At 35.2% G+C, this 57671-nt stretch carries 61 protein-coding genes and 1 other RNA gene (2 of these 62 cut by a window edge); 33 read left to right on the top strand and 29 right to left on the bottom strand.

The genetic code is table 11. The features are described from left to right. From ACJJVN_RS03725 to ACJJVN_RS03755, 7 genes are all read right to left on the bottom strand, one after another. Positions 1-238 carry the 5' end (the start) of a LamG-like jellyroll fold domain-containing protein gene (locus ACJJVN_RS03725; protein ID WP_405377174.1) on the bottom strand. 1916 nt of this gene lie to the left of the window's left edge, so only the first 238 of its 2154 coding nucleotides appear in the window; it begins with the start codon at positions 236-238; its stop codon lies beyond the left edge, outside the window. Positions 239-814: 576 nt separating this feature from the next. Then, positions 815-1690, bottom strand: a complete 876-nt coding sequence (locus tag ACJJVN_RS03730; RefSeq protein ID WP_405377175.1) for a hypothetical protein — start codon at positions 1688-1690, stop codon at positions 815-817. Between the two features lie 164 nt (positions 1691-1854). After that, positions 1855-2604, bottom strand: coding sequence for a LytR/AlgR family response regulator transcription factor (locus tag ACJJVN_RS03735; protein ID WP_405377176.1), 750 nt, complete (start codon positions 2602-2604; stop codon positions 1855-1857). Next, on the bottom strand, positions 2601-5534 hold the full coding sequence (locus ACJJVN_RS03740; protein WP_405377177.1) for a histidine kinase: 2934 nt from the start codon (positions 5532-5534) through the stop codon (positions 2601-2603). Before ACJJVN_RS03740 ends, ACJJVN_RS03735 begins: the two co-directional genes overlap by 4 nt. Before the next feature lie 167 nt (positions 5535-5701). After that, entirely contained in the window at positions 5702-6127 is a 426-nt protein-coding gene (locus ACJJVN_RS03745) for a hypothetical protein (RefSeq protein WP_405377178.1), read from the bottom strand. 62 nt (positions 6128-6189) lie between these two features. Beyond that, complete coding sequence (locus tag ACJJVN_RS03750) at positions 6190-7620, bottom strand: CCA tRNA nucleotidyltransferase (protein WP_405369675.1); 1431 nt, start codon at positions 7618-7620, stop codon at positions 6190-6192. A 2-nt stretch (positions 7621-7622) separates the two neighbouring features. Continuing rightward, positions 7623-8270: an L-threonylcarbamoyladenylate synthase gene (locus ACJJVN_RS03755; RefSeq protein ID WP_245890715.1), complete on the bottom strand. Its 648-nt coding sequence runs from the start codon at positions 8268-8270 to the stop codon at positions 7623-7625. 201 nt (positions 8271-8471) lie between these two features. Here ACJJVN_RS03755 and ACJJVN_RS03760 point away from each other — a divergent pair, with 201 nt between their 5' ends. Then, positions 8472-9581 (top strand): glycosyltransferase family 4 protein, encoded by a 1110-nt coding sequence (locus ACJJVN_RS03760; RefSeq protein ID WP_405377179.1) that lies wholly within the window; start codon positions 8472-8474, stop codon positions 9579-9581. Here ACJJVN_RS03760 and ACJJVN_RS03765 read toward each other — a convergent pair. Beyond that, complete coding sequence (locus ACJJVN_RS03765) at positions 9578-10369, bottom strand: glycosyltransferase family 2 protein (RefSeq protein WP_405369672.1); 792 nt, start codon at positions 10367-10369, stop codon at positions 9578-9580. The two genes, ACJJVN_RS03760 and ACJJVN_RS03765, sit on opposite strands and share 4 nt — an antisense overlap. 97 nt (positions 10370-10466) lie before the next feature. Here ACJJVN_RS03765 and ACJJVN_RS03770 point away from each other — a divergent pair, with 97 nt between their 5' ends. Both ACJJVN_RS03770 and ACJJVN_RS03775 read left to right on the top strand, forming a co-directional pair. Then, positions 10467-11225 carry a lipopolysaccharide kinase InaA family protein gene (locus tag ACJJVN_RS03770; RefSeq protein ID WP_405377180.1) on the top strand — a complete coding sequence of 253 codons (759 nt, stop codon included), beginning with the start codon at positions 10467-10469 and terminating at the stop codon, positions 11223-11225. Then, on the top strand, positions 11222-12061 hold the full coding sequence (locus tag ACJJVN_RS03775; RefSeq protein ID WP_405377181.1) for a glycosyltransferase family A protein: 840 nt from the start codon (positions 11222-11224) through the stop codon (positions 12059-12061). Before ACJJVN_RS03770 ends, ACJJVN_RS03775 begins: the two co-directional genes overlap by 4 nt. Here ACJJVN_RS03775 and ACJJVN_RS03780 read toward each other — a convergent pair. After that, positions 12058-12822, bottom strand: a complete 765-nt coding sequence (locus ACJJVN_RS03780; RefSeq protein ID WP_405369669.1) for a glycosyltransferase family 2 protein — start codon at positions 12820-12822, stop codon at positions 12058-12060. The genes ACJJVN_RS03775 and ACJJVN_RS03780 overlap by 4 nt on opposite strands. Before the next feature lie 114 nt (positions 12823-12936). Between ACJJVN_RS03780 and ACJJVN_RS03785 the strand changes: the two genes are divergently transcribed. Next, positions 12937-13767: a glycosyltransferase gene (locus ACJJVN_RS03785; protein WP_405369668.1), complete on the top strand. Its 831-nt coding sequence runs from the start codon at positions 12937-12939 to the stop codon at positions 13765-13767. 20 nt (positions 13768-13787) lie between these two features. Here ACJJVN_RS03785 and ACJJVN_RS03790 read toward each other — a convergent pair whose 3' ends face one another. After that, positions 13788-14852, bottom strand: a complete 1065-nt coding sequence (locus tag ACJJVN_RS03790; RefSeq protein WP_405377182.1) for a glycosyltransferase family 9 protein — start codon at positions 14850-14852, stop codon at positions 13788-13790. Next, positions 14852-15667 carry a 2,3,4,5-tetrahydropyridine-2,6-dicarboxylate N-succinyltransferase gene (locus ACJJVN_RS03795; protein WP_405377183.1) on the bottom strand — a complete coding sequence of 272 codons (816 nt, stop codon included), beginning with the start codon at positions 15665-15667 and terminating at the stop codon, positions 14852-14854. The genes ACJJVN_RS03790 and ACJJVN_RS03795 overlap by 1 nt, the downstream gene beginning before the upstream one ends. A gap of 103 nt (positions 15668-15770) precedes the next feature. Between ACJJVN_RS03795 and ruvX the strand changes: the two genes are divergently transcribed. The 3 genes from ruvX to ACJJVN_RS03810 all read left to right on the top strand — a co-directional run bounded on the left by ruvX (position 15771) and on the right by ACJJVN_RS03810 (position 17327). Continuing rightward, positions 15771-16190, top strand: coding sequence for a Holliday junction resolvase RuvX (gene ruvX, locus ACJJVN_RS03800; RefSeq protein ID WP_104516180.1), 420 nt, complete (start codon positions 15771-15773; stop codon positions 16188-16190). Positions 16191-16244: 54 nt separating this feature from the next. Continuing rightward, the gene (gene def, locus ACJJVN_RS03805; protein ID WP_104516120.1) at positions 16245-16835 is read left to right on the top strand and encodes a peptide deformylase; all 591 of its coding nucleotides are present in this window, start codon (positions 16245-16247) and stop codon (positions 16833-16835) included. 96 nt (positions 16836-16931) lie between these two features. Further along, complete coding sequence (locus ACJJVN_RS03810) at positions 16932-17327, top strand: DUF5606 domain-containing protein (protein WP_104516121.1); 396 nt, start codon at positions 16932-16934, stop codon at positions 17325-17327. Positions 17328-17403: 76 nt separating this feature from the next. Here ACJJVN_RS03810 and ACJJVN_RS03815 read toward each other — a convergent pair whose 3' ends face one another. From ACJJVN_RS03815 to rlmD, 4 genes are read right to left on the bottom strand one after another with little or no spacing between them, the layout of a single operon-like run. Beyond that, positions 17404-18117 carry a DUF6048 family protein gene (locus ACJJVN_RS03815; protein WP_245890720.1) on the bottom strand — a complete coding sequence of 238 codons (714 nt, stop codon included), beginning with the start codon at positions 18115-18117 and terminating at the stop codon, positions 17404-17406. Continuing rightward, positions 18080-18595 carry a DUF6452 family protein gene (locus tag ACJJVN_RS03820; RefSeq protein ID WP_104516123.1) on the bottom strand — a complete coding sequence of 172 codons (516 nt, stop codon included), beginning with the start codon at positions 18593-18595 and terminating at the stop codon, positions 18080-18082. The genes ACJJVN_RS03815 and ACJJVN_RS03820 overlap by 38 nt, the downstream gene beginning before the upstream one ends. 4 nt (positions 18596-18599) lie before the next feature. Then, positions 18600-19136 carry a TlpA family protein disulfide reductase gene (locus ACJJVN_RS03825; RefSeq protein WP_405377184.1) on the bottom strand — a complete coding sequence of 179 codons (537 nt, stop codon included), beginning with the start codon at positions 19134-19136 and terminating at the stop codon, positions 18600-18602. A 12-nt stretch (positions 19137-19148) separates the two neighbouring features. Then, on the bottom strand, positions 19149-20567 hold the full coding sequence (gene rlmD / locus ACJJVN_RS03830; RefSeq protein ID WP_405377185.1) for a 23S rRNA (uracil(1939)-C(5))-methyltransferase RlmD: 1419 nt from the start codon (positions 20565-20567) through the stop codon (positions 19149-19151). 157 nt (positions 20568-20724) lie between these two features. On the opposite strand from rlmD, the gene rocD reads away from it, so the two are divergent. From rocD to ACJJVN_RS03845, 3 genes are all read left to right on the top strand, one after another. Beyond that, a complete protein-coding gene (gene rocD, locus ACJJVN_RS03835) occupies positions 20725-22002 on the top strand; it encodes an ornithine--oxo-acid transaminase (RefSeq protein WP_405377186.1) in 1278 nt (425 codons plus the stop codon). Positions 22003-22083: 81 nt separating this feature from the next. After that, the gene (locus ACJJVN_RS03840; protein WP_405377187.1) at positions 22084-22383 is read left to right on the top strand and encodes a CD225/dispanin family protein; all 300 of its coding nucleotides are present in this window, start codon (positions 22084-22086) and stop codon (positions 22381-22383) included. A gap of 69 nt (positions 22384-22452) precedes the next feature. Continuing rightward, positions 22453-22764 (top strand): DUF2752 domain-containing protein, encoded by a 312-nt coding sequence (locus tag ACJJVN_RS03845; RefSeq protein ID WP_405377992.1) that lies wholly within the window; start codon positions 22453-22455, stop codon positions 22762-22764. Positions 22765-22851: 87 nt separating this feature from the next. On the opposite strand, the gene ACJJVN_RS03850 is transcribed toward ACJJVN_RS03845, so the two are convergent. The 3 genes from ACJJVN_RS03850 to ACJJVN_RS03860 form a co-directional block, all read right to left on the bottom strand. Beyond that, a complete protein-coding gene (locus ACJJVN_RS03850; protein ID WP_405377188.1) occupies positions 22852-23214 on the bottom strand; it encodes a CCC motif membrane protein in 363 nt (120 codons plus the stop codon). Between the two features lie 61 nt (positions 23215-23275). Beyond that, the gene (locus ACJJVN_RS03855) at positions 23276-23572 is read right to left on the bottom strand and encodes a DUF2752 domain-containing protein (RefSeq protein ID WP_104516130.1); all 297 of its coding nucleotides are present in this window, start codon (positions 23570-23572) and stop codon (positions 23276-23278) included. Position 23573: 1 nt separating this feature from the next. Continuing rightward, positions 23574-25568 (bottom strand): T9SS type A sorting domain-containing protein, encoded by a 1995-nt coding sequence (locus ACJJVN_RS03860; protein WP_405377189.1) that lies wholly within the window; start codon positions 25566-25568, stop codon positions 23574-23576. A 105-nt stretch (positions 25569-25673) separates the two neighbouring features. Here ACJJVN_RS03860 and ACJJVN_RS03865 point away from each other — a divergent pair, with 105 nt between their 5' ends. Then, positions 25674-25880 carry a hypothetical protein gene (locus ACJJVN_RS03865; protein ID WP_405369657.1) on the top strand — a complete coding sequence of 69 codons (207 nt, stop codon included), beginning with the start codon at positions 25674-25676 and terminating at the stop codon, positions 25878-25880. 3 nt (positions 25881-25883) lie between these two features. After that, a complete protein-coding gene (locus tag ACJJVN_RS03870; protein WP_405369656.1) occupies positions 25884-26414 on the top strand; it encodes a Smr/MutS family protein in 531 nt (176 codons plus the stop codon). Here the strand turns inward: ACJJVN_RS03870 and ACJJVN_RS03875 are convergent. After that, entirely contained in the window at positions 26383-27372 is a 990-nt protein-coding gene (locus ACJJVN_RS03875; protein ID WP_405377190.1) for a hypothetical protein, read from the bottom strand. The two genes, ACJJVN_RS03870 and ACJJVN_RS03875, sit on opposite strands and share 32 nt — an antisense overlap. 73 nt (positions 27373-27445) lie before the next feature. Here ACJJVN_RS03875 and ACJJVN_RS03880 point away from each other — a divergent pair, with 73 nt between their 5' ends. Next, positions 27446-28603 (top strand): cysteine desulfurase family protein, encoded by a 1158-nt coding sequence (locus ACJJVN_RS03880; protein ID WP_104516135.1) that lies wholly within the window; start codon positions 27446-27448, stop codon positions 28601-28603. A 24-nt stretch (positions 28604-28627) separates the two neighbouring features. On the opposite strand, the gene ACJJVN_RS03885 is transcribed toward ACJJVN_RS03880, so the two are convergent. Genes ACJJVN_RS03885 through ACJJVN_RS03895 form a run of 3 tightly spaced genes read right to left on the bottom strand, consistent with a single transcriptional unit; the run spans position 28628 to position 33337 of the window. Next, a complete protein-coding gene (locus ACJJVN_RS03885; protein WP_405377191.1) occupies positions 28628-29095 on the bottom strand; it encodes a hypothetical protein in 468 nt (155 codons plus the stop codon). Positions 29096-29122: 27 nt separating this feature from the next. After that, the gene (locus ACJJVN_RS03890; protein WP_405377192.1) at positions 29123-31618 is read right to left on the bottom strand and encodes a carboxypeptidase-like regulatory domain-containing protein; all 2496 of its coding nucleotides are present in this window, start codon (positions 31616-31618) and stop codon (positions 29123-29125) included. 9 nt (positions 31619-31627) lie between these two features. After that, complete coding sequence (locus ACJJVN_RS03895; RefSeq protein WP_405377193.1) at positions 31628-33337, bottom strand: M23 family metallopeptidase; 1710 nt, start codon at positions 33335-33337, stop codon at positions 31628-31630. A 119-nt stretch (positions 33338-33456) separates the two neighbouring features. On the opposite strand from ACJJVN_RS03895, the gene ACJJVN_RS03900 reads away from it, so the two are divergent. The 4 genes from ACJJVN_RS03900 (at position 33457) to rny (ending at position 35815) form a co-directional block, all read left to right on the top strand. After that, positions 33457-33744 carry a hypothetical protein gene (locus tag ACJJVN_RS03900; protein ID WP_104516139.1) on the top strand — a complete coding sequence of 96 codons (288 nt, stop codon included), beginning with the start codon at positions 33457-33459 and terminating at the stop codon, positions 33742-33744. Positions 33745-33746: 2 nt separating this feature from the next. Continuing rightward, positions 33747-34037, top strand: coding sequence for a cell division protein ZapA (locus tag ACJJVN_RS03905; protein WP_170034627.1), 291 nt, complete (start codon positions 33747-33749; stop codon positions 34035-34037). 53 nt (positions 34038-34090) lie between these two features. Continuing rightward, a non-coding RNA gene (ssrS, locus tag ACJJVN_RS03910) (6S RNA) lies at positions 34091-34201 on the top strand. A gap of 45 nt (positions 34202-34246) precedes the next feature. Further along, entirely contained in the window at positions 34247-35815 is a 1569-nt protein-coding gene (gene rny / locus ACJJVN_RS03915) for a ribonuclease Y (protein WP_104516141.1), read from the top strand. Positions 35816-36094: 279 nt separating this feature from the next. Here the strand turns inward: rny and ACJJVN_RS03920 are convergent, their stop codons facing one another. Both ACJJVN_RS03920 and xerD read right to left on the bottom strand, forming a co-directional pair. After that, positions 36095-37042, bottom strand: a complete 948-nt coding sequence (locus ACJJVN_RS03920) for an aldo/keto reductase (RefSeq protein WP_104516142.1) — start codon at positions 37040-37042, stop codon at positions 36095-36097. A gap of 142 nt (positions 37043-37184) precedes the next feature. Next, entirely contained in the window at positions 37185-38081 is an 897-nt protein-coding gene (gene xerD / locus ACJJVN_RS03925; RefSeq protein WP_104516143.1) for a site-specific tyrosine recombinase XerD, read from the bottom strand. A gap of 199 nt (positions 38082-38280) precedes the next feature. On the opposite strand from xerD, the gene ACJJVN_RS03930 reads away from it, so the two are divergent. Further along, positions 38281-38880 (top strand): porin family protein, encoded by a 600-nt coding sequence (locus tag ACJJVN_RS03930; RefSeq protein WP_104516144.1) that lies wholly within the window; start codon positions 38281-38283, stop codon positions 38878-38880. A gap of 96 nt (positions 38881-38976) precedes the next feature. After that, positions 38977-39393, top strand: a complete 417-nt coding sequence (aroQ, locus tag ACJJVN_RS03935; protein ID WP_104516145.1) for a type II 3-dehydroquinate dehydratase — start codon at positions 38977-38979, stop codon at positions 39391-39393. Positions 39394-39449: 56 nt separating this feature from the next. Here the strand turns inward: aroQ and ACJJVN_RS03940 are convergent, their stop codons facing one another. Further along, positions 39450-39806, bottom strand: coding sequence for a TM2 domain-containing protein (locus ACJJVN_RS03940; protein ID WP_405377194.1), 357 nt, complete (start codon positions 39804-39806; stop codon positions 39450-39452). A gap of 47 nt (positions 39807-39853) precedes the next feature. On the opposite strand from ACJJVN_RS03940, the gene ACJJVN_RS03945 reads away from it, so the two are divergent. Continuing rightward, the gene (locus ACJJVN_RS03945; RefSeq protein WP_405369647.1) at positions 39854-40744 is read left to right on the top strand and encodes a hypothetical protein; all 891 of its coding nucleotides are present in this window, start codon (positions 39854-39856) and stop codon (positions 40742-40744) included. Between the two features lie 73 nt (positions 40745-40817). After that, positions 40818-41417 (top strand): outer membrane beta-barrel protein, encoded by a 600-nt coding sequence (locus ACJJVN_RS03950; RefSeq protein WP_405377195.1) that lies wholly within the window; start codon positions 40818-40820, stop codon positions 41415-41417. Between the two features lie 79 nt (positions 41418-41496). Here ACJJVN_RS03950 and lpdA read toward each other — a convergent pair whose 3' ends face one another. Next, positions 41497-42888 carry a dihydrolipoyl dehydrogenase gene (lpdA, locus tag ACJJVN_RS03955; RefSeq protein ID WP_104516181.1) on the bottom strand — a complete coding sequence of 464 codons (1392 nt, stop codon included), beginning with the start codon at positions 42886-42888 and terminating at the stop codon, positions 41497-41499. A gap of 75 nt (positions 42889-42963) precedes the next feature. On the opposite strand from lpdA, the gene ACJJVN_RS03960 reads away from it, so the two are divergent. From ACJJVN_RS03960 to ACJJVN_RS03970, 3 genes are all read left to right on the top strand, one after another. Then, a complete protein-coding gene (locus ACJJVN_RS03960) occupies positions 42964-44010 on the top strand; it encodes a quinone-dependent dihydroorotate dehydrogenase (protein WP_405377196.1) in 1047 nt (348 codons plus the stop codon). A 27-nt stretch (positions 44011-44037) separates the two neighbouring features. Beyond that, a complete protein-coding gene (locus tag ACJJVN_RS03965; RefSeq protein ID WP_405377197.1) occupies positions 44038-44469 on the top strand; it encodes a lipocalin family protein in 432 nt (143 codons plus the stop codon). A gap of 389 nt (positions 44470-44858) precedes the next feature. Then, entirely contained in the window at positions 44859-45476 is a 618-nt protein-coding gene (locus ACJJVN_RS03970; protein WP_405377198.1) for a LysE family translocator, read from the top strand. A gap of 45 nt (positions 45477-45521) precedes the next feature. On the opposite strand, the gene ACJJVN_RS03975 is transcribed toward ACJJVN_RS03970, so the two are convergent. Beyond that, positions 45522-47300: a glycoside hydrolase family 15 protein gene (locus tag ACJJVN_RS03975; protein WP_405377199.1), complete on the bottom strand. Its 1779-nt coding sequence runs from the start codon at positions 47298-47300 to the stop codon at positions 45522-45524. 86 nt (positions 47301-47386) lie between these two features. Here ACJJVN_RS03975 and ACJJVN_RS03980 point away from each other — a divergent pair, with 86 nt between their 5' ends. The 3 genes from ACJJVN_RS03980 to ACJJVN_RS03990 all read left to right on the top strand — a co-directional run bounded on the left by ACJJVN_RS03980 (position 47387) and on the right by ACJJVN_RS03990 (position 52364). Continuing rightward, the gene (locus ACJJVN_RS03980) at positions 47387-49597 is read left to right on the top strand and encodes a bifunctional alpha,alpha-trehalose-phosphate synthase (UDP-forming)/trehalose-phosphatase (protein ID WP_405377200.1); all 2211 of its coding nucleotides are present in this window, start codon (positions 47387-47389) and stop codon (positions 49595-49597) included. A gap of 247 nt (positions 49598-49844) precedes the next feature. Then, positions 49845-50708, top strand: coding sequence for a hydroxymethylglutaryl-CoA lyase (locus tag ACJJVN_RS03985; protein ID WP_042248310.1), 864 nt, complete (start codon positions 49845-49847; stop codon positions 50706-50708). A gap of 132 nt (positions 50709-50840) precedes the next feature. Then, a complete protein-coding gene (locus ACJJVN_RS03990) occupies positions 50841-52364 on the top strand; it encodes a GH3 auxin-responsive promoter family protein (protein ID WP_405377201.1) in 1524 nt (507 codons plus the stop codon). Between the two features lie 89 nt (positions 52365-52453). Here the strand turns inward: ACJJVN_RS03990 and ACJJVN_RS03995 are convergent, their stop codons facing one another. Further along, the gene (locus ACJJVN_RS03995) at positions 52454-53044 is read right to left on the bottom strand and encodes a hypothetical protein (protein ID WP_405377202.1); all 591 of its coding nucleotides are present in this window, start codon (positions 53042-53044) and stop codon (positions 52454-52456) included. 150 nt (positions 53045-53194) lie between these two features. Here ACJJVN_RS03995 and paaE point away from each other — a divergent pair, with 150 nt between their 5' ends. The 6 genes from paaE to paaD all read left to right on the top strand — a co-directional run bounded on the left by paaE (position 53195) and on the right by paaD (position 57516). Further along, a complete protein-coding gene (gene paaE, locus ACJJVN_RS04000) occupies positions 53195-54271 on the top strand; it encodes a 1,2-phenylacetyl-CoA epoxidase subunit PaaE (protein WP_405377993.1) in 1077 nt (358 codons plus the stop codon). Positions 54272-54415: 144 nt separating this feature from the next. Next, positions 54416-55378: a 1,2-phenylacetyl-CoA epoxidase subunit PaaA gene (paaA, locus tag ACJJVN_RS04005; protein WP_042248318.1), complete on the top strand. Its 963-nt coding sequence runs from the start codon at positions 54416-54418 to the stop codon at positions 55376-55378. A gap of 82 nt (positions 55379-55460) precedes the next feature. Continuing rightward, positions 55461-55745, top strand: coding sequence for a 1,2-phenylacetyl-CoA epoxidase subunit PaaB (paaB, locus tag ACJJVN_RS04010; RefSeq protein WP_405377203.1), 285 nt, complete (start codon positions 55461-55463; stop codon positions 55743-55745). A 41-nt stretch (positions 55746-55786) separates the two neighbouring features. Beyond that, complete coding sequence (locus ACJJVN_RS04015; protein WP_348021725.1) at positions 55787-56140, top strand: four helix bundle protein; 354 nt, start codon at positions 55787-55789, stop codon at positions 56138-56140. 53 nt (positions 56141-56193) lie between these two features. Then, on the top strand, positions 56194-56994 hold the full coding sequence (paaC, locus tag ACJJVN_RS04020; protein ID WP_405377204.1) for a 1,2-phenylacetyl-CoA epoxidase subunit PaaC: 801 nt from the start codon (positions 56194-56196) through the stop codon (positions 56992-56994). 24 nt (positions 56995-57018) lie between these two features. After that, the gene (gene paaD, locus ACJJVN_RS04025) at positions 57019-57516 is read left to right on the top strand and encodes a 1,2-phenylacetyl-CoA epoxidase subunit PaaD (RefSeq protein WP_405377205.1); all 498 of its coding nucleotides are present in this window, start codon (positions 57019-57021) and stop codon (positions 57514-57516) included. A 33-nt stretch (positions 57517-57549) separates the two neighbouring features. On the opposite strand, the gene ACJJVN_RS04030 is transcribed toward paaD, so the two are convergent. Next, on the bottom strand, positions 57550-57671 hold the end of the coding sequence (locus ACJJVN_RS04030) for a T9SS type A sorting domain-containing protein (RefSeq protein WP_405377206.1). 868 nt of this gene lie beyond the right edge of the window; 122 of the gene's 990 nt are visible here — the last part of the coding sequence; its start codon lies off the right edge, out of view; the stop codon is at positions 57550-57552.

Raw genomic sequence — 57671 nt, forward strand, 5'->3', positions numbered from 1 at the left:
GTGTATTGATAAAGTAATCGGTATTCATTTGGTATGCAGTGTTTGCTGTACCAGCTCTGTCTATTACTGAGACAGCAGTTTGATTATTTGTAGTAAGATCTGCAGTTCCAGGTGTTACTTGATTCACTAGACTTCCGTTAGTAAATGTAAAATCCCATAATTGCCCTGTGGGGATTTGAGCATTTGCACTTATCGTAAACAGAAAAGCGATAATTAAAAAATGTAATGTTTTTTTCATGATTGTAATTATTAGTTGATTTACAATCGCAAATTTGCGGTAGCAAAGGGGGCGGTTTTTATGAGAACTTATGAAGGAGTGATTTCAACTTATAAAGGCCTATCAAAAAATTAAAATCAACTTGATTAGTTGCAGTTATAAGCTTAACTCGGCTTTGTTTTTATAATTTGTTTTAAAACATTTATGCAAGGTTGTCAGTATATATCAATATAGATTTGTATAAAGAGATGCGCTTATCTTCTGAGAGCATATACAACAAATACTACCTGCTAAGGTTGAGTTTTTTATTAATTCCTTGTACTAAAGACTCTAAATATTCAGAAATTAAGTAAACATTTTTCAATGGTTTTAAGGATTATAAGGTATAAACCCTTTACGTCATAGGGTTAGTAATTTCTTCAAACAGGACACACAAAAGGAATCTTGTGGTAGCTGGATCGATAAGTGTTTTAAACCAATTAAAATTTGAGTTTAAATAATATGGGGAAGTCCTAAAAGAGACTTCCCCAAAAAAAACATTTAGTTTCTTGTGTTTAGCTAAGAGCTTTATAACTGGATAATAATTTGTTTTGTCATTTAATGAAAAGGACTTGTGCAGGTGTCTGCTGTTAACCTACAACTTGCTTTATGCTCGTCTGCATATTTCCAGCCTCTGAGGGTTTTCTGACCTTCAGGACTGTTCCAATAGGCATTGTTCTTGTCTTTAATGTATTTACTATAAGTATCTGCCTCTTTTTGCATAGTAGCTAAATCTGCTTCATCTTTAGATGTTAACGTATAGGCGATTTGTTTTTCACGCATAGCGATTAAATAATCGCTTATCATTTTGCGTACATTCTCTTGAGATAAGGCCTTATATTCTGGCGCTTTTCTAGGATCTGGTCCTGCACTATTATTTAAAGCAATATTTTTTGCTTTGTTTAAAAATTTGCCAAAGCCACTTTTCTTTTTCTTAGTTTTTGCACTTGCCTCGCCATCTGGTGATGTGCCTTTTAAAACATAAACTCTTGTAATGTCGCCAAATTCTGTACGGCTATTAAAATGATCTATAAAAAATATATAGTTTCCTATGGCTACATAACCTTCATTAAATACTTTTTCGTAAACGATATATGTGTTAGGAAACCCAGTGAAAGTTTGTCTGTTTTTTGTAAAATCTGCTATATACTGGCTTCCTTTTTCGTTAGTATCATTTTTATCTATAATAGCAATTCCAGAGTCAATACCTTCATGCTTTAATAATTTTACAATAACTTCTTGTGGCTCGTTATACTGGCCAACTCTTTCTTGGCTAAGTCTTATAGATTGTTCTCCTTTGTTATCTGTAGAAATGCCTGGATATTCTATATAAACTGGGTTTTCACCTTTTGCTTTAATGTTTTCAAAAAATGTTTCCTGTGCAAATGCGCTTGAAGTTACTAGTACAGTAACAATTAAAATAATGTATTTCATGATTATAAGTTTTAATTAATTTACAATCACAAATTTGTGGTAACATGACAGTTGATTTTTATAAGAATTTATGAAGGTACGTTTTCAACTTATAAACGCTTTTTAAAAATCAAAAACAGACAGGTGTTAATGACGACCGACCATGCTAAAATTGAGACTTAAAATTAAATACTCTGCACGACACTCAAAAACTCTTCTCTTTTGTCTTTAGATATAAGAACATCGAGATCACCTTCCATAAGGATATAGCCTCCATCTTTACGCACAAATTCTTTGATATGTCGCAAGTTGATGAGGTAGGAGCGATGTGGTTTATAGAACATTTTTAAGTCGTCGAGTATATCTGTAAAATGCTTGAGGGGTTTGCTTACTAAAATTTTCTCTTTACCTATTAGATGAAATTCTGTATACATACCGTCTGCCTTTATGACGATAATGTTGTCAAATTCTACAAACTTAATCCCATCAGAATAGGGTAGTGCTATTTTAGAAAAATTTGCTTCTTTAAAGCTGTTCTTTAATTCAAGAAGTCGCTCGGTAAGTTGAGTTTTACCTCTTAATTCTATCACTCTTTTGAGCGCTTGTTTTAATTTTTCTGGGCGCAGCGGTTTTAGTAAATAGTCAATAGCATTTAATTGAAAAGCTTGTATCGCATAGTCGCTATATGCTGTGGTGAAGATAATTTCAAAATTAAAATGATTCTTATCTATATACTCGGTTATTTCTAGACCGCTATGTTGTGGCATTTCTATATCTAGAAATACCAGATCTGGAAGCTCATTTTTTATTAGCTCCACACCTTGTAGTAAATTGGGTGCATTAGAAATTTCGGTCACTTCTGGACAGTGATCTTTCAGTAAAATTTTAAGAACTTCTCTTGCTTTAGGCTCGTCATCTATTATTATTGCTTTCATTCTTCTGTGGTATATGGTATTTTAATGGTAACTAGCGTTCCAGTCGCTTTATCGCCATTAAATTTATCGGTGGTTTCTATGCTAGCCTCTTTCTCTAGTACGTAGTTGAGTAAAGAAATGCGGTCATCAGTCGCTTTTGTAGCAAATGATTTATGAAGTTTTATTCTTTTGGATTGAATTTCCTTTGACTTCTCACGGCCTACTCCATTATCATCTACTGTGCAAATAATGCGGTGCTGTTCTAGATCTTGAGTAAATTTAATAGTCAATAAACGTTCTCCTTCTATGTGAAGTAATCCATGTTTGAGCGCATTTTCTACATAGGGCTGTATCAACATCGTAGGAATGAGAAAATGATCTGGTTGTTCTTCCATATTTATGACGATAGTATACTGCAGGCGTTCTTCAAAACGTAATTGCTCCAGTTCTAGATACATGTTGAGACTATCTACTTCCTCTTGTAAGGTAATGCGTCCTTTAACGCTATGATCCAGGTAAGTTCTTATTAAATCAGCAAATTTCCCAAGGTAATCTCCAGCCATTTCTCGCTGATTTTTCAAAATGTATTCTTGAATGGAATTAAGTGCGTTAAAGACAAAATGCGGATTCATCTGAGAGCGCAGATTCTCTAGTTTGAGGTTGACCATTTCCTTCTCCTTTTGTAGAGTGAGGAGTTGTCTGTTTTTCTCGCTTTCGCGAAAGCGTAATTTCCATCTATAATAAAATACAATTCCTGTAATGGAGAGTAACATTACTGCGATCCAGAACCAATTTTCCTTATAAAAAGGCAGTGTTACTTCTAATATTACTTCTTCAAGATCGCTCGTTTTACCGTCAGTATCCACGGCTCTTAATTGCAGTGTGTAATTACCTTGTGGTATGGTAGTAAAGGTGATGTTATTTGTTCCTTTAGGTATGCGTTTCCATTGTTCAAAAAGACCAGAAAGGCGGTACTCATAATTACCACTGGTCATAGCGCGCAAACCATTTGAATTGAACGTGATTTGAAACTGACTTTCTTCCTGCGGTAACTGGTAGCTGGATTGAAGGGCTACTTTTTTATTATTAATTTCTACCGCGGTAAAATATACTTCGATAGGGTTAAAGTTTTTGAAGGTAAGTTCTCTGTCTATTTTGAAAACACCAGCATTACTGGCAAAGAGAACATAGTTATTTATAATCTCTATATCATTAATGGAATATGAAGGTATTCCATCTTGTTTTGTGAGGTTTTTAAAAGTGTTGTTTTTTAAGGATAGTCTCTGGATTCCTCTATCTGTTGTAATCCATAGAAAATCACCGTCGGCTTTGATTTTATTAATATTGTTAGATAACAACCCATCTTCTTCAGACCATTTTTTTATTACCTCATCGTTTTTAAACTCAAATAAACCATTATTGAATGTAGCAGCCCATAAATGGCTTCTATTATCCATATCTATCGATCCAGTGATTATACTGCCTCTATTTTTATCTTTTAAGAGTGTGCGTTTCCCATTAGAATTAATCTTAAGGAATTCATCTATCATGGCAAAATATTTGTCTTGGGTAATTGGATCATAATAACAAGTGTAACCTCTTTTTAGTATATTAATAGTATACTCATTATTGTCCCTTTCTTGAGCTTTGTAGTTGACAACGTTAGCGCTGTTAGAACTTACAATCATAATACTATCAGGAGAAATGACGTGCCCTTTTTTAACCGTGGAAAAATTTATAAGATTTGATACAATGGAGTTGTTTTTACCTAAGGTGGTAACTTCAATATCCTGAAGAAAGCTTTTTTGTTCTCTATAGGGATCGTAAATAATCTCACTAACGGCTCTAGTCCCATTAATGTTTAATTGCTCTAAAGATTTGTGTTCTAAGTCATATTGAAAGGCAGCTCCAGTAGAGGTTCCTATATAGAGTGTTTCATTTCCATTTGTTTCAAGAACTCTAGAATCTCCTGTGTTCTCAGGTAATTTTATAGTTTCTATATGGATATTAGGCAACACAAATATACCGTTAGAAGTAGTCGTGACCCAGTGATTATCATCACGATCTTTTATAATATCAGTAGAGAATACATCATCTAGCAATGTGTTTTTATAGATAAGAACATCATCTATTAATTGCATAAGTAAAACACCTTTTGATGTACACACCCATATGTCGTCTGCTATTTTTTTGACTTGGATGATTCTTACTCCATCCAGCACATCAGGTACTGAGATTTGTTTCCATGTATTGTGGTCCAGGAGTTCTATGAATTTTTCTTGATTGTTGTTTTGATAAATTATTAGGGTTCTATCCTTGCCTATGTAGGTAGTTAAATCAATGACATCACGAGCTCTGTTGAACGCTTTTAGATCTTTAGGAAGGTTGCACCATAGTTGAGGTTTGTTGTTTCCTAGAGTATACAAATCGTTGCGATAGGTAAATACTACTTTATCCTCAGTTATTAGAGGTTTGAGAGCTATATCTGTATTAGTGTTTTTTATTTCTTTAATTTCAAAGTTTGTCTTTAAATCAAATACCCTTACAAAAAGATAAGAACTCACTACTAGCTGGTGATCATAAATAGCAAGTTCAGGTAAGTTTCCTTTAAGATCGTTTTGCAAATCTTTAAAGAGCACCATCTCATCGTTTTGTACATAAAAAATCTGTCCAGAAATGTTGACGCACCATATGCGATCTTGCTGATCTACATGAATTTCAAAAACAGATAAACCACGCTTCTCAGGATGAGAAAAGGTCTTGTAATTTTCACCGTCAAACCTGGTAAGTCCTTTATTACCTGCAAACCATAGAAAACCTTTACTATCTTCAATAACACCATAAAATTCCTTGTCTGGTAAGCCATCCTTTTCTGTTAAATGAATAGATACAGGTTGTTGTGCCGTAGATAAATTACACAGAATAAAAAATAAAAAAATAACAACTTTCAAGATTAGCTTTTAGGTTATTGTAAATCTACTGTTTTAATGAGTTTTATGTATAGAACGATTGATGAATCTGCCTTATGGACTTATAAGAAAGGAAAAGCTATGTTGATTTGGGTGTAAGTAGTTGTGAATTTTTTTTAAGGATAGAATTTAACAAAAGTAGCAACAAATTAAAACTGTGGTGCTGTAGAATAATTACTATAACCAGAACTTAATATAGAATTACGACTTGCTTCAAAAAGAGCAAGGTTGTTTGTTTTCATATTTATGAAAGTAGAGTTGTAATTTCCTAATTCTATGAATGCATCTGAATTGATATTTTGAACGGTAGGGAACTCTTCACTCACTAATAAAAGTGGTAGTTTTTTAAAATTTATTTGGTCTGTTAGTAGTGTAGATTGCGGTACTTCTATAGAAGACTTATCGCTAATGCATTTTGCAAATAATTCTAAATCACTAGTTGTAATACTGGATTTAAAATTAACGTCGCACGAATCTTTTTTTACTGGTATATCTTGCAATAAATTGTGTTGCGCAAACATGAAAGCACTAATAAATAAACAAATTATAAACGATGCTATTTTTGATGCTTTCATAATTGTTAGTTTTAAAACACTTAAATATAGTGATTTAAAAATCTGTAGGTCTTAAAATAAATTTATTTTTTAAGTGTTAAACCCAGGCTTTTTCCTTTTTCGAGCATAAATTGATATGCTGCATCGTGCTCGTTAGGAATCACGCCATCGAGGATAGAGTCTTTAATAGCGGTTTTAATGATCCCTATTTCTTTACAAGGTTTCAGGTCAAAGGCTAGCATGATTTCTTCTCCAGTAACTGGTGGTTGAAAATTGCGTACATGATCACGTTCTTCTACCTCGACTATTTTATCGCGCACCTGTTGAAAGTTTGCGTGATACTGTTTAAAACGTCTAGGGTTTTTAGTGGTAATATCTGCTTCACATAGAATCATTAGATCTTCTATATGCTCGCCAGCGTCGTGTACTAGTCTTCTCACAGCGCTGTCTGTAGCGCTCTCGTCAATAACGGCTATAGGTCGGGAGGACATGCGCACCATTTGCTGCACAAATTTCATCTTATCATTTAACGGCATTTTTAATCTTTTGAAAAGATGAAAAACCATTTTTGCTCCCTTGAACTCGTGTCCATGAAAAGTCCAACCTACCTTTTTACTAAATCTCTTGGTAGGTGCTTTACCTATGTCATGAAGTAGTGCTGCCCAGCGCAACCACAGGTCTTCTGTATTGCGTGATATGTTATCTACTACTTCTAGCGTGTGATAGAAGTTGTCTTTGTGTTTTTGTCCTTCTACTTCTTCAATACCTTTTAAGGCAGTGAGTTCTGGCATTATTAATCTAAGCAAACCAGTCTTTTCAAGTAATAGAAAACCTAATGATGGTTCTTTACACAACATGATTTTATTAATCTCTGTAACGATACGCTCTTTTGATATAATTTCAATTCTATGTGCATTGCGTTTTATACTTTCAAAAGATTTAGATTCTATCCTAAAACCTAATTGAGATGCAAATCTAATAGCGCGTAGCATTCTTAATGGGTCATCACTATAAGTAATGTCAGGATCTAATGGTGTGCGTATAATCTTATTCTCTAGATCATTGATGCCATTAAAAGGATCTAATAAAGCGCCGTAGTTTTTTCTATTAAGAGAAAAAGCCATTGCGTTAATGGTAAAATCACGACGGTTTTGATCATCTTCTAGGGTGCCATCTTCTACAACAGGATTGCGACTGCCTCGATCATAACTTTCTTTTCTTGCACCTACAAATTCTAATTCTAGATCGTCTGTTTTAACCATGGCGGTGCCGTAGTTTTTAAAGACACTTACTTTGGTGCTGTGTGGTAATAGTTCTTCTACTTTGCGAGCTAGTGTAATACCGCTTCCTACGGCTACTACATCTATGTCTTTTTTCTGACTGCGTTTAAGGAAGAAATCTCTTACATATCCACCTATTACATAAGCTGGTAATTCTAGTTCTTCTGCTGCCTGACTTAAAGTTCTAAAAACGTTTTCTTGAATGGCTTCAGGGTAATGTGTTTTTTGATCCATTCTTACTCGCGTATAATTTTAATAACTCCATTACTAGAGATCTTCATAATAGAAGATGGTTTGATATTTTTATGAACAAGAGGTAAGTCCATTACATGGTCTACTCTTGCAATTAAATCTGGATGAATATCTGTAAAGTTAACTGGAGAAGGTGAGCCACTTAAGTTTGCACTGGTAGAAACGATAGGTTTGCGTAATTTCTTAATGATAGACCTACACAATGGATCGTTAGTAACTCTTACGGCTAGTGTGTTGTCTTGAGCTACTACGTTTTCGGCCACGTTTTTAGGTCTGTCGAATACGATAGTAAGAGGTTTTTTATTCACCTTAAGAACCTCCCAAGCCATATCAGGTACATCTTCAATAATAGATTCTAACATTTGAAAGCTGTCTACAAGAACTAGTAAAGATTTAGATTTATCACGTTCTTTAATTTCAAATATTTTTTCTACTGCGTCATAATTACTAGCGTCACAGCCCAAACCATAAATGGTGTCTGTTGGGTAAATAAGAGTCTGACCTTTTTTAAGAGCCGTTACAGCTAGGTTAATAGCCTCACGAGGTAATTCTACCTCTATTTGCTTATCCTTACTAGGTTTACGACCTCTTACTTGGTCTCTTCTATTTCTACTTCTATCACTTCTTCCCATGGTTTGCAAAATTAAGTTTTCTATTCTTAATAACGATATTTATGAATGTCAAACCATTTGAAAGTTGCTATATTAATTGTGATCTGATCAATTATTTGGCTCTACTCGTTTGGATGGACTTGAATTAAAATTTTGATTCCTTTCTTTTCTTGTAAATTTGACCTCTTCTTGCTTTCAAGAATAATTTTAAAATCTGATACTTTGAAAATATTACATGTGAATGGTGCGCGTGGTTATGGTGGTAATGAGCAGCAACTTCTTGATATAGCAAGTAAGCTTTCTGAGCTTAAAGTTAACAATGCTGTTTTTTGCGCTCTAAATAGTGAACTTTCAACAAGGTTAAAACCTTATCCTGGTATAGAAGTTTTTACAGCTGTAGATAAAAAATTTAAAAATGCAGTAAATCGCAAAGAGTTTAAAAGAGTTATTACTCAATTTAAGCCAGATCTTGTACATCTTCATACAAGTAATGCACTTACTCTATACTTTTTTATGGCTGTTTTATCATCCCTAGATATTCCTGTGGTATTCTCTAAAAAAGGAATGAGCAGTAGTATGAGCTTTTTAAGTAAGTACAAGTATAATTATAAAGGTATCGATGCAATTATTTGTGTTTCTCAAACAGTTAAAGAAGCCATGCAACGTGTAGTTATGTTTGAGAAAAATTATAACAAACTGTTAGTAGTTCCAGATGGAGTGGATGAAGAAAGGCCAATGATTCTTCAAGACTCATCAGCTGTATTAGAAAGTAATGAAAAATCTGTGCAAATAGGAAATGTTGCAAATCACGATGACAGGAAAGATCTTCCTACTCTAGTGCGTGCTGTAGATCATTTAGTTAACGAGCTTAATTATACAGATTTTAAGGTGCATCAAATAGGGATGTTCAGAGATAAGCAAAGCCCTGAAATAGTAGCTCTTATTAAAGAATTAAACCTAGGTTCTTATATAAAATTATATGGTTTTGTAGAAGAAGCTGCGCGAGCTTATGAAGAGATGGATATTTTTTTAATGACCTCTAAGCATGAAGGTGGGCCATCTTCACTTCTAGAGGCTATGAGGTTTAAAAAAGCCGTAGTAAGCACCAGGGTAGGAGTAGTGCCAGATGCTGTTGTAAATAATGAGACTGGTTTTATAGTGGCTCCTAAAGATTATAAAGCACTAGCTGAAAAATTGTTAGTTCTATGCCAGGATAAAAATCTTAGAAATCAATATGGAGAGGCTGGTTATGCACATTTTTCAAAAAACTTTACGGCACAGCAAAGCGCTAGAAAAACTTTAGATATTTATAAGAAGGTACTAGAGGTTTAAAGATATTGATCGACACCTTTCTGGGCATAAGTATTTCCAGAGTTTTCCATTTGTTTTTCTATTTCTAGATTTAAATGGACCTGGCTTTTATCTTGCTCTTTGTGATATACGTGATATACGATACCTTTATGTTTAATGCGTTTACCTAAAACACCGTTGTTAATCATGCGTTGTATAAGTTCACTGTCGTCGATTCCCCAGCCTACTAGTTCTTCATTAAAGCCGTTTACAGCTATAAAGTCTTTGCGCCAAAAGGACATGTTGCAACCTCTTAATTTTTTAGATCTTTTAGTTTCTTTCTTTGCGCTATTTGCTAGTAAAGGAATGCGCAATGTTCTATTGCGTTTTTTGATGCCTTTTGAGAAGTAATTAAAATCTATTTGTTTGTTTTTAAATAACTTTTCTAAATGGCTTTCCTGAATATTTACACGACTACCGAATAGGTAAACACCTTCTTCAGCCATAGAAAGATGGTCTTTTACAAAGTCTTTATGTAAAATGATATCTCCATCTATCTCTAGAATGTAATCATAAGTAGCTCTAGCAATAGCCTTATTCATGATAGCAGGCTTTTGATTTCCATGATCTTCATGCCAGACATGGATAAGCGGTACGGGAAAATCTTTTTGATATTTTTCAATAAGCTCGCGTGTAGCTACTGTAGAGCCATCGTCTGCAATAATGACCTCATTAGGTAATACACTTTGTCTTTTAACACTCAATAGTAGTAATTCTAGCGCATGTGGCCAGTTATACGTAGGAGTAACAAGAGAACATTTTAAAGACATAGAGATAAATAAAGTTGTACACTGCAATATTAAGTAATTCTATTCATTTGATAGTTTTTTCCGTTTCTTTGCGGTCTGTAAATAGATGGAAAATAAAATGAGTAGAGAAAAATTTGTTAGTGGCACGCTTTCGCGAAAGCGGTTTCAAGAAATACTCGATCTATTTCATCAATCTACTCAACAGTTAGGAGATGATCGTAATAAGATTAAAATAGTCACGTACCAAGGTGAGAAACTGGTAGTAAAGTCTTTTAGAACGCCTAATTTTATTAATAAAATAGCGTATCGATTTTTTAGAAAATCTAAGGCCGCTAGATCTTATTACAATGCACAGTATCTAGAACAACACGGTATAGGTACTCCATCGCCTATTGCTTTTCTAGAACAATTAACAGCTCTAGGACTGCATGAAAGTTATTATGTAAGCGCCTATGCAAATCATGATTTTACCTATCGCGAGATTATAAATGATGATCAATTACAGGATAAAGAGAATATCTTAAAGCAATTTTCAAAATTCATGTACGACATGCATGAAGCCGGTATTTATTTCTTAGATCACTCACCAGGAAATACCTTGATAAAGAAAGAAGGAGCTGATTATAAATTTTCTTTGGTAGATTTAAATAGAATGAAATTTTATGATATCCCATATGAGGATAGATTAAAAAACTTTGAACGTTTATCTCCTAAAAAAGAGATGTATGAAGTCATGGGAGCAGAGTACGCTTTACTTTCTAAGCAAGATCCACAGACTACTATAGAAACTATGTGGAAGTATACACAGCAGTTTCAAGAAGCATTTCACAGAAAGAAACGCATGAAGAAGAAAATTAAAGGTATTTTTAAATCATGAAGTTATCTGAAATTCCTAAGTCCATAAGCACGAGTCTAAAGATGGTGCTGATACCGATGTCTAGGCTAGCCACTAATCCAGAAAAGAGAATACCTGTGATAGTGTCTTTAACTTCTATACCGACTAGATTGAGAACATTGCACATTACTATACGCAGTATGATGCAACAAGAGTATTTGCCAGAGAAGATTATTTTATGGCTCAAAGAAGACCTTAAAAATCAAATACCTAAAAGGCTTGCAAAATTAGAAGGAGATCTTTTTGAGATCCGATATTCTGCTTATGGTTTCTCTCATAGAAAATTGATTCATAGCATAGAGGCATTTCCAGATAAGGCTATAATCACATGTGATGATGATGTTATTTATCAACCAAATACACTTAAGGTTATTTTTGAAGAACATCTTAAATTTCCAGACCAAGTTATAGGAAACAGGTGTCGTAAAATGACTTATTTAGATGGTCATGTAAATTCTTATAGTAAATGGCCTTTTGTAGTAGATCCACCAGCACAGAGTCCTCATAATATGCCGGTAGGTGCTTTTTGTGTTTTATATCCTGCAGGTAGCTTGCATAAGGATGTCCAAAATGTTGAACTTTTTACAAAATTAGCTCCTAAGGCAGATGACCTTTGGTTTAAAGCAATGGCTATTTTAAATGGGACAACCTCATTACAAAACAACTCTAGGCCAGAAGTTCCTATTCCTATTTTAGGTACTCAGTTTGTAGCATTGAAAAAAGTGAATAAAGGACAAGATTTTAATCGAGTACAATGGGAGCAAATTTGCGTCCATTATCAGTTGTCTGAAAGTAAGATAGAAAAATTACTAGCTTAATTTATACCCCTACGCAGTAGCCATAGTTTTACATATCTCATAAAGATTCCATAACTTCTTAGGTATGCAATGGTAAAACCTACAAATCCATCTAGAAAACCTAGTTGAATGATGTAGTGTTTAAAAAATCCCCAAAATGGTTTAACCACCACATGGAACAAGGTGATTTTGCCTACTTTTTTATCAAAATCTCTTGCTTGTAAACTAGCATAACGCTGTAGTTTATTTACATGGTGATCTATGTTTACATATTTATAATGCAAGAGCTTGTTGTCTAGCCAGCCTAGAGATCCATTTGTTTCTATTTCAGAATGTACGTGTTTATCAACGTATTTACATTTAGATTTTTGAAAAAGGCGTATTACTTTATCGTTTTTCCAGCCGCTGTAACGTACCTGTTTACCCATAAAGAAATTGCGTCTACCCATCCAGTAGCCTGTGTGACCGTTAGTCTCTAGATTAGGTAAAAGGTTAATGATTTCTTCTTTTAAGGCAGGTGTGACCCTTTCGTCTGCATCTACAAGTAAAATCCACTCGTTAGTTGCTTGCGGTATGGCCCAGTTTTTTTGAGAAGCACTGTGTACATATTCTCTAGAAAGTAATTTATCAAAATAGGGCTGTGCCAGTTCTACAGTATTATCAGTACTGTTACTGTCTACTAATATGACTTCGTTACAAAAACTTACACTTTTAAGCACTTCAACAATGTTGTGCGCTTCGTTATAAGCAGGTATTATGGCTGTTATTGGATATTTTGGCATGTGGTGACTAATCTACAAGATAAAAATCAAACAGTAGCAAAAATAACTTTGTTATCTTAATAACCCATCTTATATGATTAAATTTGTAAAAAATCAGAATACTATTTTCATTTTATGATTAAAGATCCATCTATATCGGTAATAATAAGTACATATAACTCTATTCCATGGTTAGAAAAAACCTTGTGGAGTTATGAGCATCAAATATTTAGGCAGTTTGAAATAGTTATTGCAGACGATGGGTCAAATGATGAGACTAAAGAATTTATAAAAAAATACAGTGAGAAAAGCTCTAAGAAAATCATACATGTATGGCATGAAGATAATGGTTTTCAAAAAAGTATGATTTTAAATAAAGCGTTATCTGCTTGTAATGCAGAGTATGTGGTCATGTCTGACGGTGATTGTATCGCGAGAGAAGATTTTTTACAGATTCATTACGAGCGTCGTGAGCATGGTTATTTTCTTTCTGGTGGCTATTATAAATTGCCATTAGAACTTTCTCAAAATATTACAGAAGAAGATATCGCTACTCAACGATGCTTTGATGCAAACTGGTTAAGAAGTAATGGATTACCTGCATCTTATAAGAACCAAAAACTAACATCAGGATTTGTTACCGCAAAGATTATGGAAAACCTAACACCGACTAATGCTAGTTGGAATGGGCATAATTCTAGTGGCTGGCTGGTAGATCTTAAAAAAGTAAATGGATTTGATGAGCGCATGCAATATGGTGGTCAGGATAGAGAATTGGGTGAGCGATTATTCAATTTAGGTATCAAATCAAAGCAAATACGTTATAGTGCCATCTGTTTACACTTAGATCACGCTCGTGGTTATAAGAACCAAGAATCTATTGATAAAAACAAAGCAATAAGAAAAGCTACAAGAGGCGAGAAAAAGGATTATACGCCTTATGGAATTGTGAAGGAAAGTAAGTAGTTTTTAAAAACTATTATTAATTAATAATTCTCTCTAACAAACTTTGCTAGATCGGGAAACATCAACTCTGCATCAAATTGCTGGTATAATTCCATGGCTCTAGACTTCATGTTCTTAGGAGAGGAGTCTTTATATAGTTCTGGTAAATAATCTTGTAAATGTACAGAGATGTGTTTTTTACCATCTTCACTAACATTCCATGATGCTTTATTAATCCATGGGCTGAATATAGCAAACGTGGGTATATCTAGTGCTTTACCCATATTAATAGCACCACCTTCATTACCTATTATACTTGTACAGTGCGACAGTACTTTTAGAAAATCTCTAATACTAGGCGCAAATGCATCTATAAAGATGTGTTTTTGAGAATTGATGGAGCAGGCATTATATATAGCTAGCGCTTCCTTTTTCTGACTAGGTATGTAATTAAAAAGTAATTGTGAGCCAGTCTGGTTTACAAAATTATCGAGCACCTTTGCCATGGAGGTAAATGGTAAAGTCTTATTTGCACTACTTCCTAAAACACTCACCATAGTAAGTGGTTTTTTAAGATCTATTCCAGACTCTAAAAGCCATTGTTCACCTTCTTTTTTCTCAGCTGGTGTGAGGTATATTTGAGGTTTTAAATGCCATTGCACATCGCTAGTTATAGGTGTGGTAAGCAACATGCGGCTGCCTAGTGCGATACCAGTTTTATAAATAGAGGTGTCTGGATTATTTTTTACGGCATCTGTATAAGCTAGTCTAGAGAACCACTTTTTATAGCCTATTCTTTGTTTTGCTCTAGATAAAAGAGATAGCACAGCGCTATTATTTTTCCCATAAGCATCTATGAGAAGATCGTATTTTTTGTGTTTCAGCTTTCGCGAAAGCGAGATTATAAAACTCATTTTCTCAAAATCTGACTTAGTTACTTTTATCAAATTATCAATAGCTGGGTGATGTGCCACTAGAGCATCGGCATGTGCGATGATGAGGTAATCGATTTGAGCATCAGGATACGTGATCTTGAGCTGTTGTGCGATAATGGTACTGGTAAGTACATCACCTAGCATTTGATATTGAATGAGTAATATATGCACTAAACGGCTACATTATATTCACGTAAAGCATCATTTAATGAGGTCTTTTTGTTAGTGCTTTCTTTACGTCTACCTATGATTAAAGCACAAGGTACTTGAAACTCACCTGCAGCAAATTTTTTAGTATAACTACCAGGTATCACAACAGAACGTGCAGGTACACGACCTTTCATCTCTACAGGCTCATCACCAGTAACGTCTATTATTTTAGTACTCATAGTAAGAACAACATTTGCACCTAGAACAGCTTCTTTTTCTACGTGTACGCCTTCTACAACTATACAACGAGAGCCTATAAATGCACCGTCTTCTATAATTACTGGAGCTGCTTGTAGAGGTTCTAAAACACCACCTATTCCTACACCACCACTTAAGTGTACGTTTTTACCTATTTGAGCACAACTACCTACGGTAGCCCATGTATCTACCATAGTGCCTTCTTCTACATGCGCACCTATGTTTACATAAGATGGCATGAGGATAACACCCTTAGAAATGTAAGCTCCATGTCTAGCTACTGCATTAGGTACAACGCGTATTCCTTTTTCTGCATAGCCTGTTTTAAGAGGTATTTTATCATGATATTCAAATGGTGTACATTCTATAGTTTCCATTTTTTGAATAGGAAAGTAAAGTACAACGGCTTTTTTAACCCATTCATTTACTTGCCATCCATCTTCTGTAGGCTCTGCAACACGTAATGTACCGCGATCTAGCATGTCTACAACTTCTCTTATAGCGCTTTTAGTTACTTTGTTTTCTAAAAGGGAACGATCTTCCCACGCATTTTCTATAACATTTCTCAATTGATCCATGGTGTTCTTTTTTTTACAAATATAATAGCTAGCTCTTTGAATTGATACTTTGCAGGTAGCATATTAGGGCATCCTTATGGATTTGGTTATTTTTGCAATATATATGGCAAGATTACTAGCAATAGATTACGGTAAAAAAAGAACTGGAATAGCTGTTACAGATCCTATGCAAATTATTGCATCTGGTCTTACCACGGTTGCTACACGTGATTTAACCTCTTTTTTGCAAGAATACCTTAAAAAGGAAGATGTAGAAACTATAGTTTTAGGAGAACCTAAACAAATGGATTATACAGATAGTGAGTTAGGGCCATGGTTGAGAAAGTACACAGTTCAATTACAAGAACTGTTTCCTGATGTAAAAATAGAGCGTGAAGATGAGCGTTTCACTTCAAAAATGGCACATGCAGCTATGCTTAGTGGTGGGCTTAAAAAGAAACAACGCCAAAATAAGGCGTTAGTGGATGAGATAGCAGCCACGATCATATTGCAAAGTTATATGGACAGAAATCGTCCGTTTTAAATAATTAGTTTTTTAATTTTATGATTGAAAAGCATTAACAATTAATCATTTATTATGATTTTACCAGTAGTCGCTTATGGCGATCCAGTTTTAAGAAAGAAGGCAGTAGATATTACATCAGAACATCCTCAAATAAAGGAGATTCTAGATAATATGTGGGAAACTATGTATAACGCGAGTGGAGTAGGTCTTGCTGCGCCACAAGTAGGAATGCCTATTAGACTTTTTCTAGTAGATACGACTCCGTTTTCTGAAGATCCAGATCTCAGTCCAGAAGAAGCAAAGGAATTAAATGGGTTTAAAAAGACATTTATAAATGCTGAAATCCTTGAGGAAAATGGTGAAGAATGGGCTTTTAATGAAGGTTGTTTAAGTATACCTAACGTTAGGGAAGATGTTTTCCGTCAGGAAGAGATCGTTATACGTTATCTAGACGAAAACTTTAAAGAACACACAGAAACTTATAACGGACTAATAGCTCGTGTTATACAACATGAGTATGATCACATAGAAGGTGTTTTATTTACAGATAAAATTTCAAGTCTTAAAAAGAGATTGATAAAAGGTAAATTATCTAACATCTCAAAAGGAAAAACTAATGTAGATTATAGAATGCGCTTTCCTGAAGTTAAGGGAAGAAGGTAGTTCTAGACAGATTTCACAAAGAAATGTTGAAATCTTAAAGTAATAGTTAAGGTAAAGTGTAATTATATATATTTGCCACCGTTAAAAAAGAAAAATATGAATTTAGATAATATACTTTCCATAACAGGTAAGCCAGGTTTATACCAATTAAAGAGTAAAGCAAAAAGTGGTTTTGTAGTAGAGTCTTTGTTAGATAACAAAACTTCTATAGTAGGAATTAGTCATAATGTAAGTGTTCTTAAGGATATCTCTATTTATACGTATTCTCAAGAAATGCCTTTAAAAGAGGTGTTTAAAAAGATAGCAACAAAGGAGTCTAATGGTCCTGCAATTAATCACAAGGGAAGTAAGAAAGAACTAGAAAGTTATTTTAATGAGGTACTGCCTGATTATGATGAAGATCGCGTTTATGCAAGTGATATTAAAAAAGTATTACAGTGGTATAACTTACTACAAGGTAATGACTTGTTAGGTTCTCTAGAAGAAGAGTAAACTTAAAGTTATCATATAAAAAGAAAAGCCTTTCCATAATAGGAAAGGCTTTTTTTTATGTCTTTGAAAATGTGATTTACTTTTTGAAAAATGGAATTCTGTACATGATTCCATAAGAATAACCTACACCTATATTTCCAGTGTCAAAAGTTCTACCATATCCTGGTACATAGAGATTATCAAAATTATCAGGTGTTTTTTCTGATACCTGACGCTTTAATTGAAAGTTTGCTGTCATGTATAGGTTGTTCAACACTTCAACTTTTAAACCTAGTTGTATTTCTAGCCAGATCATATTCAGACCTGTAAATTCTCGATCTACAGCGTTAGTGAAAACAGGAAAGTAGTTGTTATCTATATTATAATCATATCGGTTTAAGGTTTGTGACATGGTGGCATATCCTATTCTCGCACCACCATAAATCATGTTATCCATGTCCAGCCAGTTTTGATAGAAATTATAATCTACACCTGCTTTTATGAATGACCCTGATGTTTCATAATCTACGCTTTCGCTTATTCTGTCTAGAGATTCATTACCTAGCTCTCCAGCAATATAAAGTCTGTCGCTTAGTCGGTAATCTGCTAGGACTTGAAAACCGGTGTACTCATCGTCAAGTGCGGTTCTTATTAAACTAGCAAGATCTAGACCAGCACGCAACCCATAAGATTTTTTATAAACGATGCTGTCTTTTTCTATCTCGTTTTCGCCTTGAGCGTTACTAGTAAAAAAAGTAAGTATGGCTAGTATGCTAATGAAGTATTTGAACATGTATGTCTTCTGTATCATTAGTTATATTATTTTCTACAATTACGGTCCTGTTGATCCATTGCGTGCCGGTAGTCTCTGGAGTAAGAATAGCAACTAGGTTGTCATAAATGATTCTAAAACCACAAGCTCTACTCACATACTCTTCTTCTAGTATGTAATTAAAATCTATGTTATCAGAATTTATAGTGCCGTCTTCAGTTAAGATAAAGTCATAACTAGTTCTATTACCATCAGTACGTAAAGGTATAGAAATGGTTTCTACGTCTGTAAGAGTGGTAGAATCATTGCTATCTAGTGGTGCAAGCTCTGTACTGCCTATTTCTTGTACTTGAATTTGATCTACCGCTTTAAGATTAAGAGGGTTAAGTACGTCTCTAAATTCAATTACTAGTCTAGGAGTAACTGCCTGGTCTGTTGTGCATAAATCATCTTTTTCACAGCCATTAAATAAAATGACTGCGAGTAGGACTAAAAGAATGCTGAAAAATCTTTTCATAGAACTATGGAGTGCTATTAGTCATATCAACAACTTCATCATTGATCAACTTTGTTAAAATGTCTGACGTAGGTCCGTGACTAGGTCTGTGTATATAGTCAGATAGTACCTGATTTCCTTTTTTATCATAGATCGTATAAGTTGGGAAACCTATTAAGTTTAATTGCTGTTGTACAATGGAAGCTTGCTGGTCTGTGAGGAAATAATGTTTCCCTTTTATATTATACTCTTCTATAGAAGGTAAATAGGTAGCTTCTTTACTTGCGTGGCATAGGTAGATAAATTCTACATCTTCTTTAAATTTTTCATGTAAAGCAGGTGATGCTTCTTTAAACTCTGCTTTGCAAGGTGCACACCAGGTTGCCCAGTTGTCTATGTAGATAACCTTGCCGTCTGCATTGGCTACAATTTCATCAATAAATGTAGATGCGTCGTCATTAGAAAAGGAGAGTATTTCTATGTCGTTAGATACTTCAACTTGCTCTTTTTTACAGGCGACTGTAATAAAGAGCAAGATTATTATTGTGAAAATGTTTTTCATAATTTGATTTTTCTAGCTTTTAAGTTCTAGTAAAACTACGTTTTCTACGTGGTGCGTCTGTGGGAACATATCTACAGGTTGTACCTTTACTATAGAGTATTTCTCATCTAGTAACGCAAGATCACGTGCTTGTGTTGCACTGTTGCAGCTTACATATACAATGCGTTGTGCACTTAGTTTAATAAGTTGTGCTACCACATCTTTGTGCATACCATCTCTAGGTGGGTCTGTAATAACGATATCTGGCTGTCCGTGCTCGTCGATAAATTCTTGAGTAAAGACATCTTTCATATCTCCGGCAAAGAATGTTGTATTTTCTATACCGTTGTGTAGAGCGTTAGTTTTTGCATCTTCTATAGCAACAGGTATAGCTTCTATACCTACCACGTGTTTTGCTTTTTTAGCAACAAATTGCGCGATGGTTCCTGTTCCTGTATAAAGGTCATAAACCAGTTCTTCTCCAGATAATCCTGCAAAATCTCTAGTTATTTTATACAGCTCATAAGCCTGCTTGCTATTAGTTTGATAAAAAGATTTTGCATTAATTTTAAACTGCAAACCTTCCATTTCTTCAAAAATATGATCGCGGCCGTTATAGCATATCACATCTTGATCATAAATCGTGTCGTTTGCTTTTTCATTTATAATGTATTGCAATGACGTTATTTGTGGGAAGTTTTCCTTTAAATGATCTAATAAAGCAATTCTCTGTGCTTCATTATCTTCAAAAAATTGAATTACTACCATGTTCTCACCGGTAGAAGACATGCGTAACATTAATGTTCTTAATGTTCCTGTTTTTTCTCTTGGGTTAAAGTAGGATATGTTTTCCGCTTTCGCGAAAGCGTGCACACTCAACCTAATATCTTCTCCTATTTGTGGATGTAGATGGCACTCGTCTAGGTGTAAGATTTTATCCCACATTCCAGGGATATGAAAACCTAGCGCTTTTTTATCTTCTATTTCTACATCACTCTGAATTTCTTCTAGTGTCAACCATCGGTTTGCAGAAAAGCTGAATTCCATCTTATTGCGATAGTGGTATTGCTCTGAAGATCCTGCGATAGGAGTCATTTCTGGAAGGTCTAGGTGGCCTATTCTTCTCAGGTTCTCTGCAACTTCTTTTTGCTTAAAATACAACTGACTTTCATATGTCATGTGTTGCCATTTACAACCACCACAGGTGTTGAAATGTTTACAAACAGGCTGCGCGCGTCTGTCACTTAATTCAATAAACTCTGTAACGCGTCCTTCATAGAAAGATTTCTTTTTCTTAAAAGTCTGGATGTTTACCACATCTCCTGGGACAGCGTCTGTTAGGAAAATTACTTCTCCTTCTTCTGTTTTTGCTACACTTTTACCTCTTGCACCTGCATCTACCACTGGTACATTTTCAAAGGTCTTTTGAGCTCTTCTTCTTCTTTTTGACATAGGTGGTAAAATTAACGTAATTCCTTGTTTTTATAGAATCTTTAGGCATTTATGTTAGTGGTAGATTCTTGCGAAATTGATAAATTCTTAGATGTTTTAATTTTAATTCTGTAATCGAAATGATTAAATTGCGGCAAACGATAAAAATAGCACTGCAATGAGCATGAATAAAGAAAGTAAAGCACAACATTTTATAGATCTAGAAGATAAACATGGAGCGCATAATTACCATCCCTTACCTGTAGTATTAGAAAAAGGAGAAGGTGTTTATGTATGGGACGTGGATGGAAAGCGATACTATGATTTTTTAAGTGCTTATAGTGCGGTGAATCAGGGACACTGTCACCCTGCGATCGTAAATGCTATGAATGAGCAGGCGCAAACATTAACGCTTACATCAAGAGCATTTCATAATGATAAATTAGGTCAGTATGAAAAATACATGACAGAGTATTTTAAGTTTGACAAGGTGTTGCCTATGAATACTGGTGCTGAGGCGGTAGAGACTGCTATAAAAATAGCACGTAAGTGGGCTTATGAGAAAAAAGGAGTAGAGGAGCATGCTGCAAAAATTATAGTATGTGAAAATAATTTTCACGGTCGTACGACTACAATTATCTCTTTTTCTAATGACGAAGATGCTCGTAAGAACTTTGGACCTTATACACCTGGATTTATAAAAATACCTTACAATGATACTGCGGCTCTAGAAAAAGCACTGCAAGAAGAAAGTGTAGCTGGTTTTCTAGTAGAGCCTATACAAGGTGAGGCTGGGGTTTTTACTCCTAATGATGATTTCATGAGAGCATCTCGCGAGCTTTGTAATAAATACAATGCTTTATTTATAGCAGATGAGATACAGACTGGTATCGCAAGAACTGGTGGTTTACTGGCGGTATGTGGTGACTGTAGTTGTGATGCGCATTGTGAGCGTCAGGAGGCAACTTATGCACGTCCTGATATGTTGATATTAGGTAAGGCATTATCTGGTGGTGCTTACCCTGTAAGTGCAGTACTTGCAGATAATGAAGTGATGAATGTTATTAAGCCTGGTCAACATGGTTCTACCTTTGGTGGTAATCCAGTTGCAGCAGCAGTAGCAATGGCTGCTCTAGAAGTGGTTAAGGATGAAAAGTTAATTCAAAATGCTCGTGCATTAGGTAGCTATTTCAGAGCTGAGATTAATAAATATATTGCGACTACAGACACGGTAACTCTAGTAAGAGGAAAAGGTCTTTTAAATGCTATCGTTATTAATGATACAGAAGACAGTAAGACGGCATGGAATATATGTTTGAGATTAAGAGATAATGGATTGCTAGCAAAACCTACTCATGGAAATATTATTAGATTTGCGCCACCACTTGTAATGACTAAAGAACAGTTAGATGAGTGTATTGCAATTATTATTAATACTTTAAAAGAATTTGAATAGAATTATAAAAGTTAAGTCCGTTAGTTTTTTAGGATCTTAGTGAATTTAATTTATATTTGATTTTTTTAAACCAACTTAATTATGCAAAACGAATTCAATCAAGGGCAAGGACAAGGTCAAAGACCAGTAGGGCCACCACCTAAAACATATTTAGCAGAATCAATTATAGTAACTATTATCTGTTGCTGGCCACTTGGTATTCCAGCTATTATTAATGCAGCTAAAGTAGACCGTTTACATCAACAAGGTCTCTATGCAGATGCTCAAAGAGCTTCTGAAAAAGCAAAGCAATGGTGTATTTATAGTGCGATAGGAGCAGCGGTATTTATCGTGTTGTACTTCCTTTTTGTTTTTCTAATAGTAGGACTTGAAAATTTTTAATTAGTGTTAAAAATTTATAGAGTTTTATTTATAATTATAGGAGCCACTTTAATAGGTGGCTTTTTTTATGTGTATCTTTCTTATAATCCATTAGAAAGTAATTTATTTCCCAAGTGTCCTAGTAAGTATGTTACAGGATATGACTGTCCAGGCTGTGGTTCCCAGAGGGCTTTTCATTCTGTATTAAATGGAGAGTGGAGAAAGGCATTTGATTATAATGCGCTGTTATTTTTGTTAATCCCATACGGATTATTGGTTGGGATATTTGAATGGTTCCCATCTTTGAGAGGCCATTCTTTTAGGAGAATACTAATTAATATGTATACCATTTTAACGGTATTTTCTATAGTTGTCGTTTTCACAATCGTACGTAATCTATAGAATTCTAAAACTATATCATATCTAGATTTTAAACAAAAAAAAGGGAAAGCGTTAGCTTTCCCTTTTTTAATATTTAAAATGTGTTTTTTAGATACATCCAGCTTCTTCCATAGCTTCATAAATAGGAGCTAGTTGTTCTTCTGTAACACCTGGTTGGTCTCCAAATGTATCTAAATACCATGTGTAGAATTCGCATTGGTTAAAATAGAACCACGCCACTAGAGCAAGTCCTATTAGTGAGATAACTAGAGAGATGATAGCCACGGTTTTAGCAGTTTTCATAGCTTTACCATTCACAAACTGTTCTGGATTTGCATTGTATTTATTCAATTCTTTGCTAGCTACCACTATAGCTATTATTGCTGCAATGGTACCTACACCGTAAAAACAGCAGCATAAAAATCCTATTACTGATAGAATATAAACTAGAGTTGTATTTAATTTTTGCATAATTTGGTTGATTTGATATATAAAGTTAGTTGATTATTTAATCACAATGTTACAATATTTTTTAATGAATTGCCATTTTGATAAAATAACTAGTGAGAATGGTACCTATAGTAAGTATGGTAGCCCATAGTTTAATTTGCTCTCCGTGTTTTACATTCTTAAACCAATCAAAGATGAGAAAGAAGAATAAAAACATGCCTGGGTAAAGGCCTGGGTACATTAAAAAGGAATCTACGATGTCACCTTTGAGTAAAAAAGAAATGGACCGCTGGATTCCACATCCAGGACAGTCCATTCCTGTTAATTGTTTACTCATACATGGTAGCATCCAGCTATCGTCTATGAGAAATGATTTCATATTAATTTGAGATACTCACCTTAACAGCTACTTCTTTATTGTTAACAGTAGTCACCTTTGCGATGTAAATAGCGCTAGAAAGTGATGCTGTTTCAAAACTGTAACTACCTTCTGTAGATGATGGCTTGTTAGAGAAGATTTGTCTTCCTGCAAGATCATATAAAGAAATGTTTGCTACATCTTCTAGGTTAGGATTAAGTATCGTTAATTCTTTCTTTCCGTTGTTTTGGAAAATATCAAAATTAGTTTCTTCTATAAGTTCATTACTCAATGTACCAGAAGTGTTTTTAAATGTTACTTCAAAACGATCTGTATAGTGACCTGGCGCAATTAATAAAGTCTTGTTTCCTGCTTTTAAATCGTGATAAACTCCTGTTGTTTTATCATGAAGATAAACCTCGTTAGGATCAAAGTTAATCAAGAATGCTAATTCAAATTCTACGTCGATAGGAGCAGTAAAAGAACTCGCAACTTCTACACCTATAGGAATAGCCATATTCTCATCAAATGCTTGAGAAGAAAGACCGTATTCACCTGCAGTACCTATTTTGATATAAGCATCTGTTGCAACTCTACCAGATATAGGAGATTCCCATGCATAATCATATGCTTGTGATGTACTGTCGTCAAAAGCAAAATTAAGAGGTCTAGCATAAAGTCCGTTAGGCACAACGTTTATAATCATCTTAGGTATTTGTCTAGCAGCAACACTACTTAATGGATTACCATTAACTGGAGCAGCTTTAAATATAGATGTATTACCATCTTCTTTTTGAAAAACTCTCATAGAATTATTGAATTCTATTGTTTCTCCTAATCCGCTAGGTACAGAGCTACCTGGCGTGATAAATTCAGTTGCCTCTTGTTCAAAAGATGTTGCAGTAAAAGCAACGTCTGTATTAGTTCTAGAAATAAAGAAACCTTGACCTATTGCAGCATATCTTCTTCTTCCATCTATTCCTGATCCTGTGTGAGATGCTGTTGCTCCAGGAGGAGTTGCAACACCAGAAGAGCTTGTAGTACCGCTGGTTATTATATTACCATCATTATCTGTTCTTCTAAAGATAGGTTCTAGATAAGTACCGCTATTATTATAGCCGTTTTCAGATCCAGGATCAAATCCCATAGGCACGTATCTTGCATAACCACCTAGGTAAGAAGTAAGTTGGTGAGAAGTCTCTACTTGAGATTCCCAAAACTCTACCCAAGGATCCATTTTTACGTCATCACCACTTATATGTTCAGCATTAACTTCTATAAATCTTTTTAAATCTAGTGCGCTTGGATAAGGGTTACCGGCAAGGGTTGCGTTATCGTTACCTATTTGTATCTCAATGGTACCATTATTAGGTCTTCCTCTAAAATCATAACGTTGTCCACCATTGTAGTTAGCAGATCCTCCGGCGATTTCATTAACACCTTTCATAGTAAAACCTTGACCAGCTGGTGTATTTTGGGATCCATTAAAAATAGACCATCCAGCATATCCTGTTGCAGGGTTACCACCACTTTCATAAGTGTATAACCATCTACCAGCTATTTTAAGAGGGCTACCACCTGTAGTAGCGTCATCAGACTCTCCATCTCTAACACTGTAGGCTAGTATTTGTGAATCCTCAGCAGTAATAGTGTAATCAGTGTTAGTTCCTGCAGCTGTAGTAGGGTATTTGATTTGTGAGTTTAAAAAACCAGTGTTACCAGTTCCAGTAGATTCATCACTCACTGGAGAAGACCAGTAGTTATAACTATAACTATTAGTTGTTCCTTCTTGAAATACAGAAATGATTCCAGCACCTTCGTTAGGTACATCGGCATCTTGTATCAACTGAGCATCTTCTCTTAAGTAAAATTTAGAATCAGTATCTAGATTGATTTTATTTTTCACAAAGATGTTTGTTCCCTTTGAGTAAATAAAATTATCACCCTTAATCCATACTTGTGCGGTTGCCATTTGAAAGGCAAAACCCACTAGTAATAAGCTTATAATGTTTTTCATAATAATGCTGCTTTAACAATACAAAAATATAATTTATCTCCTTAATGCTAGTGCCTTTTAAATAAGTTTATAAATTTGTTATAACAATTAGACTAAATAGAAAAAATGCCGATTAAAAACACCTTTTTGCAGTTAATCAACGGTTTTGTGATATTTATAGGTGCAATTTTATTGCTCTATACCTTTATAAATGAGGACGCAAACATATTATTTAAGGTTTTTGGAGTGATTCTAATCATGTTCGGCGCATATCGTGCGAGTACACATTGGGTTGCTCATAAAGATGATCATTTATCTGAAGAAGAAGAATAGTCCATGAATCAGTTTCAAAAAGGAGATCGAGTACTGGTTCTGGACGATGAATTTGGTGGTGTGGTAGCTTTCGCGAAAGCGGAACAAATAACCATCTTAACTGACGATGATATAGAAATTACTTATAATTCTAGTGAGTTGATTTTAGACAGGTCATTCAAAGTTTCAAATTTTACTCCTAAAGAAGAACCTGCTCCTAAGAAATCTAAAGTAAGACAGGTTTCTAGAAAAAAAGCAGCTTTTATTCCTGCGGTAGAAATAGATCTACACGTACACCAATTAGTAAAGTCAGAACGTGGTATGGATGCTTATGATAAGCTTAATCTACAAGTAGATACGGCGAGGCACAAAATAGAATGGGCTATTCAAAATCGTGTGCCTAAATTAGTTTTTATACATGGTGTGGGACAAGGAGTGCTTAAAGAAGAACTCAATTATCTTTTTCAACGATACAGTCAGATCAAATTTTATGATGCTGATTATCAAAAATATGGAAAAGGCGCTACTGAAATATACATACACCAGAACCCATAGTACCTGGAAATGCTGGCGTACAGGTTAATATAATACCGTCTTTTATATAATTACCAAAGTCATAATCATCTTCAATTATTTCTACGTTACCGTTAGTTAAGGTTAGACCTGCTATGGTGATGTGCAATTGTGTGATGCGTTCTATAGTATGTGGGATGTATTCTTCTATTAATGGACTAGCCTCTGCTGGTGTGCTAGAGAATACTAAGTAATTAGGTACTGTGGCACCTATGGCAAAATCATCTGTTGGGTCTAGATTACCATCTATACTTTCGTTTCTTGTATCGACTCTATCACCATCGTCGTCTTCGTCTAAGTAATCTAATTTGTCATCACCATCGGTGTCTCGACTATTTGCTATGTCTATCGTCCCGTCACTATTAAAAGCGACACCTTCTTGACTAGTAGGTACATTATCACCGTCATCATCTATATCCATGAAGTCAGGTATGCCGTCCTCATCGGTATCATCACTGGCAAGAAAATCAATATTTCCATTAAGGTCGTACTCAATTCCTTCATCTTCAGATAGGATTCCATCATTATCATCATCACTACGTGTAGATGTTTCTATGGTAATGTCTCCACCTATGGCATTAAATACCTCAGTTACTGTAGGTGTGCTAGGCGGTATGCTGTTGCAGTAATAATCATTACCTGGCGCAGCATTGAATTTACGGTATTCAAATATGGTCGTACTAGTAGTTGAGATGTTATAAGGACCGTAAATAGCATTTGTATTTAAAATGTCATCACTAGTTAAAATTTGTAAAACGAGGCTTTCAAAATTTGTGTCTTCATTTTTATAAAAAACAAAATTATTTATACTACCAGAAGAAACTGTTGGGTCACAAGCCTCTACACTGGCATCTTCAAAATCAAAGTCGTTAGTAATGATGTCTCCATCGTTACAGCCTAGTAAAACTATAGGAATTATAAGGTATAGTAGTTTTTTCATGTGTGCAAAAGTAGTCAATCATATTAAAGCGCTAAAGTGCAAATTTTATTGTAAATAAAATTACTTTTGTGCTATGAGAGAAGTTTATTTAGATAGTGCGGCAACGACACAAATGAGACCAGAAGTTGTTCAAAGAATGACTGAGGTGATGACAGAAGTTCATGGAAACCCTAGTTCTACCCATAGTTTTGGACGTAGTGCAAAGTCCCTTATTGAAAATGCTCGTAAGAATATTGCTGCTCAATTAAATGTTACTGCTGCAGAGATTATTTTTACCTCTGGTGGTACAGAGGCAGATAATCTAGCTATTCATAGTTGTGTGCGTGATCTAGGTGTGGAGCGTATTATAACTACCACTATTGAGCATCATGCGGTTCTTTATATAGTAGATTATTGTAAAGAAAAATATGGTACAGAGGTAGCTCATGTAAAACTTAAAGATTGTGGTACACCTAATTATATAGATCTAGAACAATTGCTAGCATCTAGCGATAAGAAAACGCTAGTTTCATTAATGCACATTAATAATGAGATAGGAAATAAACTAGATATAGATAGAGTAGGAGAGTTGTGTAAAAAACACAATGCGTTGTTTCATAGTGATTGTGTACAGTCTATAGGTCATTATGAAATGGATTTAAGTAAGTTACCAGTAGATTTTACAGCAGTATCTGCTCATAAATTCCATGGGCCTAAAGGAACTGGATTTGCTTTTATAAGAAAAGGAACAGGTTTAAAACCGCTTATTTTAGGTGGTTCTCAAGAACGAGGTATAAGAGCAGGTACAGAAAGTGTGCATAATATAGTAGGTATGGATCTGGCTTTAAAAATGGCCTATGACAATCTTGAAGAAGATCGTGCTTATGTTTTAGATCTTAAGAATTACTTTCAAGAACAGTTAGAAAAACACGTTCCTGGTGTTAAGTTTAACGGTAATTGTGGAGATCATAAAGAGAGCACGTATACTTTATTAAACGTGTGTTTACCATGCCCTGCTGATAAAGCTGCAATGCTTTTATTTACTATGGATCTAAAAGGTATCGCTTGTTCTAAAGGTAGTGCTTGCCAGAGTGGTTCTCAAAAAGGGTCTCACGTATTAACTAGTGTTCTTTCAGAAGAAGATTTGAATAAGCCGAGTCTACGTTTCAGCTTCTCTATTTATAATACAAAAGAAGAACTGGATTATGTAGTAGGAATATTGAAAGAATATATGGAAGGTATTGTTGCTTAGGTTGAATTTTAAGAATTAAAAAATCTATTTGTCTCGTTTTAATGTAGTATCAGACTTAAGTGTAGTTTGAAGGTTTTCTTTCCAGTTTTTGAAACCTGCTATATCGTCTCTTATTTCTGTAATCCATTTTGTTCCATACAGCTTTAGCATGTGATCAAACATTACATTATTGTAAGCTAGGATGACTTTAAATTCTGGAGGAGTACATCCATATTCGTAAAAGGATAAGTTATATTTCTTCTCAAAATCAGTATCTGAACTTATAGATACTGGAGCAATTCCGCTAGCTAATAATAGGGTTGTGTTGTTAGATTTTATATCGTTAATTGCTTGTTCTTGAGCTTTTTTTGGATTCTTTATGAATTCTTCATAAATATGATTGCTTACAATTTTTAATGGGGTGTATTTTTCTGTCTTAGAGATTGTTTGGGCGTGTAAAGCAAATGAAAAGAAACATAATGATAAAACTAGTTTTGTCGAGATATTTTTCAAATATGTTTTTATATTAATCATTACTTTCTACAACTTTGCAATCAATCTCAAATTAAAAACACGTGGCGTTAATCTAACAGGTACTGCGTATTGCGCACTACTAGCTACATCACGCACCCATAGGTTAGAAATGTTATTTTCATAATCAAAGATGTTGAAAATTTGAGCTCCTATAGAAAACTCATCAAAATCTTCTAACCAGCTACCGGCTTTCGCTTTTTTCTTGTCATCTACCAGTACAAATTGTACACCTAGATCTGCTCTAAAATAATCTTTTAAACGGAACTGGAAATCATAAGGGTCTGCATAGCTAGGTGATCCACCAGGTAATCCAGAACTGTACACCATATTAATGTATGCCTTTAAATTAGGAATGTTAGGTACATAATCTTGAAATAAGAATGCTACTTTAAGTCGTTGATCTGTAGGTCTAGCGATATAACCACGACCATCTAGATTTTCTTCTGTTTTTAAATAGCCAAGTGATATCCAGCTTTCAGTTCCTTTTACAAATTCACCTGCCAGTCGCACATCTAGTCCGTAGGCATAAGCCTCTGCGTCATTATTTGCTCTATAGCGTATTCTTAGGTTTTCTAGCGTGTAGGTATTTACATCAGATAGATCTTTGTAATAGGCTTCACTAGTTAATTTAAAAGGTCTTTTATCTCCGTTGGGGGCTGTCCAATTAAAGCTCCAGTCATTTCCTAATACAAAATGAACCGATTTTTGTGCCTTCACATTTGGATTAACAACACCTTGTTGATCACGTAATTCTCTGTAAAAAGGTGGTTGATAATATATACCGGTTGAGAACCTGAAAAGCATATTTGTATCGTCCCATGCCGGTTTCATAGCTACCTGTCCACGTGGCGAGATGACAGTTTGAGTAGTGCTTTGAATTCCTGCTCCACTTACGTTCCAGGTATGTGATCGCACACCAGCATTCCAGTATAATTCATGATCACCTACATAGCCACGGCTGCTGTATTGGGCAAATGCTTGGAGTCTGGTGATTTGCACATCGTTATCTGCACTAGCAGATTCAAAAGAATCTAACGGTGCAGTATATGCAAAATAAGGCTCGTCGTTTGCAGCCACTGACGGCGGTCTTATATTAAAACCAGCACTGTCTATAACAGTGTATTCTCTTAAACGATCTCTTATATCTTCTCGATTAAATTTTAAACCCCAATCCAGTTGGTCGTTTTCCTTTTTACCGTTGTCAAATTCTAATGTTCCTTTATGTTCTAGACTTACTATAAGAGCATCTAGATCATTACGGCCGTGGTCTAACTCGCTACCTATCGCACGAGTAAAATCTACTTCTCCTAGGTCATCACTACCTATGTTAGTGTTAGGTCTACCTATGCGATAACGTCCTAAAATGTCGTAATGTTCTTGTTCTTGAGTGTGGTAAACGCTGGTTATAAAGCGCAAGTTTAAAAGCTTATTCACATCATAACTTGCTTTTAATGCGCCAAAATAAGTCTCGTATTGATCGTCTTCCTTTCCATCATAATTTATGATCAATGATTGTGCATCGTCTACGGTTCCAAAATTAGTTTGAGAAGTCAGTGGTTCAAACTCATAACTGTTGATGGCTATATTACCTAAAAAGCTCAATTCAAATTTAGGACTTACCTGATAGGTTAAATACGTTTGTGCATCTACAAAAACAGGTTTTGTAATAGCCTCAGTCTCGCGGCTATTCACAAATAAACTGTTGTTTCTATATCGTACTCCTAGTATTCCTGTTGCCGCTTTCGCGAAAGCGGTACCTTCTACATAAGCATTAACACCTAAAAAGCTAGCGTCTATTCCTGCGCCGAATTCAGTCGGGCGACGGTAATTAATGTCCAGAACAGAACTTAATTTATCGCCATATTTAGATTGAAAACCACCAGCGCTAAAATCTACACTACGCACAAGGTCTGCATTTACAATACTCAGTCCTTCTTGCTGTCCACTGCGTACTAAGAACGGTCGGTACACTTCTATTTCATTAATGTAAACTAGGTTCTCGTCATAGTTACCACCACGTACAGCATATTGGGTGCTCAGTTCATTATTAGAAGATACTCCAGGTAGTGATTTTAATAAATTTTCTACACCAGGTTGTACACCAGGTATTGCTCGCACAACGGTAGGATCTACATTTGTAATACCAGCAAATTCTTTAGTTCTAGTGTTATTAATGGTAACGGTACCTATTTGCTCTATATCTGTTTTAAGTACAGGATTGAATTCAAACGGTGCTTTACCGTCAAGTTCTATGTCTTTTAAGGTAGAAGATTTAAAAGATATGGATGTAAATGTGATTGTGATTTTTTGATTTGCAGGAACTACTAGTCTATAGAATCCAGTGTTATCACTGGCGGTTCCTATAGTTGTTCCCAGGACATTTATGTTAACGTCTGCAATGGTTTGATTTTTATCATCAAGTATAACACCTTGAATAATGGCGTTTTGAGCATAAATAAAGCTGGTAGCAACAAGTGCTATAAATAGTAAGAAGTTCTTCAAATCGTTTGTTTAGCTTTTACGGTAAAATGTGGCTTCAAATGTAGTGCTATTTCCTACATTATCAGTAACAATAACCTTCAGTTCGTTTTCTGAATCAGTAACGACACCATCTGAGAAATCGTGTGTGATAACTCCAGTTTTATAATCGTATTCCATTAAAATGAATTTACCATTTACAGTTGCTCTATAGCCATCTACACCAGTGTCTCTATCGGCTATTTTTAGTCTTAAGGTTTTGTTTTTAGTAATCCACTGTTTGTTTTTAAAGTTAATAGGTTTTATAGTCGGTGCGGTGTCGTCTTTACTAATGGCATAGGTTCCCATAGTTCTAGTGGCAGCACTTAATATGTTTCCTTTTCTTCTTGTGTTCACATGATATACAGCACCCCAACTAGTTACTCTACCTATATAGTATTGTTTAAGGTTGTCGTTTTCTTTTGAGCTCATGTCATAACTTATGATCATGTTTTTATGTAATGGGACGATGTCCTTGTGTACCTTAAGCGTGTCTGCACTTTGTGATAAATCTAGAAATTCACTTTGATAAAGAGCTCCTTTAGGAATCATTAATGAATAAGGACCATAACTTTGGTTATAAGTGCTGTTGTGATCCACAAAGGTCATGGGATCATTATCTATATATGGTATGGATTCTAAAGCAGCTTCATTTTTAATATCCATATTTATTTCTACGCTGTTCTTTTTATAATCTTCTATTTGGATACTATAAGAATGAGTAGTCCCTGCGTCGTATAATTGTAAAACACCTTTGTTAATGTGATGTTCGTATAAGCTTAACGGACTTTCATTAGGAATGTAAAGTCTGGAGATGCGGCTTTTAGTCTTTTTAAAATGCTCGTAATCTATCATTTGATTGATGTGTCTGGACTCACTAAATGCATAACGATCAAATGTCATTTCAAAATTCTTACTTCCATTAAAATAAGTTTCAATGTGAAAAGTTCCATTTTGATTATTTGCCGCACTTTGCTGGTCACTGGTATTTACACCTATTCCTATCTCTCCATAAGCACTGAAAGGTTCTACTTTAAACTTTCCTCCTTTTAGAGGTATAAGTCTTAAAAGTTTTGCTTCATTCTTACCATTAATAGTAGAGCTCTCATTTAATGGATAGGCTTTTATTTGTTTTACAAGAGGCCTTTTAGTGTCTGGAATCTCAATTCCCATCATCATAGGGTTAATAGGTCTTGCTGAACTGTCTCTAATTTCAAAGTGTAAATGAGGACCACCGCTACCACCAGAATTACCGCTATAAGCAACAATTTCATTTTGATCTACTCTAAGCTCTAGATCTGTAGGGTATAATTGTATGGTGTAGCTTTCTTTCTGGTATTGCTTTTTCTTTAAATATGCTTCTATGCGTGGAGCAAACTTTTTAAGATGGGCATAAACAGTAGTGTATCCATTAGGATGTGTGATATAAAGAGCTTTTCCATAACCATATCGCTCTATTTTTATACGGCTTACATAACCAGATGCTGCAGCATGCACATTTGCACCAGTACGTTGATTTGTTTTAATATCTAGGCCGCTATGAAAGTGATTGGATCTTAGTTCACCAAAAGTTCCACTCAATTTAAGATCTATATCCAGTGGATTAACAAAGTAATCTTGAGGGAGATTTTTGATGGTTTGGCTTTCGCAATAGCGAGATGTAAATAAAAATAATGTCAGGAAACAGATAAAAAGTCTAATCATGAGTTAAATATATAATGAGAAATGGTATTAATGCAAAGCTTTTCAAACTTTGTTCCATAAATATTTGATTTGTCTAAATGGAAACTTAGATTTGTAATAACAGCATTAAATTAGTCCGTATGCCTACATTGTCTTCTCAAATTTCTGAAATAGAGCTAAAGATCAAGTCTTTAATATCAGAAAACACCAGATTGAAGGCTCAAATGGGTGATAAGGATCAACGCATTTTTGAACTTGAAAAAGAAAATAATGCGCTTATTACCGCGTTTAAAGAGAGTGAAGACAGAAATGTAGCGCTTAAAACGGCAAATGCAATGCTAGGTAGTGATGAATATAAAACAAAAACAAAGCTCAAAATAAATGCATTGATTAGAGAGATCGATCAATGTATTACCCAATTGACTTAACAGTGGCAGATAAACTTAAAATAAAAATATCGATTGCAGATAGGGTTTATCCACTAACTATAGATCCTTCTCGTGAAGAAGGTTTGCGTAAAGCAGCAAAAAGTATTGAAGCCATGATTAAACAACTGGAGCAAAGCTATGCCGTGAGAGATAAGCAAGATCTTCTCGCGATGTGCGCCCTTCAGTTTGCAGCAAAGTCTGAGCAATTAGTTATAGATGATAGTGCAGATGTAGAGCAGGCCAAAGAACAATTAAACGTTCTTAACTTGTTGCTAGATAAGCAACTATCATAGTCGTTCTTTAAACATAAACAGTTACTACCTGCACTTGTTTCATTTTTTGGTGAACTCAACAAGATATTCTTTAAAAAAGGTGAGTCGTGGTTGTAAAAGCAAGCCGGACTTATGAGTCGGATCCTTGATCAGCCAGTTAACCTTAAACTTTATTTAAGGAGTTCATACAAAACCCAAACTCGTGCAGGTTTTTTTATACACAATAACCAATGGAAACAATTATATATGCCATCGTGGCACTTATTATAGGTCTAGCAATAGGCTTTTTTGTAGCAAAATCAATAGTTGAAAAAGGTAAGGCATCGAGTCTTATCGCAACTGCAAAAAAAGACGCAGAGTCTATTCTCAAAGATGCCGAGGCTAAAGGAGAGAAAATATCTAGTGAAAAGCTATTTAGAGGTAAGGAAAAGTTCATGGAACTTAAATCTAAGCATGAGAAAGAAATCATGGCTAGAGAACAAAAAATGAAAGATGCAGAGAAACGTACAAAAGATAAAGAGTCTAACGTTTCTAATGAACTTGCAAAGAGTAAAAAATTAAATCAGTCCTTAGATAGTAAACTTAAAGATGTAGAAGGAAAGCGCGAGTCTGTTTACAAGCGCATGGAAGAGGTTGATAAAATGCACGCTTCTCAAGTAAAACAACTTGAGGTAATAAGCGGCATGTCTGGTGAAGATGCAAAGAAACAACTTGTAGAGTCTTTAAAAGATAAAGCAAAGAGTGAAGCCATGAGTATAGTGCAAACTACTATAGAAGAGGCAAAACTTACTGCACAACAAGAAGCTAGAAAAGTAATTATTAATACCATACAACGTATAGGTACAGAAGAAGCAGTAGAAAACTGTGTAAGTGTATTTAACCTAGAAAGTGACGATGTTAAAGGTCGTATTATAGGACGTGAAGGTCGTAATATTAGAGCTATAGAAGCTGCTACTGGTGTAGAGATTATAGTAGATGATACTCCAGATGCTATTATTCTTTCTTGTTTTGACTCGGTACGTAGAGAGGTGGCTCGTTTATCATTACACAAATTAGTGACAGACGGCCGTATACACCCAGCACGTATTGAAGAAGTGGTTTCTAAAACTAGAAAGCAAATCGATCAAGAAATTGCCGAGGTAGGTAAGAGAACAGTTATCGATTTAGGTATTCATGGTTTGCATCCAGAATTGATTAAAATGGTAGGTCGTATGAAATACCGTTCTTCTTATGGACAGAATCTATTACAACACAGTAGAGAAGTAGCAAAACTTTGTGGTACCATGGCTGCAGAATTAGGTCTTAATGCAAAACTTGCAAAAAGAGCTGGACTTTTACACGATATAGGTAAGGTGCCAGAAACAGAAGACGAGACGCCTCACGCAATACTAGGTATGAAACTGGCTGAAAAGCATGGTGAAAAAGCTGAAGTGTGTAATGCGATAGGTGCTCACCATGACGAGATAGAAATGACATCTTTACTTTCTCCTATTGTACAAGTATGTGATGCGATAAGCGGTGCACGTCCAGGTGCTAGAAGACAGGTGCTAGATTCTTATATCCAGAGATTAAAAGATCTTGAAGATATAGCCTTTGGCTTTAAGGGTGTGGAAAAAGCATATGCTATCCAGGCCGGTCGTGAATTAAGAGTTATGGTAGAGAGTGAAAAAATAAATGACGATCGTGCTGCACAATTATCATTTGAGATTTCACAAAAAATACAAACAGACATGACTTATCCAGGTCAGGTTAAAGTAACGGTAATTAGAGAAACAAGAGCGGTGAATATCGCTAAGTAAAAACTCTTAGTTTTATTTCAAGCCTCGGTAATTTATTTTATCGAGGTTTTTTTATATGTGTGAATTAGATTCAAACATGGTACAGGCTTCTCTTATCTATCAGATTTTGATTAAGCTTTAATCAACCTTTCTTAAAAAGGAAAGGAATTCTTTTGTGCTGTTAGTTCACACTCTTTAATTTATTTGTAAATAAAAAATCCATTATTCAATTTGTTTGAATAATGGATTTCATTTCTTCTAATATCTAATATCTAATATCTAATATCTAATATCTAATATCTATTCATCATAAATATTAGGATAACCTTTCTCTGCAACTTCAAAGAATTTACCAGTTACATAGCGGTAGTGTTTATCCATATCAGCAAGATTTTTTAAATCCTCTTTATCAAAGTTAACGGTTGCAGCAGCTAGATTCTCTTTTATACGTCCTTCATTTGTAGATTTAGGGATAACTGCAGTACCTCTATTTGCACTCCAGTTAATTAACACCTGTCCAGGACTAGCGTTATGTTTACTAGCGATAGAAGTGATGGTTTCATTTTCCAGCATGTTAGGTTCGTTGTCTTGTTTCATCGCGTCACTGCGGTCACCACTTCCTAATGGAGAATATCCTGTTAAATGAATACCTTTATTAGAACAATATTCAAATAGTTCATTTTGTTGTAATAAAGGGTGTAATTCTACCTGATTCATCTCAGGTGCTTCATCAGTTTTTGCAAGAAGGTCATCTAGTTTAGTGGTAGAGAAGTTAGAAACCCCTATATGCTTCACCTTACCAGCTTTCTTTAAATCTACCATCGCATTCCATGTTTCATGAACAGGCGCCTCTTGTGGTGTTAGATAATCATCTGGCTTTTCGGCCGCTTGTACTTCTGGTTTAAAAGCAACTGGCCAGTGTATTAAATATAAATCTAGATAATCCAGTTGTAAATCATTAAGGGTTTGATCTAGGGCAGGTGCTACATCACTTTTTAGGTGTGAATTGTTCCACAATTTTGATGTGATCCATATATCTTCTCTTTTGATCTCTCCTTTTGAGAACACTTCATTAAACGCTTCTCCTATTTCTTTTTCATTTCCATAAACAGCAGCGCAGTCTATGTGTTTGTATCCAGATTCTAGGGCAGTTATTACCGCTTGTTTTACTTCACCTGGTTTAGATTTCCAAGTACCTAATCCTATTGCGGCCATTTCGTCGCCGTTTTTAAACTTTAGAGTTTTCATTGTGTCGTATTTTTTTTATAAAGTTAGCTTTCGCGAAAGCGTACACCAAAAAATCACCTTTACTTTATAAAAACTTTAGTACAACTTAAGAGTCATTAAAACGAGATGTTAATGAAGATGTAATCAAAGAATGTAAATTGAATTATGCTCGAGGGTGGTGTTCATTAATCACCTTAGAAAGGTGTGCACGATCTACATGCATATAGATCTCGGTAGTGGTAATACTCTCATGACCCAACATCATTTGTATAGAGCGCAGGTCAGCGCCATTTTCTAATAGATGTGTCGCAAAACTGTGTCTAAACGTGTGTGGGCTTATGGATTTTTTAATCCCTGCTGTAATGGCTTGTTGTTTAATGACATGAAAAATCATTGCTCTAGTAAGTCCAGCGCCACGTCTGTTTAAAAAAAGGGTATCGGTATGGTCAGGTTTTACTGGTACATGAATGCGTACTTCATTCTTGTAGAGTTCAATAATCTTTATCGTGTATTCTCCTATTGGGACAAATCTCTGTTTATCTCCTTTACCAGTTACTTTTAAAAAACCTTCATTAAAAAATAGATCACTTATCTTGAGAGTTATTAATTCACTAACACGCAAACCGCAAGCATAAAGTGTTTCTAGCATGGCGCGGTTGCGCTCACCTTCTAGAGTAGAGCGATCGATGCTATTTATCAATAGATCTATTTCTGTGGTGCTTAGAGTATCGGGCAGTTTGCGACCTGTTTTAGGAGCCTCTATTAATGACATGGGCTGGTCTTCTCTATATCGTTCTAGAGTTAAAAATTCAAAAAACGCTTTTAAACTACTTATAGATCTGGCTTGCGATCGTGGCTGGACCGTTTTTGCTAGCTCATATATATAGGTGCGTAACGTATCTACTGTAATGGCAGCAGGTAATTCTTTTACCTCGTTAATTTCTAACCACTGCGCCAGTTTATTTAAATCTCTAGTGTATGCTTTTAGGGTGTTGACTGACAGGCCTCTTTCTAGCTTTAAGTATATAGAAAAGTCTTTTATGGCCTGCTTCCAATTCATAATTGTAAAAGTAAAAATTATTAGACGTGAATAGATTGTTAAAAAAACAATGTTAATTAATTTGTAAGAAAAAAAGCTAATATACTGAAGCTTAAAATGTAGGAAATACCTTTAACAATCTTTAAGATGAGTTGTGATTTTGTTAATAATCAAAGAATTAAACCTTCTCTAATTTTGCACCGAACTAATAAACATAACTATGAAAAAATTATTATTAAGTGCAGTAGCAGCAGTATTTGCAATGGGAGTTTCAAATGCTCAAGAAATTGATTTTGGTGCAAAAGTAGGTGTGAATTTTGCAAAGCTCCAAGGTGATGCAGTAGAAGACCTAGATGGTAGAACTGGAATTAATGTAGGTGTAACTGGAGAGTATATGTTCAATGAAACATTTGCTTTACAAGTAGAGGCTCTTTATTCTCAACAAGGATTGCAATCTGACGAGGGTGGAGTAGAGCAAAAATTGAAATTAGATTATATTAATGTTCCTGTTTTAGCAAAATTCTACATTGGAGAATCTGGTTTTTCTGTAGAAGCAGGACCTCAAATAGGTTTTCTAGTAAGTGACAAGTATGAGGTAGACGGCGTTAATGTAGACGAAGATTTAAATGCGGAAACTATAGACCTAAGTGCTGGTGGTGGTGTTGCGTATAAATTTAAAGAAGGTACTTCTTTAGAAGGTCTATCTGCAAACGTGCGTTACATGATAGGTCTTAATAATGTGTATAAAGATAACGGTGATACTTTTGGTGATGACATTACTAATTCTGTATTAGCTATATCATTAGGGTACAAATTCTAAGAAACATATTTAATTCATTAAAAGCCGAATCATGACGATTCGGCTTTTTTTGTGTCTCGCTTTCGCGAAAGCGGAATTACCAATATCTTTATACCTATGAAAATACTTATTCTAAACGGTCCTAATTTAAATTTACTAGGCAAACGCGAACCTGAAATTTACGGTTCACAAACTTTTGAAGATTACTTTACAGAATTGCAATTCAAATTCAAAGAAGTAGAATTGGGCTATTTTCAATCTAATATAGAAGGTGAAATAATCGATAGACTTCATAAAGCACAAGAAGAAGAATTTAATGCAGTAATTTTAAATGCTGGTGCTTACACGCATACATCCATAGGTATCGGTGATGCAGTAAGTGGTATTACAACGCCGGTTATAGAAGTGCATATTTCTAATGTTATGGATCGAGAAGAGTTTAGACACGTATCTTATATTTCAAAATATACGGCAGGTATTATTACAGGTTTTGGCCTCAAGGGATATGAACTTGCTGTGAAGAGTTTTTTGTAAATAAAAAATGCCTGCTAGAATACATCTAGCAGGCATTTTATCAATATACTATAAAATTATAGTCCAGGATAACTACCTGTAATAATCTCTATACCATCAATTACCCATCCTACTACAAAGAATCCGAAGGTTAAGATGAATAATACGTTCCAGTACCATGGACTCTTTAAGAACCAACGGTGACCTGCAAATCCTCCTAAGAAAAACCATAATAGAATCGCTATAGTTTGATCTTCTGACCAGGCAACTGCCGCTGGAGAAGTAAGAGTAGCGGTAGATTCTTCTACTGTAGTTCCATTTTCTAGTGTTACCACTTGTGTAGTAACTTGTCTCTCTACTGGAAAGGATGCAAATGCAAGGCTGCTTACCATCATAAAGATACTCATAAGAGCTAGAGTTAATTTTGTTTTCATAAAAAGTTATTTAGTTAGTTATATTTACCTCAAATATATATTAAAATATGAAATCATTAGTCTTACTCTTAATTGTTTTACTCAGCTTAGGTACTGTTAATGGTCAGACATACGAGTACTTAGGTTTATTAAAGTTGCCAGATAGTTCTTTAATGACTTTTAGATTAGACTTTAAAGAAGTAGATGGTAAAATCAATGGGTATTCTTATACCGATTTAAATGGTGAGCATGAGACTAAGTCTGTAATCATCGGGAAGTATGATGATAAAGAGAATAAATTAGAATTTAGAGAGGTAGAAATAGTCTACACAAAATCTGATATTATCGAACAAGATTTCTGTAATGTTTATTTTACTGGTGATATGAGAAAATTAAATGGAAAGTCTAAGATAGATGGGACATTTAAAAGTTATTATGACGACCTGACCAGCTGTCTTGATGGTGAGTTAGTTTTAACAGCAGCACAAAAAATTCAAAAGAGAACTGAAAAATTTCAGAACAAAGTGAACCGTATGGGGCGCATACCGGATAGTGTAAAACAAAAGGTGAACATGGATAAAATGTTTAACCGTTATGCAAAAAACTCTTTAAAAGGAGGTGAGAAATTAAATATTCTATGGAAAGATGAATACCTTAAATTAATTATCTGGGATGATGGAGAGGTAGACGGAGATCAAATAGATCTTACTATTAATGGTAATAAAATTCTTGATGCATACAGTCCAGTTGCCAAGAAGAAAGAAATGGAACTTTCTTTAATCGATCCTGTTAACACCATTTCACTTAAAGCAGTTAATCTAGGGGTAAAACCTCCTAATACGGCAAAGATTCAATTAATGAAGAAAAATGGCGAGATCATTGACCTAGCCTCAAATTTACAAGTAGGTGAAGAGGTGACATTTGTTTTTTATAAAGAAAAACCTAAAGTTAAGAAGTAGTAACTAGAGTTAACAAGCGTTTGATATTGTGATAGTTGGAGTTTATTTGTTTTAAACTACAAAAAACTACACCATGAAAACGAAGTTAATTTTAAGTGCCATCATCGTGCTTTTAAGTATCAACTGTCTACAGGCACAAGAAAATGAAGAGTCATCAAATCCATTATTTCAACTGCCAGAGAACTCTTCTCGATGGGATTTTGGACTCACATTTCAGGCCTTAAGCGGTATAAGACAAATTCAGTATAATGCAGGCTCAGAAAAAACTGACGAGGCATGGATAGGCCTAGGAGTAGGCCTCTATGCCGATTATAAAATAAATAAGGTGTGGAGTTTAAGGGCAGAAGCTGGTGTGAATACTCCAGTAGCTATTCAGCCTTATGTTAATTTCCAGTCAGAATTCAAATTCAGTAAACGCTGGAGTTTTTATGCTGGTGCTGGTGCTTACTTTAATACAAACGCAGACAGTCTGGTAAATAGAGATTCTCGTGGTCAGGTGATTTTAAATCCATATGTTCAATTAGGACTTAGATATAAAATGAGTAAAAGCTGGACTATGGATTTAAGATATCAGCAAGATCTTTTTGCTAGACAGCGTGCGACTAATTTTAATAGATTCACCAAAGAAGGAGAGATGAGTACATTTAGTCTAGGTTTCAATTATAGGTTTTAAAAAGCCTTAAGCATAGAAAAACCCCTTTGAAACTATGTTTCAAAGGGGTTTTCTTATTTTAAATAAAAACTATTTAATACTACAAGTGAATTACTTCATCATAAGCATCTGCAACAGCTTCCATTACCGCTTCACTCATTGTAGGGTGTGGATGTATCGCTTTAAGGATCTCGTGTCCTGTAGTTTCTAGTTTACGAGCTACAACAGCCTCAGCAATCATGTCAGTAACACCAGCACCTATCATGTGACATCCTAACCACTCACCGTACTTAGCGTCAAAAATTACTTTTACAAAACCATCTTTTGCACCAGAAGCACTTGCTTTTCCAGATGCAGAGAAAGGAAATTTACCTACTTTGATCTCGTGTCCAGCTTCCTTAGCTTGCGCTTCAGTCATACCTACACTTGCGATCTCTGGCGTTGCATACGTACAACCAGGTATGTTTCCATAATCGATAGGTTCTACATGCATGTCAGCTATTTTTTCAACACAAAGAATACCTTCGGCACTTGCAACGTGAGCTAGAGCTGGTCCAGCAGTAATATCACCTATGGCATAGTAACCAGGTAAGTTAGTTTGATACCACTGGTTAACGAGTACCTTGCCACGATCTGTAGAGATACCTATTTCTTCTAGACCTATTCCTGCGATGTTAGTTTCTATACCTACAGCACTAAGAACAACGTCTGCCTCAATAACCTCTTCTCCTTTTTTAGTCTTAACATGAACTTTTACACCATCACCAGATGTGTCCACGCTAGTCACCTCACTAGAAGTCATGATTTTAATTCCTGCTTTTTTAAAGCTGCGTTCCATTTGTTTAGAAACGTCTACATCTTCTACAGGTACGATGCGATCTACATATTCTACTATAGTAACATCAGTTCCCATAGAGTTATAGAAATAAGCAAATTCTACACCTATTGCTCCAGACCCAACAACAACTAATTTCTTAGGTTGTTCTTTAAGAGTCATAGCCTCACGATACCCTATAACCTTTTCACCATCCTGTGGTAAGTTAGGAAGTACACGTGATTTTGCACCAGTTGCGATAATAATATGGTTTCCTTCTACAGTAGAGGTAGATCCATCTTCAGCTTTCACCTCGATTTTTTTACCTTTTTTTACCGTACCGTAACCCATGATTACGTCTATTTTATTCTTTTTAAGTAAGAACTGCACACCTTTGCTCATTCCGTCTGCCACATCGCGGCTACGTTTTACAACAGCAGTAAAATCCTTATCTACATTATCAGCTTTAAGTCCATAATCTGCAGCGTGGTTGAGGTAATTGAATACATCGGCACTTTTTATAAGCGCTTTAGTAGGAATACAACCCCAGTTTAAACACACTCCACCTAGAGATTCCTTTTCAACGATTGCTGTTTTTAACCCTAGTTGAGAAGCACGTATTGCTGTTACATATCCGCCAGGTCCACTACCTAAAACGATCACATCATATTTACTCATATCAGTCATTTTTTAAGAGTAACAAAAATATGGAATAAAGTCCAATGGATTGTAAATTTGCGCAACCTTATTCTTATGTATAAATCTTTAGTCCGTCCGTTACTTTTTGCCTTTGATCCAGAGGCTGTTCATCACTTTTCTTTTAAGAGCATTAAATTGTTAAGTAAAATACCTGGTTTTAGCACGCTTTCGCGAAAGCGTTACAAGCAAAATCATCCTGCTTTAAAAAGAGAACTCTTTGGTTTACAGTTTGATAATCCAGTGGGCATGGCTGCAGGATTTGATAAAGATGCCAAAGCTTTTAAAGAATTTTCTAACCTAGGTTTTGGATTTATAGAGATAGGAACGCTGACACCAGTACCTCAAGATGGTAATCCTAAGCAACGTCTTTTTAGATTGAAAAAAGATCAGGCGATAGTAAATCGCATGGGTTTCAATAACGGTGGTGTAGACCTAGCGGTGGAACGATTAAAGAAAAACCCTAAATTAGGGCATCCTAATCATGTTTTAATAGGTGGTAACATCGGTAAGAACAAAGTTACACCTAATGATCAGGCAGTAAATGATTACATTATCTGTTTTGAAAAACTATTTGATCATGTAGATTATTTTACAGTAAATGTAAGCTCGCCTAATACACCAGGTCTAAGAGAATTACAAGACCGCAAGCCATTAACGCATATATTACAAACGCTTCAAGACCTTAATAATAAAAAGCCTCAAAGAAAACCGATACTCCTTAAAATCGCTCCAGACTTGACTGATGATCAGTTGCTGGATATTATAGGAATAGTAGAAGATACTAAGATAGATGGAGTTATTTCTTCTAACACCACCATCTCTAGAGAAGGATTGCAATCAGAAGAAAGTCTAGTAAAACAAGCCGGCGGACTGAGCGGTGCGCCACTAACTAAAAGAGCAACAGAGGTAATCGCTTTTTTACATCAAAAGAGTAACGGCGCTTTCCCAATAATTGGAGTAGGTGGTATCATGACCGCACAAGATGCGATTGATAAACTAAATGCTGGAGCTAGTCTGGTACAGTTGTATACTGGTTTTGTTTATGAAGGGCCTGCTTTGATTAGGGATATTAATCGAGAATTAATTAGGAAAGCTCGTTAGTTTTTTTTTTTTACAAAATTTAATTTTATGAAAAAGTATTTAGTACACATTTTAGTCCTTGTTATAGTTTTCAGTTTTACATCTTGTGGTTCAGACGATGATGTTCAACCAGCAAGTCAAGATGATATCGTTGGAGTTTGGATACTTAAATCAGTTGAAAATCAAGGATTTGATGTTCCAACGATGGATTGTCGAGCACAACAAACAATCACTTTTAATTCTGATTTGACAGGTGGAGAGCGATTTCCTGAGAATCAAATGGCACCGTGTGATTTTTCCACTACTAGCTATACTTGGATTAGAAATGGAAATTTAGTAACACAATCGGTTGCTGGAGAAGGAACTTTTGTTAATGAAATAATTTTAGTCAATGCAACTCAATTACAAATCGTAGTGACTGAAAGAAATGGTATGACAGTACCACAAAATCAACAAGAAATTTTTAAATATGAAAAGTAGAGTTAACACGATTCTATATTCAAGGCTATCATTTGTTTGATAACCCTTTTTATTAGTTGACATTTAAATTTTAAGGGCATTTGTTGAAACTGTCAAATGTTTGTATACTTACTCTTAAATTTAAGAGGAGATATGGTTTATTTAACTTGTGATAAATGTAACGAAGAATTTCCCATGGCATTAAAGGGTTGTCCTTCGTGCACGGATATTGGCAAAAAGGCTAAAAATAAATTTATCGAATCAGAAAAAATTATTTCTAAGGGAAAGTATTCTGAATTTGATCAATATCACAAAAAGACTGAATCTAAAAGTATTTTTACCTTCAGAAATATCTTTAGCTTTATTCTGATCACTTTTGCAATTGTACGTATAATCATTAGGCTTAATAAGTGATAGAAACTCTTGTCTCTTTTGCATTTGCTACATTACTCCTTGCATTAAGTCCAGGGCCAGATAATATTTTTGTTCTCACACAATCTGTTGCGCGAGGTTCTAAATATGGAATAGCCATCGCCAGTGGATTAATTACAGGATGTATTGTTCATACATCAGTAGTTGCATTAGGTTTTGCAGTAATTATAAGAGATAATGAGTGGTTGCTGTATTCCATAAAAATTGCTGGTGCTATTTATTTGCTTTATCTCGCTTTTAAAATTTATGATTCCGATGCGAGTATAGAATTTGGTGATTCTAAAGCTTCTTCTCAAAATTTGTGGAAACTCTACAAAGTAGGAATTACTATGAATTTGCTCAATCCCAAAGTGACTTTATTTTTTCTCGCATTATTACCGCAATTTGTAATGGCAAACTCTTATCCAGACTGGATTCAAATCTATATGTTAGGTGGCGTTTTTATGTTAGTATCATTACTTACATTTTATACAATAGCGCTATTAGCTGGAAAAGCAGCAAGTTTCATAAAAACTTCCACTTGGTTTGCACAAGCCATGAAATGGACACAAATTGTAGTTTTTATAGGTATTGCTGTTGCTATTTTGATTCCTTAATAAAATAAAATGTTTTTAAACAATTTGCATATTTAGATTTCTTGACTAATTATTCTCCATGGTTTTTGAAAAATTGATAGCAGTTTCTATAAGAGCAAGATGTGAATAAGCCTGCGGGAAATTACCTAGGAGTCTTTTAGTTTCAAAATCAATATCCTCACTAAATAATCCTAAATGATTACTATAAGATAACAACTGATCAAAATACATGCGAGCTTTCTTAGTTTCCCCTATTTTATTAAGACTGTCGATAAACCAAAATGAGCAAATAGTAAAGCTGGAAGAAGGCTCTCCAAAGTCATCTTGATTCTTATATCTATACATTAATCCATCGCGGCACAATTCTTTTTCTGTTGCTTGGACAGTACTTATAAAACGAGAATCTGTGGCTTTAATAAATCCATACTGTTCCATTAGTAATGTAGATGCATCTAAATCTTTTGAGCCATAAGATTGAGTATAAGCTTGTACTTCTTCACTCCAAGAATTTTGGTAAATGTCTTCATAGATTTCTGATCGTAGTGTTTTCCAGTCTTCTAAAGGTTCTTTACGACCTAATATCACACCTACTTTAATAGCCCTATCTATGGCTACCCAACAAAGTAATTTTGAAAAGGTAAAATGTCTATCTTCAGTACGCAATTCCCATATACCTTTATCTGGTTCTTGCCAGTGTTGTTCTACTATTTTAGTAATTCCTTTAATAATGGTCCATAGTTCTTCACGGTTTTCTAAAGTGGTTTCAAACTCTACAAACTGGCGATAAATAACCTCCATTAAAATCCCATAAATATCATTTTGCTTCTGTATATAAGCAGCGTTACCTATACGCACAGGCTGCGAATTCTTATAACCATCAAGGTGATCTAAGAAACTTTCGGTCAGGTCACGCTCACCATTAATTCCATACATGATTTGAATTTTTTCATCCTTATCTGGTATGGTATTTATAACAAATTGTAAAAATTTACGTGCACTTAATGGGTGACCTAGATCTGCAATTACTTTAATTACCATTGATGCATCACGTATCCAACAAAAACGATAATCCCAGTTTCTTACCTCACCTATAGTTTCTGGCAAACTCGTTGTAGCCGCAGCAAGAACAGCACCGGACTTTTCATATGAAAGCACTTTGAGTGTAAGAGCACTGCGTATAATTTCATTTTGATATATAGGATAACTAGTCGTTTTTTCACTCCAGTCCATCCAGTAGGTTTTAGTACGTTGGAATTTGAGATAGCATCTATCTAGGCTTTGTTGACTCAATTTTTCATGATAACTTACAAGTAAATAAGCGTTACTAGTCAGTGTTATAGTTTGCTGGTTGACAATGTCTTCATAGTTAAGATCACTATATAAAAACAAAGAATCATATTTACCGTCTTTAGTCTGGCTGTGGACATATTCTTCTTCAATTGTGGTAAATACTTTACTAGAAGCATATTCTAGACGTGGATCATATTGAATGGAGAATTGTGGCTTTCCTTTTAAAAGCCTTATAAATCTTATGATATCAGGTGGCGTGTAATAACTACCGTCTTCTTGCTGGTAGCGCGGCATAAAATCAATTACTTGAAAGGCATCGATACCATTATCATAAGTAGTGCTTAGAATATTTGTTTTCCATAGATATTCTTGAGATATACTATAATCATCACGTAATATAAAACTAAGAGATCCACCCTTTTTATCATCTAATAATTTTGCAAATACAGACGCAGAATCAAATATGGGAAGACAGCACCAGTCAATTGAACCTTTTTCAGAAATAAGGGCTGCGCTTTGGCAGTTACCTATAATTCCATAATTTAAATTATTCATAATAATCGTAAATTTTTATTTAGGACAAACAGATTTTTCCGAAATTTAAGAATTAATGAATAATTTAAACCAAAGACTTTATTTTTATGTTAAAAACCTTGATAGTTTCTAATAGATTACCCTTACAATTAAACATTAAGAATGGTAAGGTTTCCTCTTCTCCTAGTGTAGGTGGGCTAGCTACAGGACTTAAATCTGTACATGAAGAGAGTAATGGTTTATGGATAGGGTGGAATGGTCTTATACAGGAAGATGTTGATTCCCAGCTAGTAAATACTGTGGAGAAGGTAGTAAAAGCACAACAATGTGCCTCTGTAACATTATCTAAAGATGACTTCGACGGTTTTTACTATGGATTTAGCAATCATACCATATGGCCCATGTTTCATTATTTTATGGAATACGCAAAATTTAGTAATGATTATTGGGAATCTTACAAAAGGGTAAATGAAAAATTTGCGCAAGTAGTGTTAGAAAATCTTGAAGAAGGTGATACCGTTTGGATACATGATTATCAGCTTATGTTATTGCCTCAACTTATAAAAGAAAAACGTCCTGATGTATCTGTTGGTTTCTTTTTACATATTCCATTTCCTTCGTTTGAAGTTTTTAGAACAATTCCATGGCGTGAGCAGATTTTAAATGGTCTTCTAGGAGCCGATCTTATAGGATTTCATACATATGATTATGAGCGACATTTTTTAAGCTCGGTAAGTAGGATATTGGGGTATCCCACTAGCTTTAACAGTATTACTCTGGCAGATCGTGTCGTGACGGTAGATTCTTTTCCTATGGGTATCGATTATGAAAAGTTCTCGTCTTTCGCGAAAGCGAATCAACAACAAACAGACACAACACAGAGTGAGCTACAACGTAGGTTATACCATCATCAAGAAGAAACTCCAGAGGCTAAAATGATTCTTTCTATCGATCGATTGGATTATACAAAAGGTATAGCAAACCGTATCAAGGCTTATGAGCGTTTTCTAGAGAAATATCCTGAATACATCGAAAAAGTGAGACTAGTTATGCTAGCGGTTCCTAGTCGTTCCAACGTAAAGCAATATAAACGATTGAAAAAAGAAATAGATGAGCTAGTAGGGCGAATTAATGGAAAATTTGCCACAGTAAGCTGGACACCTATCTGGTACTTTTATCGATCTATGCCTTTTACAAATTTAATAGACCTATATACTTCTTGTGAGGTAGCACTTATAACACCTATACGAGACGGAATGAACTTAGTTGCTAAAGAATATGTTGCCTGTCGCACTGATCAGACAGGTGTATTAATTCTAAGTGAAATGGCAGGTGCCGCAAAGGAAATGAATGAGGCATTACTCATCAATCCTAATGATATGGAATTGATTGCAGACACTATTAAGGAAGCTATAGAGATGCCTGTAAGTGAGCAGAAAAAACGTAATAAATATATGCAAAGCCGCCTTAAACGCTATAATGTAGGAAAGTGGGCAGAAGATTTTATGAACAAGCTTAAATCAATTAAAAGGACCGAAGAGTTAGTAAAGACTAAATTATTAAATTCTAATCGCAAGGAAAAATTATTACAACGATATAAAGAATCTAAGAATAGAATCTTCTTTTTAGATTATGATGGGACTTTAAGAGGATTTGTGAATAATCCTAATGAAGCATCCCCTGATGAGAAAATTTTAAATTTAGTACGTAGTTTAAATAATTTGCCACGTACTGAAGTTGTGATCATAAGTGGTCGCGATGCAGATACTTTAGGAGAGTGGTTTAAAGATATTCCGGTAGTTCTTATTGCAGAACATGGAGTTCTTAAGAAAAATGTGGTCGATAACAAATGGTTTCTAACTGAGGCCATGAATACAGATTGGTTTCCTACTATTGAACCTATTCTTCAAAAATATGTGGATCGTACTCCAGGAACATTCATTGAAAAAAAGAAATATTCATTAGCATGGCACTACCGCAAAGCAGATCCCGATTTAGGTGAACAACGAGCAACAGAACTCTCTAATGTTATTAAAGAATTAAGCATTAACCGTGGCTTAAGTGTTCTTTATGGCAATAAAGTCATTGAAGTGAAAAGTATGAATGTTCATAAAGGTAAAGCAGCAACTAATCATATATTAAGTTCAGAAAAGGATTTTGTATTTGCAATAGGAGATGACTGGACGGATGAATTTATGTTCCAGGACCTACCAGAAGATGCTGTTACTGTTAAAGTAGGACGTGTTAATACTGCAGCACGATATTATATAGAAAGACAGGAAGATGTTGCCGATTTGTTGAGTTTGTTTATATCTTAAAAAGGGTTGTTGTAATCAATTAAGTGCCATTGTGATATTTATGTGATGATTATTATTCATATTTGAATACTGATTTAGAAATCGTAATAAGTTAGACTTGAATTTTATTAAAATATTTTAAAAGTAATTTTCCCCTTAAATTTTACTTTAATCTTAAAGCCTCTTTTTATAAGAGGCTTTTTGACTTTTAAATAAGAAGTAGAAATCATTTCCGCAAACCTTTGCGTAACCTTATATTTGCAGCTCAATGGAAAAGGTAAAAATCATAGAATGTCCGCGTGACGCAATGCAAGGAATTAAAGAAATGATTCCTACAGATTTGAAGGTGCAATACCTTCAATCCTTATTGCGATGTGGATTTGATACCATAGATTTTGGTAGTTTTGTTTCTCCTAAAGCAATACCGCAACTAGTGGATACGGCTGAGGTTCTTTCAAAACTTGACCTTTCTAAAACAGAATCTAAACTGCTTGCCATTATTGCAAATCTACGTGGTGCAAAAGCGGCATGTGAGCATCCAGAGATTCAATATTTGGGTTACCCATTCTCTATTTCAGAGAATTTCCAGATGCGTAATACCCATAAAACTATTGCACAAAGTGTGGAGTTGTTGCAAGAAGTAATTGATCTCGCTCAAAAGCATGATAAAGAGTTAGTAGTTTATATCTCGATGGGCTTTGGTAATCCTTATGGAGATCCATGGAATGTGGAGATAGTAGGAGAGTGGACAGAGAAATTATACAAGATGGGCGTTAAGATTTTATCGCTTTCTGATACCATAGGTAGTTCAGATCCTGAGACTATTACTTATTTGTTCTCTAACTTGATTCCTAAATATCCTGAAATAGAATTTGGTGCACACTTACATACCACACCTACCACGTGGCATGAAAAAGTAGACGCTGCTTATAAAGCTGGTTGCCGTCGTTTTGATGGTGCGATTCAAGGTTTTGGTGGTTGCCCCATGGCAAAGGATGAACTTACAGGTAATATGCCTACAGAGAAAATGGTAAGTTATTTTAATGCCGTAAAAGCAGATTCAAACGTAAACGCGATGTCCTTTGAAAGCAGTTACAATGAAGCGACAAAAATCTTTACTAAGTATCATTAGGCTATATTTAAACAGTGGCATTTCTAGAGTCATTAGGATAGAAATTTAATTTCCTTCATATTTAAAATCTTATCAGAATCTTAACCTAGCACAGGTGTTTAAAGGTCTATTTTTGGAATAAACCACTATTTCATGGCACTTTTAGGTCCTATTATTAAGACAGCATTAAATCTTCACGAGACGATTACCGCGACGTCAGACCATGTGGTTGCGCAACGCAAAGTATTGGAGCATTTATTAAAAACGGCAAAGAGAACTTCTTTCGGCTTGTATTATGACTTTAATAGTGTTTTAGAAGGAGATGATATGGAGCACGCTTTCGCGAAAGCGGTACCGTTTTACGACTATCACAAAATGGACGAGCAATGGTGGTCTCGCATGAAAGAAGGAAAGCCCGATATCGCATGGCCAGGCGTACCGAATTTTCTTGCTAGATCTAGTGGTACTACAGGTAAAGAATCTAAAACAATTCCAGTCACAGATGAGATGATTGCGGCGATAAAAGCTGCAGGAACCAGACAGGTAAGTGCATTGACTAATTTCAATTTGCCCACAGATGTATTTGAGAGTGAAGTCTTGGCTTTAGGTAGTTCTACAGATTTGAGTGAAGAAAATGGGTTTACAATCGGAGAAATTAGTGGAATATCTGCGAGTAATATTCCAGAGTTTTTAGACTCTTTTTACAGACCAGGAAAAGAAATATCTTCCATAGACGATTGGGATGAGCGCGTTCAAAGAATAGCAGAAGAAGCTAAAAATTGGGATATAGGTATGTTAAGCGGTATTCCATCATGGTTAGAAATGATGCTTAGAAAAGTAATGGATTATCACAAGGTAGATTCTATTCATGAAATATGGCCTAATCTGTCGGTTTATACTTCTGGTGGTGTAGCATTTGAACCTTATCGCTCGAGTTTTGAGAAGTTGTTTTCAAAACCTGTACAGATAGTAGATACCTATCTAGCTAGTGAAGGTTTTATAGCATGTCAACAACGTCCAGAATCTAGTTCTATGCAGTTAATTACCGATGGTGGTATTTATTTTGAATTTGTGCCTTTTCAACCAGAATACGTAGAACAACAAGATGGTAGCATTTCTGATGATGCGCCAGTTCTAACCATGGCTGAGGTAGAACCAGAGGTTGATTATGCTTTAATCATATCGACAGTATCTGGTGCATGGCGTTACTTAATAGGTGATACAATAAAATTTACAGACGTAGAAAAAGCCGAAATTAAAATAACTGGTAGAACTAAGTTTTTCTTAAATGTAGTAGGTAGTCAGTTATCAGTTCTTAAAATGGAAACCGCGATTACAGAATTACAAGAAAAATTTAATACCAGCATTAAAGAGTTTACCGTTTCTGCAAAGAAAATTGATGATGAATTTCAGCATGTATGGTATCTAGGTACAGAAACAGAAACTTCAGAAAAAGAACTTGCTGAGGCTCTAGATCAATCGCTACAAGAAGCTAATAAAAACTATAAAGTAGCCAGAACCAAGGCGCTAAAAGGTGTGCAAGTTCATAAAATACAACCAGAAACATTTGCACAATGGAACGATCACAACAAGAAAAAAGGCGGTCAGGTAAAAATGGAAAAAGTAATGGACGAAGTGAAGTTTAAAGCCTGGGAAGAGTTTGTAAGTAGTCTATAAGTCTATTAATTTGGAACTTTGAGTGGCTTAGTCTTTGAGTCCTTGAAAAAATAAAGCTGTTGACAATTCACCAATTCACCAATCCAAGACTAATTAGGCGCTAGTTCATCTTGACTAGGCTTTTCTCCAGTTTCTCCATAACGATTAATCAATTCTAAAATCTCTTCAGGAGATAGGTAGAATTTACGCATGTGCTTTTTATATTTCTCAGACAGACTCGTGTGATTTAAAATAAATTCTTTAGTCTTTAAAATATATTCACCCATGCCGTGGCGCACGGCATAGTCGTCTGCGGCACGTTCTACTTCTTGAATGTGTGCATGTGAGTATAAGTATTTTAATCCAAAGAAAATCATATCTACAGTAGATCGAGAACGATAATCCATGACATGGCCTAGTTCATGACCCAACCATCCTGTAAGGACATCGCTTGGTATTTCATTTATAGTAAAGATTTCATTTTCTACTTTAAATTCTTTGCTTATTAAAATAATATAACTGCGATTTTCTTTACTTCTAAAAATACTTTTATAAGTAGGTTGTGCTTGCATGAAATTCTTGCGCACCATATCATTGAACTTAAATTCTATTTCAGTATTCTGTAAAGCAGGATAAAAAGACATCGCTTTTTCGGCTTCTTTTAAAATGGAATCTGGAGCTGTAATATTAGGGTATTGCATATATAGCAATATACGAGAGGTAATGATTTGATGTCGTGAAAATAGCGTTAAAGGTTAATTAACGATACCATAAAATGCATCCTTAAAAAAGGCGCTTGTTTTCCAAACTAACAAGTGTTAGTTTTGTGTGAACTTAACGACCTAATATCTGTGAGCAACTTTCATAACATAACATTATCTCAAGTCTATAAAGAGACTGACGATACTACGGTAATCGCCTTTGACGTTCCACAAGAACTTAAAGAAGAATTTAACTATCGTCCAGGTCAGTTTTTGACCTTACGCGCTATGATAAATGGTGATGATGTGCGACGCAGTTATTCTTTGTGTAGCAGTCCGCTGGATAATGAGTGGAAAGTTGCGGTTAAAGAAATCTTTGAAGGTAAATTTTCTACTTATGTAAATCGTGAGTTAAAGACCGGTGATGTGTTACAGGTATCAGCACCTAGTGGTGATTTTGGAATCGAAGTATCAGAAGAAAATGATGCCAAAAACTATATCGCATTTGCCGCAGGTAGTGGAATTACACCTATGTTGAGTATCATTAAGACACATCTTGCTAGCGAACCTAATGCAAAATTCAAGTTATTCTACCTCAATAGAACCGTAAAATCAATTATATTTAAGGAAGAGATAGAAGCACTCAAAAACAAGTATTTAAGTCGTTTTGAAGTCTTTTATTTCTTAAGTCGTGAGCACAGAGATATTCCATTGTTTAATGGACGTTTTGACCAAGAAAAATTACAAACGCTTACTAAAACTTTAATAAATGCACCGCATACAGACCATGCTTTTATCTGTGGTCCAGAAGAGATGATTTTCTTAATAAGAGATGAATTAGTCGCTGCAGGAATGAAGAAAGAAAATGTTCATTTTGAACTCTTTGTAAGCGGATTAAGCGATGCAGATAAAGCCCGTGCCGCTGCTGCACTAGAGAAAAAGGTAGATGGTGTAGATGTGACCATTATAGACGGTAGTAAAGAATTTCATTTTGTACTAGGTGATGATTATGATAACGTCCTAGATGGTGCCATAGGTGCTGGAGCAGATTTGCCATATGCCTGTAAAGGTGGTGTGTGCAGTACATGTAAATGTAAAGTGGTAGAAGGTAGCGTAGCCATGAAAGTGAACTATGCACTGACTGACGAAGAAGTTGAGAAAGGATTTGTGCTTAGTTGTGTAAGTGTACCAACGAGTAAGAAACTTGTTGTAGACTACGATGTCTAGAGTATAAAAAAAAAGTATGTTGTTATATCGCATTCGCGAAAGCGGAACCGCAACAAGTATATAGAAAGAAAAGTAAGTTCGCATCGCATGCGAACATGAACGAAGTATCACAGACGCATGCGATGCGTCAATAACATATAAACCATGAGTGAAGCAGAAATCAAAAATTTAGAAGCGCAATTTGATGCTAAAATTGCGAGAGACGAAAAGATTGAGCCTAAGGACTGGATGCCTGAGAAGTATCGCAAGACGCACATCAGACAAATATCCCAGCATGCTCATTCTGAAATAGTAGGGATGTTACCAGAAGGGAACTGGATTACTCGTGCGCCGTCATTGCGACGCAAAGTAGCGCTACTGGCAAAGGTGCAGGATGAGGCTGGACATGGACTCTATTTATACAGCGCTTGTGAAACTTTAGGTATCACTCGTGAGCAACTCTATGAAGACTTACATTCTGGTAAAGCAAAATATTCTTCGATTTTCAACTACCCTACGATGACTTGGGCAGACATGGGAGCGATAGGCTGGCTAGTGGATGGTGCTGCGATTATCAATCAAGTACCATTGTGTAGTACATCTTTTGGACCTTATGCTCGTGCGATGGTGCGTGTATGTAAGGAAGAAAGTTTTCACCAGCGCCAAGGATATGAAATTATGTTATCCCTATGTAACGGTAGTGAAGAGCAAAAAGAAATGGCACAAGATGCATTGAATCGCTGGTGGTGGCCGTCATTAATGATGTTAGGTCCTACAGATGCGGCAAGTACGCATACCGAGCAATCCATGAAATGGAAGTTGAAGCGTAAGACCAACGATGAGTTACGTCAGCAATTTATAGATCAAACAGTACCACAAGCAGAACTTTTAGGACTTACTATTCCAGATCCAGATTTAAAATGGAATGATGAAAAGGGAAGTTATGATTTTGGCGCAATTGATTGGGATGAATTTTGGCAAGTAGTAAAAGGCCACGGACCTATGAATAAAAAACGCCTAGATGATAGACGTAACGCTTGGAACAATGGCGCTTGGGTACGTGAAGCAGCTACTGCTTATGCAGCAAAACAAAAAGTAAGAAAAGAAGAAACTGCGCAAGCGGTATAGCTCGCTCGCTAGCAAGGGCGCATCGTATGCGTCCATTTTGAGTGTAGCGCATGCAATGCGCACGAACTAAAAATGAAAATATATGAGTCAAGAAATTCCACTTTGGGAAGTTTTTATAAGATCTAAAAACGGATTAGAACACAGACATTGCGGTAGCCTGCATGCCGAAGATGCTGAAATGGCAATGAATAACGCTCGCGACGTTTATACACGCAGGAATGAAGGTGTGAGCATATGGGTAGTAGAATCTAAAAATATAAGAGCCAGTAGTCCAGAAGCAAGTGGCGAATTATTTGAACCGGCAACAGATAAAGTTTACAGACATCCTACTTTTTATGAGTTACCTGAAGAATTAAAACACATGTAATTCTTTAAGCATAAACTTAAGTTTAAGATCAAGTTTAAAATATGGATGGAAAGAAATATGATTTAGAGGATAGATTAATCAAGTTTGCTGTAGATATGGTGAAAGTTTCACGTAAAGCGGACTGGACCGATTATGCTTCTCGTTATTATCAGCAACAAATTATTCGTTCCTCAGGATCTGTAGCATTAAACTTTGGTGAATTCTTAGGGGCAAGTAGTCAAAAAGACAAATTAAATAAGCTCAACATTGCTCATAAAGAGATAAAAGAATGTCGAAACAATCTTTTAATCCAAATAGGAGCCGAATTAAATGATAAAACTGAGCTTGAGAAATTATCACAAGAGTCATTAGAATTAATTAAAATTTTACGAGCAATAATCAAATCTAAGTCATAGAGTTAAATGAGGCTGAGTTAGGCTTTATCTTAAACTTCAACTTAAACTTTTATATGAAACCAATAAAAGAATTAAACCCACAATTCCTTGAATCAACAGAAAATAAGAAACACCTGATCGACTATCTTTTAGGTGTGGCAGATAACTATTTGATTCTTGGTCAGCGTCTAGGAGAACTTTGTGGTCACGGACCTAATTTAGAGCCAGATATCGCATTGACTAATATCTCACTAGATATGTTAGGGCAGGTGCGTAGTTTTTACCAGTATATAGCGCAATTAAGAGGTGATAAGTCTACTGAAGATGATATTGCTTTTTTAAGAAAAGAACGTGAGTATAAGAATGTATTACTGGTAGAACAGCCTAACACAGATTTTGGTTATGTAATTGTACGTCAGTTTTTCTTTGATGTATATAACAGAATGTTTTTAGGAGCATTACAACAAAGTGCAGACGAGACTTTAAGAGCTTTGGCCTTTAAAGGTATCAAAGAAGCGAGCTATCATGAGCGTTTTTCTGGAGATTGGTTAAAACGTTTAGGTGATGGAACTGAGGAAAGTAAAACACGTGTGCAACAAGCTGTAAACGATCTGTGGATTTATACAGATGAGTTATTTCACACCACCAAGGCAGATGATGCTATGATTGAAGCTGGTGTAGCCCCAGATATGTTACAATTAAAAGAATACTACTATGAAAAAGTGGGTGACTTACTTTCTATAGCAACACTAGAAATTCCGGAAGTAGAATACTTTCAAAAAGGTGGAAAAGAAGGATTACATAGTGAACATATGGGCTATATTCTTACTGAAATGCAGTATATGCAGCGTGCTTATCCGGATTCTAAGTGGTAATTTAATAGAAATTCAATATCTTAAATGATCCATAACTATAACATATCACAAGAATTATTAGATGTTTTAGAATCTGTGAAAGATCCTGAAATACCTGTATTAAACGTGGTAGACCTTGGGGTAATCCGAGAAGTTATAGTTGAAGGAAAAGAGATTACTATAAAATTGACACCTACCTATAGTGGCTGTCCAGCGATGGATGTTATAGGCGATGATCTAGAACGAGCATTTGCAGTTCACGGTTACATAACACATATACAATTAATTATGAGTCCGCCGTGGACTACAGACTGGATTACCGAGCGTGGTCGTAAAGCACTGGAAGAGTATGGAATCGCCGCACCACTAGAAGAAACAGCCGATAAAGATGTACTTCTCAATGAGAAGAAATTAGTGAAATGTACCAACTGCGGCTCAAAAAACACAAAGTTGGTAAGCCAGTTTGGCTCTACCGCTTGTAAGGCTATGTTCCAGTGTGAGGTTTGCTTAGAGCCTTTTGATTATTTTAAGTGTTTGAAGTAATCTCACTTTCGCGAAAGCGGAAACCTAAAACAATTATTTTTTCAACAATTTGATGCTAGCAATTTTGTCTTGGGTAATTACTCTTAAAATGTAAAACCCATTTTTTAGAACATCAAATTCTATGCGACCATCAGTCACTTCTCCTTTCCAAATTT

It is taken from the genome of Nonlabens sp. Asnod3-A02, assembly GCF_045063755.1.
Classification (GTDB): Bacteria; Bacteroidota; Bacteroidia; order Flavobacteriales; family Flavobacteriaceae; genus Nonlabens; species Nonlabens xylanidelens.

Bases quoted from the DNA above. Each gene is read 5' to 3' on its own strand.
- aroQ (WP_104516145.1), top strand. From the start codon at position 38,977: ATGAAAATACTTATTCTAAACGGTCCTAATTTAAATTTACTAGGCAAA.
- ruvX (WP_104516180.1), top strand. From the start codon at position 15,771: ATGGCAAGATTACTAGCAATAGATTACGGTAAAAAAAGAACTGGAATA.
- ACJJVN_RS03900 (WP_104516139.1), top strand. From the start codon at position 33,457: ATGCCTACATTGTCTTCTCAAATTTCTGAAATAGAGCTAAAGATCAAG.
- ACJJVN_RS03950 (WP_405377195.1), top strand. From the start codon at position 40,818: ATGAAAACGAAGTTAATTTTAAGTGCCATCATCGTGCTTTTAAGTATC.
- ACJJVN_RS03870 (WP_405369656.1), top strand. From the start codon at position 25,884: ATGAATCAGTTTCAAAAAGGAGATCGAGTACTGGTTCTGGACGATGAA.
- ACJJVN_RS03895 (WP_405377193.1), bottom strand. From the start codon at position 33,337: ATGATTAGACTTTTTATCTGTTTCCTGACATTATTTTTATTTACATCT.
- ACJJVN_RS03820 (WP_104516123.1), bottom strand. From the start codon at position 18,595: ATGAAAAGATTTTTCAGCATTCTTTTAGTCCTACTCGCAGTCATTTTA.
- rlmD (WP_405377185.1), bottom strand. From the start codon at position 20,567: ATGTCAAAAAGAAGAAGAAGAGCTCAAAAGACCTTTGAAAATGTACCA.
- paaD (WP_405377205.1), top strand. From the start codon at position 57,019: ATGATCCATAACTATAACATATCACAAGAATTATTAGATGTTTTAGAA.
- ACJJVN_RS03785 (WP_405369668.1), top strand. From the start codon at position 12,937: ATGATTAAAGATCCATCTATATCGGTAATAATAAGTACATATAACTCT.
- ACJJVN_RS03795 (WP_405377183.1), bottom strand. From the start codon at position 15,667: ATGGATCAATTGAGAAATGTTATAGAAAATGCGTGGGAAGATCGTTCC.
- ACJJVN_RS03865 (WP_405369657.1), top strand. From the start codon at position 25,674: ATGCCGATTAAAAACACCTTTTTGCAGTTAATCAACGGTTTTGTGATA.
- ACJJVN_RS03975 (WP_405377199.1), bottom strand. From the start codon at position 47,300: ATGAATAATTTAAATTATGGAATTATAGGTAACTGCCAAAGCGCAGCC.
- ACJJVN_RS03770 (WP_405377180.1), top strand. From the start codon at position 10,467: ATGAGTAGAGAAAAATTTGTTAGTGGCACGCTTTCGCGAAAGCGGTTT.
- ACJJVN_RS03775 (WP_405377181.1), top strand. From the start codon at position 11,222: ATGAAGTTATCTGAAATTCCTAAGTCCATAAGCACGAGTCTAAAGATG.
- ACJJVN_RS03920 (WP_104516142.1), bottom strand. From the start codon at position 37,042: ATGAAAACTCTAAAGTTTAAAAACGGCGACGAAATGGCCGCAATAGGA.
- ACJJVN_RS03855 (WP_104516130.1), bottom strand. From the start codon at position 23,572: ATGAAATCATTTCTCATAGACGATAGCTGGATGCTACCATGTATGAGT.
- ACJJVN_RS03960 (WP_405377196.1), top strand. From the start codon at position 42,964: ATGTATAAATCTTTAGTCCGTCCGTTACTTTTTGCCTTTGATCCAGAG.
- ACJJVN_RS03985 (WP_042248310.1), top strand. From the start codon at position 49,845: ATGGAAAAGGTAAAAATCATAGAATGTCCGCGTGACGCAATGCAAGGA.
- ACJJVN_RS03875 (WP_405377190.1), bottom strand. From the start codon at position 27,372: ATGAAAAAACTACTATACCTTATAATTCCTATAGTTTTACTAGGCTGT.
- paaA (WP_042248318.1), top strand. From the start codon at position 54,416: ATGAGTGAAGCAGAAATCAAAAATTTAGAAGCGCAATTTGATGCTAAA.
- ACJJVN_RS03880 (WP_104516135.1), top strand. From the start codon at position 27,446: ATGAGAGAAGTTTATTTAGATAGTGCGGCAACGACACAAATGAGACCA.
- xerD (WP_104516143.1), bottom strand. From the start codon at position 38,081: ATGAATTGGAAGCAGGCCATAAAAGACTTTTCTATATACTTAAAGCTA.
- paaC (WP_405377204.1), top strand. From the start codon at position 56,194: ATGAAACCAATAAAAGAATTAAACCCACAATTCCTTGAATCAACAGAA.
- ACJJVN_RS03815 (WP_245890720.1), bottom strand. From the start codon at position 18,117: ATGATACAGAAGACATACATGTTCAAATACTTCATTAGCATACTAGCC.
- ACJJVN_RS03840 (WP_405377187.1), top strand. From the start codon at position 22,084: ATGCAAAACGAATTCAATCAAGGGCAAGGACAAGGTCAAAGACCAGTA.
- ACJJVN_RS03735 (WP_405377176.1), bottom strand. From the start codon at position 2,604: ATGAAAGCAATAATAATAGATGACGAGCCTAAAGCAAGAGAAGTTCTT.
- ACJJVN_RS03765 (WP_405369672.1), bottom strand. From the start codon at position 10,369: ATGTCTTTAAAATGTTCTCTTGTTACTCCTACGTATAACTGGCCACAT.
- rocD (WP_405377186.1), top strand. From the start codon at position 20,725: ATGAGCATGAATAAAGAAAGTAAAGCACAACATTTTATAGATCTAGAA.
- ACJJVN_RS04015 (WP_348021725.1), top strand. From the start codon at position 55,787: ATGGATGGAAAGAAATATGATTTAGAGGATAGATTAATCAAGTTTGCT.
- ACJJVN_RS03860 (WP_405377189.1), bottom strand. From the start codon at position 25,568: ATGAAAAACATTATAAGCTTATTACTAGTGGGTTTTGCCTTTCAAATG.
- ACJJVN_RS03755 (WP_245890715.1), bottom strand. From the start codon at position 8,270: ATGGGAAGAAGTGATAGAAGTAGAAATAGAAGAGACCAAGTAAGAGGT.
- ACJJVN_RS03730 (WP_405377175.1), bottom strand. From the start codon at position 1,690: ATGAAATACATTATTTTAATTGTTACTGTACTAGTAACTTCAAGCGCA.
- ACJJVN_RS03780 (WP_405369669.1), bottom strand. From the start codon at position 12,822: ATGCCAAAATATCCAATAACAGCCATAATACCTGCTTATAACGAAGCG.
- ACJJVN_RS03995 (WP_405377202.1), bottom strand. From the start codon at position 53,044: ATGCAATACCCTAATATTACAGCTCCAGATTCCATTTTAAAAGAAGCC.
- ACJJVN_RS03945 (WP_405369647.1), top strand. From the start codon at position 39,854: ATGAAATCATTAGTCTTACTCTTAATTGTTTTACTCAGCTTAGGTACT.
- ACJJVN_RS03980 (WP_405377200.1), top strand. From the start codon at position 47,387: ATGTTAAAAACCTTGATAGTTTCTAATAGATTACCCTTACAATTAAAC.
- ACJJVN_RS03825 (WP_405377184.1), bottom strand. From the start codon at position 19,136: ATGAAAAACATTTTCACAATAATAATCTTGCTCTTTATTACAGTCGCC.
- ACJJVN_RS03750 (WP_405369675.1), bottom strand. From the start codon at position 7,620: ATGGATCAAAAAACACATTACCCTGAAGCCATTCAAGAAAACGTTTTT.
- ACJJVN_RS03940 (WP_405377194.1), bottom strand. From the start codon at position 39,806: ATGAAAACAAAATTAACTCTAGCTCTTATGAGTATCTTTATGATGGTA.
- ACJJVN_RS03810 (WP_104516121.1), top strand. From the start codon at position 16,932: ATGAATTTAGATAATATACTTTCCATAACAGGTAAGCCAGGTTTATAC.
- def (WP_104516120.1), top strand. From the start codon at position 16,245: ATGATTTTACCAGTAGTCGCTTATGGCGATCCAGTTTTAAGAAAGAAG.
- ACJJVN_RS03850 (WP_405377188.1), bottom strand. From the start codon at position 23,214: ATGCAAAAATTAAATACAACTCTAGTTTATATTCTATCAGTAATAGGA.
- paaB (WP_405377203.1), top strand. From the start codon at position 55,461: ATGAGTCAAGAAATTCCACTTTGGGAAGTTTTTATAAGATCTAAAAAC.
- lpdA (WP_104516181.1), bottom strand. From the start codon at position 42,888: ATGAGTAAATATGATGTGATCGTTTTAGGTAGTGGACCTGGCGGATAT.
- ACJJVN_RS03745 (WP_405377178.1), bottom strand. From the start codon at position 6,127: ATGAAAGCATCAAAAATAGCATCGTTTATAATTTGTTTATTTATTAGT.
- rny (WP_104516141.1), top strand. From the start codon at position 34,247: ATGGAAACAATTATATATGCCATCGTGGCACTTATTATAGGTCTAGCA.
- ACJJVN_RS03930 (WP_104516144.1), top strand. From the start codon at position 38,281: ATGAAAAAATTATTATTAAGTGCAGTAGCAGCAGTATTTGCAATGGGA.
- ACJJVN_RS03965 (WP_405377197.1), top strand. From the start codon at position 44,038: ATGAAAAAGTATTTAGTACACATTTTAGTCCTTGTTATAGTTTTCAGT.
- ACJJVN_RS03990 (WP_405377201.1), top strand. From the start codon at position 50,841: ATGGCACTTTTAGGTCCTATTATTAAGACAGCATTAAATCTTCACGAG.